Annotated in this window: 51 protein-coding genes (2 of these 51 running past the window's edge); 39 read left to right on the top strand and 12 right to left on the bottom strand. The window is 33.2% G+C overall.

Translation table 11 applies throughout. The features are described from left to right. From AAHF87_RS02725 to AAHF87_RS02660, 14 genes are all read left to right on the top strand, one after another. Positions 1-1,723 carry the 3' portion of a DUF6311 domain-containing protein gene (locus AAHF87_RS02725; protein ID WP_342146854.1) on the top strand. The gene continues 401 nt to the left of window position 1, outside the view, so 1,723 of the gene's 2,124 nt are visible here — the last part of the coding sequence; its start codon lies off the left edge, out of view; the stop codon is at positions 1,721-1,723. Between the two features lie 226 nt (positions 1,724-1,949). Continuing rightward, positions 1,950-4,061, top strand: a complete 2,112-nt coding sequence (locus tag AAHF87_RS02720; RefSeq protein ID WP_342146852.1) for a DUF6311 domain-containing protein — start codon at positions 1,950-1,952, stop codon at positions 4,059-4,061. Between the two features lie 86 nt (positions 4,062-4,147). Next, positions 4,148-5,131 (top strand): glycosyltransferase family 2 protein, encoded by a 984-nt coding sequence (locus AAHF87_RS02715; RefSeq protein ID WP_342146851.1) that lies wholly within the window; start codon positions 4,148-4,150, stop codon positions 5,129-5,131. 84 nt (positions 5,132-5,215) lie between these two features. Then, a complete protein-coding gene (locus tag AAHF87_RS02710; protein ID WP_342146849.1) occupies positions 5,216-7,339 on the top strand; it encodes a DUF6311 domain-containing protein in 2,124 nt (707 codons plus the stop codon). A gap of 99 nt (positions 7,340-7,438) precedes the next feature. Beyond that, positions 7,439-8,398 carry an NAD-dependent epimerase/dehydratase family protein gene (locus tag AAHF87_RS02705; RefSeq protein WP_342146847.1) on the top strand — a complete coding sequence of 320 codons (960 nt, stop codon included), beginning with the start codon at positions 7,439-7,441 and terminating at the stop codon, positions 8,396-8,398. Then, positions 8,395-9,699, top strand: coding sequence for a nucleotide sugar dehydrogenase (locus AAHF87_RS02700; protein WP_342146846.1), 1,305 nt, complete (start codon positions 8,395-8,397; stop codon positions 9,697-9,699). The genes AAHF87_RS02705 and AAHF87_RS02700 overlap by 4 nt, the downstream gene beginning before the upstream one ends. Continuing rightward, positions 9,683-10,555: an SDR family oxidoreductase gene (locus AAHF87_RS02695; protein WP_342146845.1), complete on the top strand. Its 873-nt coding sequence runs from the start codon at positions 9,683-9,685 to the stop codon at positions 10,553-10,555. The genes AAHF87_RS02700 and AAHF87_RS02695 overlap by 17 nt, the downstream gene beginning before the upstream one ends. Next, positions 10,552-11,541, top strand: a complete 990-nt coding sequence (locus AAHF87_RS02690; RefSeq protein WP_342146844.1) for a Gfo/Idh/MocA family oxidoreductase — start codon at positions 10,552-10,554, stop codon at positions 11,539-11,541. Before AAHF87_RS02695 ends, AAHF87_RS02690 begins: the two co-directional genes overlap by 4 nt. Beyond that, positions 11,525-12,508, top strand: coding sequence for a hypothetical protein (locus AAHF87_RS02685; protein WP_342146843.1), 984 nt, complete (start codon positions 11,525-11,527; stop codon positions 12,506-12,508). Before AAHF87_RS02690 ends, AAHF87_RS02685 begins: the two co-directional genes overlap by 17 nt. A 1-nt stretch (position 12,509) precedes the next feature. Then, entirely contained in the window at positions 12,510-13,220 is a 711-nt protein-coding gene (locus AAHF87_RS02680) for a nucleotidyltransferase family protein (protein WP_342146842.1), read from the top strand. Continuing rightward, positions 13,217-13,954 carry a class I SAM-dependent methyltransferase gene (locus AAHF87_RS02675; protein WP_342146841.1) on the top strand — a complete coding sequence of 246 codons (738 nt, stop codon included), beginning with the start codon at positions 13,217-13,219 and terminating at the stop codon, positions 13,952-13,954. Before AAHF87_RS02680 ends, AAHF87_RS02675 begins: the two co-directional genes overlap by 4 nt. A 30-nt stretch (positions 13,955-13,984) precedes the next feature. Beyond that, the gene (locus tag AAHF87_RS02670) at positions 13,985-14,581 is read left to right on the top strand and encodes an SIS domain-containing protein (RefSeq protein ID WP_342146840.1); all 597 of its coding nucleotides are present in this window, start codon (positions 13,985-13,987) and stop codon (positions 14,579-14,581) included. Between the two features lie 171 nt (positions 14,582-14,752). Further along, entirely contained in the window at positions 14,753-15,466 is a 714-nt protein-coding gene (locus tag AAHF87_RS02665) for a transaldolase (RefSeq protein ID WP_342146839.1), read from the top strand. A gap of 16 nt (positions 15,467-15,482) precedes the next feature. Further along, positions 15,483-16,529 (top strand): MraY family glycosyltransferase, encoded by a 1,047-nt coding sequence (locus tag AAHF87_RS02660; protein ID WP_342146837.1) that lies wholly within the window; start codon positions 15,483-15,485, stop codon positions 16,527-16,529. 150 nt (positions 16,530-16,679) lie between these two features. Here the strand turns inward: AAHF87_RS02660 and AAHF87_RS02655 are convergent, their stop codons facing one another. After that, complete coding sequence (locus AAHF87_RS02655) at positions 16,680-16,871, bottom strand: hypothetical protein (RefSeq protein ID WP_342146836.1); 192 nt, start codon at positions 16,869-16,871, stop codon at positions 16,680-16,682. A gap of 207 nt (positions 16,872-17,078) precedes the next feature. On the opposite strand from AAHF87_RS02655, the gene AAHF87_RS02650 reads away from it, so the two are divergent. The 3 genes from AAHF87_RS02650 to AAHF87_RS02640 are packed head-to-tail and all read left to right on the top strand — an operon-like array spanning position 17,079 to position 20,334. After that, positions 17,079-17,915: a DUF692 domain-containing protein gene (locus AAHF87_RS02650; protein ID WP_342146835.1), complete on the top strand. Its 837-nt coding sequence runs from the start codon at positions 17,079-17,081 to the stop codon at positions 17,913-17,915. Beyond that, on the top strand, positions 17,899-18,678 hold the full coding sequence (locus AAHF87_RS02645) for a DNA-binding domain-containing protein (RefSeq protein ID WP_342146834.1): 780 nt from the start codon (positions 17,899-17,901) through the stop codon (positions 18,676-18,678). The genes AAHF87_RS02650 and AAHF87_RS02645 overlap by 17 nt, the downstream gene beginning before the upstream one ends. Then, positions 18,679-20,334, top strand: coding sequence for a CTP synthase (locus AAHF87_RS02640; protein ID WP_342146833.1), 1,656 nt, complete (start codon positions 18,679-18,681; stop codon positions 20,332-20,334). It abuts the gene before it with no gap. A gap of 213 nt (positions 20,335-20,547) precedes the next feature. Here the strand turns inward: AAHF87_RS02640 and AAHF87_RS02635 are convergent, their stop codons facing one another. After that, positions 20,548-21,441 (bottom strand): class I SAM-dependent methyltransferase, encoded by an 894-nt coding sequence (locus AAHF87_RS02635; RefSeq protein WP_342146831.1) that lies wholly within the window; start codon positions 21,439-21,441, stop codon positions 20,548-20,550. 193 nt (positions 21,442-21,634) lie between these two features. Here AAHF87_RS02635 and AAHF87_RS02630 point away from each other — a divergent pair, with 193 nt between their 5' ends. Genes AAHF87_RS02630 through AAHF87_RS02620 form a run of 3 tightly spaced genes read left to right on the top strand, consistent with a single transcriptional unit; the run spans position 21,635 to position 24,824 of the window. Beyond that, positions 21,635-22,444, top strand: a complete 810-nt coding sequence (locus AAHF87_RS02630) for an ABC transporter permease (RefSeq protein ID WP_342146830.1) — start codon at positions 21,635-21,637, stop codon at positions 22,442-22,444. Between the two features lie 13 nt (positions 22,445-22,457). Beyond that, entirely contained in the window at positions 22,458-23,204 is a 747-nt protein-coding gene (locus AAHF87_RS02625) for an ABC transporter ATP-binding protein (protein WP_342146829.1), read from the top strand. A 54-nt stretch (positions 23,205-23,258) separates the two neighbouring features. Continuing rightward, positions 23,259-24,824: a hypothetical protein gene (locus AAHF87_RS02620; RefSeq protein WP_342146828.1), complete on the top strand. Its 1,566-nt coding sequence runs from the start codon at positions 23,259-23,261 to the stop codon at positions 24,822-24,824. A gap of 28 nt (positions 24,825-24,852) precedes the next feature. Here the strand turns inward: AAHF87_RS02620 and AAHF87_RS02615 are convergent, their stop codons facing one another. From AAHF87_RS02615 to gmd, 4 genes are read right to left on the bottom strand one after another with little or no spacing between them, the layout of a single operon-like run. Next, complete coding sequence (locus tag AAHF87_RS02615; RefSeq protein ID WP_342146827.1) at positions 24,853-25,650, bottom strand: FkbM family methyltransferase; 798 nt, start codon at positions 25,648-25,650, stop codon at positions 24,853-24,855. Then, positions 25,650-29,393: a glycosyltransferase gene (locus tag AAHF87_RS02610; protein WP_342146825.1), complete on the bottom strand. Its 3,744-nt coding sequence runs from the start codon at positions 29,391-29,393 to the stop codon at positions 25,650-25,652. Before AAHF87_RS02610 ends, AAHF87_RS02615 begins: the two co-directional genes overlap by 1 nt. Further along, entirely contained in the window at positions 29,390-29,962 is a 573-nt protein-coding gene (locus tag AAHF87_RS02605; RefSeq protein WP_342146822.1) for a hypothetical protein, read from the bottom strand. The genes AAHF87_RS02610 and AAHF87_RS02605 overlap by 4 nt, the downstream gene beginning before the upstream one ends. Before the next feature lie 49 nt (positions 29,963-30,011). Further along, entirely contained in the window at positions 30,012-30,977 is a 966-nt protein-coding gene (gmd, locus tag AAHF87_RS02600) for a GDP-mannose 4,6-dehydratase (protein WP_342146821.1), read from the bottom strand. 117 nt (positions 30,978-31,094) lie between these two features. On the opposite strand from gmd, the gene AAHF87_RS02595 reads away from it, so the two are divergent. Beyond that, the gene (locus AAHF87_RS02595; protein WP_342146819.1) at positions 31,095-32,237 is read left to right on the top strand and encodes a glycosyltransferase family 1 protein; all 1,143 of its coding nucleotides are present in this window, start codon (positions 31,095-31,097) and stop codon (positions 32,235-32,237) included. A 1-nt stretch (position 32,238) separates the two neighbouring features. Here AAHF87_RS02595 and AAHF87_RS02590 read toward each other — a convergent pair whose 3' ends face one another. Next, positions 32,239-32,952: a class I SAM-dependent methyltransferase gene (locus AAHF87_RS02590; RefSeq protein WP_342146818.1), complete on the bottom strand. Its 714-nt coding sequence runs from the start codon at positions 32,950-32,952 to the stop codon at positions 32,239-32,241. Positions 32,953-33,016: 64 nt separating this feature from the next. Continuing rightward, positions 33,017-34,486: a mannose-1-phosphate guanylyltransferase/mannose-6-phosphate isomerase gene (locus AAHF87_RS02585; RefSeq protein ID WP_342146817.1), complete on the bottom strand. Its 1,470-nt coding sequence runs from the start codon at positions 34,484-34,486 to the stop codon at positions 33,017-33,019. Positions 34,487-34,737: 251 nt separating this feature from the next. Between AAHF87_RS02585 and AAHF87_RS02580 the strand changes: the two genes are divergently transcribed. Both AAHF87_RS02580 and AAHF87_RS02575 read left to right on the top strand, forming a co-directional pair. Then, positions 34,738-35,877 carry a glycosyltransferase gene (locus tag AAHF87_RS02580; RefSeq protein ID WP_342146816.1) on the top strand — a complete coding sequence of 380 codons (1,140 nt, stop codon included), beginning with the start codon at positions 34,738-34,740 and terminating at the stop codon, positions 35,875-35,877. 19 nt (positions 35,878-35,896) lie between these two features. Beyond that, complete coding sequence (locus tag AAHF87_RS02575; protein WP_342146814.1) at positions 35,897-36,706, top strand: glycosyltransferase family 2 protein; 810 nt, start codon at positions 35,897-35,899, stop codon at positions 36,704-36,706. Here AAHF87_RS02575 and rfbC read toward each other — a convergent pair. Next, positions 36,695-37,243, bottom strand: a complete 549-nt coding sequence (gene rfbC / locus AAHF87_RS02570) for a dTDP-4-dehydrorhamnose 3,5-epimerase (RefSeq protein ID WP_342146813.1) — start codon at positions 37,241-37,243, stop codon at positions 36,695-36,697. The two genes, AAHF87_RS02575 and rfbC, sit on opposite strands and share 12 nt — an antisense overlap. Further along, entirely contained in the window at positions 37,240-38,112 is an 873-nt protein-coding gene (gene rfbA, locus AAHF87_RS02565) for a glucose-1-phosphate thymidylyltransferase RfbA (protein WP_342146811.1), read from the bottom strand. The genes rfbC and rfbA overlap by 4 nt, the downstream gene beginning before the upstream one ends. A 110-nt stretch (positions 38,113-38,222) precedes the next feature. Here rfbA and AAHF87_RS02560 point away from each other — a divergent pair, with 110 nt between their 5' ends. From AAHF87_RS02560 to rfbB, 4 genes are read left to right on the top strand one after another with little or no spacing between them, the layout of a single operon-like run. Beyond that, positions 38,223-39,101: a glycosyltransferase family 2 protein gene (locus AAHF87_RS02560; RefSeq protein WP_342146810.1), complete on the top strand. Its 879-nt coding sequence runs from the start codon at positions 38,223-38,225 to the stop codon at positions 39,099-39,101. A 30-nt stretch (positions 39,102-39,131) separates the two neighbouring features. After that, positions 39,132-40,061 carry a glycosyltransferase gene (locus tag AAHF87_RS02555; RefSeq protein ID WP_342146809.1) on the top strand — a complete coding sequence of 310 codons (930 nt, stop codon included), beginning with the start codon at positions 39,132-39,134 and terminating at the stop codon, positions 40,059-40,061. Positions 40,062-40,077: 16 nt separating this feature from the next. After that, positions 40,078-40,947, top strand: a complete 870-nt coding sequence (rfbD, locus tag AAHF87_RS02550; protein WP_342146807.1) for a dTDP-4-dehydrorhamnose reductase — start codon at positions 40,078-40,080, stop codon at positions 40,945-40,947. After that, positions 40,944-41,975, top strand: coding sequence for a dTDP-glucose 4,6-dehydratase (rfbB, locus tag AAHF87_RS02545; RefSeq protein WP_342146805.1), 1,032 nt, complete (start codon positions 40,944-40,946; stop codon positions 41,973-41,975). The genes rfbD and rfbB overlap by 4 nt, the downstream gene beginning before the upstream one ends. Here rfbB and AAHF87_RS02540 read toward each other — a convergent pair. Continuing rightward, positions 41,932-42,723 carry a class I SAM-dependent methyltransferase gene (locus tag AAHF87_RS02540; protein WP_342146803.1) on the bottom strand — a complete coding sequence of 264 codons (792 nt, stop codon included), beginning with the start codon at positions 42,721-42,723 and terminating at the stop codon, positions 41,932-41,934. The genes rfbB and AAHF87_RS02540 overlap by 44 nt on opposite strands. A gap of 245 nt (positions 42,724-42,968) precedes the next feature. Here AAHF87_RS02540 and AAHF87_RS02535 point away from each other — a divergent pair, with 245 nt between their 5' ends. The 12 genes from AAHF87_RS02535 to AAHF87_RS02480 all read left to right on the top strand — a co-directional run bounded on the left by AAHF87_RS02535 (position 42,969) and on the right by AAHF87_RS02480 (position 56,853). Then, positions 42,969-43,754 carry a class I SAM-dependent methyltransferase gene (locus AAHF87_RS02535; protein ID WP_342146802.1) on the top strand — a complete coding sequence of 262 codons (786 nt, stop codon included), beginning with the start codon at positions 42,969-42,971 and terminating at the stop codon, positions 43,752-43,754. 246 nt (positions 43,755-44,000) lie between these two features. Beyond that, positions 44,001-45,797, top strand: coding sequence for a glycosyltransferase 87 family protein (locus AAHF87_RS02530; protein ID WP_342146801.1), 1,797 nt, complete (start codon positions 44,001-44,003; stop codon positions 45,795-45,797). A gap of 61 nt (positions 45,798-45,858) precedes the next feature. Then, complete coding sequence (locus tag AAHF87_RS02525) at positions 45,859-47,235, top strand: hypothetical protein (protein WP_342146800.1); 1,377 nt, start codon at positions 45,859-45,861, stop codon at positions 47,233-47,235. 267 nt (positions 47,236-47,502) lie between these two features. Then, on the top strand, positions 47,503-48,309 hold the full coding sequence (gene rfbF / locus AAHF87_RS02520) for a glucose-1-phosphate cytidylyltransferase (protein WP_342146798.1): 807 nt from the start codon (positions 47,503-47,505) through the stop codon (positions 48,307-48,309). Positions 48,310-48,321: 12 nt separating this feature from the next. Then, positions 48,322-49,416 (top strand): CDP-glucose 4,6-dehydratase, encoded by a 1,095-nt coding sequence (gene rfbG, locus AAHF87_RS02515; protein WP_342146796.1) that lies wholly within the window; start codon positions 48,322-48,324, stop codon positions 49,414-49,416. After that, entirely contained in the window at positions 49,409-50,632 is a 1,224-nt protein-coding gene (locus AAHF87_RS02510) for a DegT/DnrJ/EryC1/StrS family aminotransferase (RefSeq protein WP_342146795.1), read from the top strand. The genes rfbG and AAHF87_RS02510 overlap by 8 nt, the downstream gene beginning before the upstream one ends. Further along, entirely contained in the window at positions 50,632-51,009 is a 378-nt protein-coding gene (locus tag AAHF87_RS02505) for a GtrA family protein (protein ID WP_342146794.1), read from the top strand. The genes AAHF87_RS02510 and AAHF87_RS02505 overlap by 1 nt, the downstream gene beginning before the upstream one ends. 38 nt (positions 51,010-51,047) lie before the next feature. Next, positions 51,048-51,995, top strand: coding sequence for a glycosyltransferase family 2 protein (locus AAHF87_RS02500; RefSeq protein ID WP_342146792.1), 948 nt, complete (start codon positions 51,048-51,050; stop codon positions 51,993-51,995). A 12-nt stretch (positions 51,996-52,007) separates the two neighbouring features. Beyond that, the gene (locus AAHF87_RS02495) at positions 52,008-53,036 is read left to right on the top strand and encodes an NAD(P)-dependent oxidoreductase (protein ID WP_342146791.1); all 1,029 of its coding nucleotides are present in this window, start codon (positions 52,008-52,010) and stop codon (positions 53,034-53,036) included. Beyond that, positions 53,033-53,938, top strand: a complete 906-nt coding sequence (locus AAHF87_RS02490) for an acetaldehyde dehydrogenase (acetylating) (protein WP_342146789.1) — start codon at positions 53,033-53,035, stop codon at positions 53,936-53,938. Before AAHF87_RS02495 ends, AAHF87_RS02490 begins: the two co-directional genes overlap by 4 nt. Beyond that, positions 53,923-54,933: a 4-hydroxy-2-oxovalerate aldolase gene (gene dmpG, locus AAHF87_RS02485; protein WP_342146788.1), complete on the top strand. Its 1,011-nt coding sequence runs from the start codon at positions 53,923-53,925 to the stop codon at positions 54,931-54,933. The genes AAHF87_RS02490 and dmpG overlap by 16 nt, the downstream gene beginning before the upstream one ends. 48 nt (positions 54,934-54,981) lie before the next feature. Then, positions 54,982-56,853 carry a thiamine pyrophosphate-binding protein gene (locus AAHF87_RS02480; RefSeq protein ID WP_342146787.1) on the top strand — a complete coding sequence of 624 codons (1,872 nt, stop codon included), beginning with the start codon at positions 54,982-54,984 and terminating at the stop codon, positions 56,851-56,853. On the opposite strand, the gene AAHF87_RS02475 is transcribed toward AAHF87_RS02480, so the two are convergent. Continuing rightward, positions 56,850-57,671, bottom strand: partial view of an adenylosuccinate synthase gene (locus AAHF87_RS02475; RefSeq protein WP_342146786.1) — the 3' portion only. It continues 465 nt past the right edge of the window; 822 of the gene's 1,287 nt are visible here — the last part of the coding sequence; its start codon lies off the right edge, out of view — the gene reads right to left on this strand; its stop codon occupies positions 56,850-56,852. The two genes, AAHF87_RS02480 and AAHF87_RS02475, sit on opposite strands and share 4 nt — an antisense overlap.

The following is a 57,671-nucleotide window of genomic DNA, read 5'->3' as shown; positions in this document are numbered from 1 at the left end:
ATTATTAGGGTGTGTATTTTTTATTTTAGCACCACCTTTTCTTTGGCGCCTCCATGGAAGCCCTTCATTTTTAGGTCAATGGTTAATTTTAGCAGCCATATTATTATATTTATCTGATAGTTTTCAGAAGTATCTTTGGGCCGTCATTCTGATTACAGCTTGTTTAGTGCATCCATATTTTCTTTTTATGTTATTAGCTTTATGGATAGCAGATTTATTACAAAGAAAATTGGTAAATTCAATAACATATCAAGAAATAATAAAACATACTATTTTAACAGGCTTTCTTTTGTTTTTGATGATTTGGCAAGAAGGTTACTTGATGATGCACAGTGGTTATGAGGAAGGTGGGTTTGGTTTTTTTCGAATGAACTTATTAGCATTCATAGATGCTACCGATGCATATTGTAAAAGTTGGTCTCTTGTTTTACCAGATTTATCACATACAGGTGGAGACTATGAAGGATTTAGTTATTTAGGGTTGGGAATCATTATTTTAATAATAATAGGTCTAAGTAAGTTAATGATACAACAACGAATAGGTAATATAATTTTAAAAGTAAAAGAATTAAATTCCTTAATAGTAATTTCCTTTTTATTGTTATTATTTGCCTTATCAAATCACATTGCATGGGGCCGACATGAGTTAATTCATTATAAAGTACCGGGAATAGTGAATTTATTTAGGGCTTCAGGACGAATGGCATTACCGATGTTCTATTTGATTTATTTAGGTACTCTAAATTTAATAATGAACTGTTATAAAAAACAAGCTGCTATCTTATTACTTTTTATTGCATTAATTATACAAATTTCTGATTCAAGAAAAGTATATATTCAGTTTAGAAACAATTTTAATCATGCTCCATCTTATATTTCTGAATTAAACTCACCTCTTTGGGCGGAAATAGCTAAAAAATACAAAAATCTTATCTATGTACTTCCAGAGATTTATGTGCCTAATTCACTAGCGTTAGTCAATTATGCCGCCTTTAATAATCTAGCAATTAATATAGGTTTTTTCGCACGTCATGATATGGAAAGATTTTATGCAAATAAAAATAAAATTTTAAATAATCTTTTACAAGGTAAGTTAGATAAAAACGCTTTTTATGTTATGAAAAATGAAAATATAAAAAAAATGATTTTTCTTACTAAGATGAATCTTCCTTATAAAGTTATTAATGTAGATGGCTATGGCCTACTTTTGCCAAATTGGAATGAAGAATCTACTGAAAATGAGCGATTAAATTGGAGTGGAGTGAATAATGAATACAAATTGGGTAATATTGTATCTTTTTTAGCTCAAACAAATAATATAAAAGAAAATTTGATCTTGATTGATGGTTGGAGCGGGCAGGAGGTAAATGGTACTTGGACTGACGGAGATAGATCTATAATAATGTTTAAACTTTCTGAAAAACCACATTCTAATTTAGTATTAACTATAGATTCTTTGCCATTCATTAATTCTAATCACCCTAAGTTAGCACTTGATATTTTAGTTAATCATAATTATGTTGGGCATTTAGCCTACAAATTAAATAATTATTCTAGAATAAATCAAATAGAAATACCAATAAAAAATATTGATAAAAACAATCTATTAGAAATCGAATTTTTATTTAAAAATTCGATTTCTCCCTTTAAGCTTGGTTTAAGTTCCGATTCTCGTAAACTAGGTCTTTTTATTTTATCAATGTCACTGAAGGAGAAAGTTTAATTCAAGTAAATAAAATTAATTAAGATTTTTTAACTTATAAATATGTTTATATATTAGCGTTTAAAAATAAAAATTTAAGGAAATAAAGATTAAATTTAGATAATAATAAGATAAGGGAATATATCATATTAATACTAAATTGATTAACTCTTAAAAAATAATTTAAAGGAAAGTTTGTTAAAACTTAATTTAGGAATGTTCACATTAGGTCAAAAATGCATATTCTATGATCAAATTTAAAAATTTTGATTTATTATTGCCTATTTTTTTAGGAATTGCTGCTTTTATTTTGGTTACAGGAGGAAAAGTTGTTTGGCCTGGAAATATAGATTGGCTTTATTTACATGGTGATTCAGAAGACGGTTTATTTGCCTGGCAATTTTTTAGACATACACCCCTTTTACAAAATCCTTTAGGAGCTAACTTTCCATATGGGATGGGAGTGGGAGGATCGATTATTTATGCAGAACCTCTTTTTTTATTTGCATTTGCATTTAAAATTATTTCGAAAATACTTCCGACCCCATTTCAATACATGGGATTATGGGTATTATTATGTTTTATTTTGCAATCCATTTTTTCTTGGAAGTTAATAGAAACTATTACTCAAGATATAGGGTTTAAAATTTTCGGTAGCATTTTTTTTACGTTAGCACCGCCATTTCTCTGGCGTTTACATGGACATCCGCAATTTTTAGGTCAATGGTTAATTTTAGTCGCCATTTTGTTAAATCTTTCAAAGTGTTTTCATAGTTACGTTTGGCCATTAGTACTGGTTTTATCGAGTTTAGTACATCCTTATTTATTACTCATTTTACTAGCTTTGTGGGTAGCTGATTTAATTCAACGTAAAATTGCACATAAGTTAACGAATGGAGACATTATAAAAAAAATAATTTTTACTTGGATATTACTTCTCTTATTCATGTGGCAGGCGGGATATTTTATGCTGCATGGTAGTTTTGAGGCAGGCGGATTAGGTTTTTACCGTATGAATATACTTTCTTTTATTGATCCTTCTGATGATGCATTCAATAGTTGGTCATATATTTTATCTAAGCAAGCTCATACTGAAGGAGATTTTGAAGGGTTCAGTTTTTTAGGTCTTGGAATGCTATTTTTATTCATGCTTGGAATTTTTAAACTTATTGAAGTAGGGAAATTAAAAATATTGTTTTTTAATTTTAAAAGAATCAGTCCTCTTGTTAGCATAGTTTTTTTGCTAATGATATTTGCATTATCAAACCGAATTGTTTTTGGCAAATATGAATTATTTCAATACAAGCTGCCAGCATTCGCAAATATTTTTAGAGCAACAGGCAGAATGGTTTTGCCAATGTATTATCTTATTTATCTTGGAATATTTTATTTAATAATTAAAGTTTATAACAAAGCATTTACAAAAATCTTAATTTTTATCTGTTTGCTAATACAGATAATAGATTCTTCTGGCATATACAATCAATTCAGAAATTGGCTAAGTCATGCTCCGCGTTATGTTTCTCCTTTAAAATCTCCAGTTTGGATAGATGCAGCAAAGCAATATACAAAGCTTATATATGTTTTACCAGAGGAACGTCCAGTAGATTGGGTATCATTGGTTAACTATTCAGCTTTTAATGGATTAAATATTAATATTGGTTATTTTGCACGTACAAATATTGATTTATTAAATCAAAACAGATCCAAGCTAGTTGATCTCATTGTTCATGGTCAGCTTGAGAAAGATACATTTTATGTTATTAAAGATGCTGGTTTGCAACGTATTATATTGCATACCAAAATGAATATTCCTTCTAAAATAACCAGAGCAGATGGTTTTTTACTATTATTACCAAATTGGAAACCTGTGAAACAGTTAGAAGCGATTAATAGGGATAACTATAAACTCTATATTCCTGGTACTACAATTTTATTTAAGAACTGTAAACAAAACTTTAATGATTATTTAGTATTAATTAATGGGTGGAGCGTGCCTGAAAAAGAAGGAATATGGACAAATGGAGATCATTCTACCTTAGTACTCAAACTATCCAGACTTACAAATTCAAATTTATTATTAAAGATAGACGCTATTCCTTTTATAAATAAAGAACATCCTATTTTAAAAACAGATATATTAGTTAATGAGAAAATTTTAGGACACATTGCTTATGATTTTCATAATGTTCCAAAACCTATTCAACTTGAAATACCTAAAGCAATTATTAGCTCTAATAAAATAATAAAAATTGAATTTTTATTTAAAAAAACTGTTTCTCCCAAACAGCTTTGTATAAGTGAAGATACCAGAAAATTGGGACTTTTTATTTATTCACTAAAATTAGTTTCAAATTAGTTTATAAAAAGGTACAACCTGAAGCAGTTTGTTGATAGATAGAAATTAAAAATTTTTAATGGACAATAAAGGAGTAAGTTTCAAAGATGGAAAATCTTAATACTATTAAATTATCAATTATAATTCCTGTTTATAAAGAAGAAAAGAATATTATCCCTTTCTTAAAAAGACTTCAACCTGTTTTGCAAAGTATGAAGATAACATATGAAATATTATTTTGCTTAGATCCTTCACCTGATAGAACGGAAAAAATAATTCAGGATCAAATGGAATATAATTCCTCTATTAAGCTAATTTTGTTATCTAGAAAATTTGGACAACCTGCTGCAACGATCGCTGGAATTTTGCATTGTAGAGGTGAGGCATGTGTTGTAATTGACGTAGACTTACAAGACCCACCAGAATTAATCAAAGACTTATATCTTAAATTGCAGGAGGGATATGAAGTTGTATATGCTACGCGTCGAACTCGACAGGGCGAACCATGGATAAAGAAAACTATTGCATATTTAGGTTATATGTTAATTGCAAAATTAAGTGAAGTTCCGATCCCACGTAATACAGGTGATTTTCGTATTATGACGCGTCGAGTCATTGAAGAATTGCGTCAATTGCATGAAAAACATGGGTTTTTAAGAGGGTTAGTTGCTTTTATAGGTTTTCGCCAAACTTTTATCGAATTTGATAGAGAGCCTCGCTTATTTGGTAATAGTAATTACAATCGGTATGTTGGTGCGCTTAAGCTTGCAATAAATGGCCTGATTAGTTTTAGTACACGCCCCTTACAAATAATGTCTATATTGGGATTTTTTATCGCTTTATTCGGATTTTTATTAGGTGGCTTCTTTCTATTGCAAAAAATTATTGGGGTGAATTTAACGCCAGGCTTATCTACTACAATTTTAGTAATTACTTTTTTTTCGGGTATTCAATTGTTGTTTTTAGGGTTAATGGGAGAATATGTTGGTCGTATATATGATGAGGTTAAACGTAGGCCTATGTATATTATTGATACAGTTTTAGAAAATAATAGGGAAAGTATCTCTCGTATTGTTGATAAAGTTGAATGATCATCTTCGCTATATTTTAGTAAGATTATAACTTAATCTTTTATGGAGTATATTGAATAGTTATCCTAAAATTTGAAAATTTATATGAATAAACTAAAAAATTACTCCTCCTTATTATTGCCTATTTTATTGGGCGTTTCTGCATTTATATTTGTGACAGGAGGAAAGATTTTATGGCCGAGCAACATAAATTGGTTATTATTAAATGTTGATACAGCTAATGGTTTATATGCTTGGCAATTTTTTAGACATACCCCAATTTTACAAAACCCTTTAGGATCTAACTTTTCCTATGGTATGGGAATTGGAGGTTCAATTATCTATGCTGAACCTCTTTTTATTTTTGCTTTTCCTTTCAAATTAATTTCTTTTTTATTGCCAACCCCTTTTCAGTATTATGGTTTATGGATATTACTTAGTTTTATTTTGCAAGCAATTTTCTCTTGGAAATTGCTTGCAAAAATTACCAATGATGTTTTGATAAAATTTTTTGGATGTATATTTTTTGTTTTATCCCCTCCACTAATATGGCGCTTACATGCTTCTATCCCTTTTTTAGGTCACTGGTTAATTTTGGCGGCTTTTTTTTTATATTTTTCTTTTAACTATAAAAATTATGTATGGCTATTATTATTAATTATTGGTAGCTTAGTGCATCCTTATTTTTTATTTATGTTGTTAGCTCTGTGGGTGGCTGATCTTTTAAATCGATGGTTATTTAAAGAGTTGACACTTTTAAAAGTATTAGAATATATTTTAGTAAATAATTTAATTTTAATGTTAGTCATATGGCAAGCGGGATATTTTATATTACAAAGTGGGTATGAGACCGGAGGCTTAGGTTATTTTAGAATTAACTTATTGTCATTTATTGACCCTACTGATGGCTTAGGTTTTACTAGTTGGTCTCATATATTGAGGAATCAGCCAAAAATAACTGGAGAAATCTACGAAGGATTTGTGTATTTAGGTATGGGTATAATTATATTAATTTTGCTTGGATTGCCTAAATTAATCGAGTCAAAATATACGAAAATAATTTTTCATGCTAAGAAAGTAATCTGTTTATTTAGCATCTCTTTTTTATTATTGCTTTATGCCTTGTCAACACATGTTGCATTAGGACAATACGAACTGTTTGATTACAGCTTGCCAAAAATATTTGATATATTTCGAGTTTCAGCACGTATGGCGCTTCCTTTTTATTATTTTATATATTTAGGTACGTTATATTGTATTATAAAAAACTACAAAAATTTCACAGCCAAAGTATTAATTATTATTTGCTTGATATTACAAATAATTGATTCATCCAATATATATTTTAATTTTAGAAATTTGTTAAACTATGCGCCTGTCTATGTTTCTCCATTAAAATCACCTATTTGGTCAGAAATAGCTAAAAAATATAAAAAAATCATTTACGTATTTCCAGTATTTGATTGGAATCTATTGCCCATTCTACATTATGCGGCGTTTAATAGATTAAGTATTAACATAGGATATTTTGCTAGAGTTGATAATAAAAAACTTATTAAATTAAAAGATAGTTTAGTAAAATATTTTTTACAGGGTAAATTAGATAAAGATGCTATCTATATTATTAAAGATTCAGCAATGCGACAAATGATTGATAATAGAAAAATTTCTACTTCTTATCAAGTGAGTAAGGCCGATAATTTTTATATATTACTTCCTAATATGACTCATGTTTCCTCAACAGCTGAAAAATCGGACTGGTTGGATTACAAATTATATAAATTTGGCACTAATATTTTTTTTAAGACAAATATTGATAATAATTTTACGGACTATCTGGTCTTAAAAAATGGTTGGAGTTTACCAGAAGCAAAAGGGATATGGACCGATGGAGAAAAGGCAAATTTTCTAATTAATTTACCTAAAAACACAAATTCCAATCTTATATTAACCATAGATGCAATGCCTTTTCTTTGTTTAAAACACTCTATGTTAGCTGTTGATGTTACAGTGAATCATGAATATGTGGGACATTTGGATTACAAATTAAACAATTATTCGAATATCAGAAAAATTGAAATTCCTAGTAATTTTATTAAAAATGATAATCTATTAGAAATAGAGTTTCTTTTTAAAACCCCAATTTCCCCTAATGAAGTTATTGTAAGTCCGGATACTCGTAAGTTGGGTCTTTTTGTTTCAGCTATATCTTTTGATGAAAAAAATTGAATAAGATAGTATTTACTACGGTTAAAAAAATATCAACTAAATATTATGTAATAATACTTTATAAATAATTTTAATTTAATATTAAAAAGGAATTTTAAAATGAATTATTTTGTAACAGGTAGTGCGGGATTTATTGGGAGTCATTTAGTTGATCGGCTTTTGATGCAAGGACACCAAGTCATTGGCTATGACAATTTAAATACTGGTTTTCTCGGGTTTTTACAAGGTGCAGAACAATTTTCTACTTTTAAGTTTATTCAAGGAGATTGTCTAGATCAAAAAACTTTACTAGTAAGCATTCCTTCGCATTGTGATGGAGTATTTCATTTTGCTGCTAACGCGGACGTTAAAGACGGCATTAAACATACCGGTAAAGATTTACAGCAAAATACAATTGCAACTTATAATGTGTTAGAGGCTATGCGTATTAAACGTATAAAAAAAATAATTTTTTCTTCTACCGGATCTGTATATGGTGAGTCCAATATTATTCCTACTCCTGAAAATGCTCCTTTTCCAATACAAACCTCATTATATGGAGCTTCGAAGGTAGCTGCTGAAGGTTTAATACAAGCCTATAGTGAAGCTTTCGACTTACAGTCCTATATTTTTCGATTTGTATCTATTTTGGGTGAACGTTACACCCATGGTCACGTATTTGATTTTTACAAGCAGTTAAAAAGTAATCCTACACAATTAAAAATTTTAGGTGATGGAAACCAAACTAAATCTTATTTATACGTACAAGATTGTATTGATGCCATTCTTTTAGCATTAAAAAAATCTAATGAACATATCAATATATTTAATTTAGGTGTAAACGGTTATTGCCAGGTTAAAGACTCGGTTAAATGGATTACAGAAGCTTTAGATATTTCACCCGGATTAATATATTCAGGAGGAAAACGGGGGTGGGTAGGTGATAGCCCTTTTATATACTTAGACTGCAAAAAGATATGTAAATTAGGATGGGAACCTAAATTTAGTATTCAGCAAAGTATAATCAAAACCCTAGATTATTTAAGAGAGAATGTTGACTTAATAGAGGTTAGAGTATGAAAGTGGCTGTAATAGGCTTATGGCATCTTGGCTGTGTTACAGCAGCATGTTTAACAAAGTTTGGCCATACGGTCATTGCCTATGATGAGGATTCTCAAGTTATTGCCAATTTGAATCAGTGCTCCCCTCCTATTTATGAACCAGGACTTACCGAGCTTATTAGTATCGCTAAACAATCCAATACACTGTTTTTCACTAATGATCCAGCTTATCTTCAAAATTTAGATGTTATTTGGATAACTTATGACACGTCTATTAATGATTTAGGCCAGGCTGATGTTAATCAAATTAAAAATAGATTAAAAATGTTATTTCCTTACTTTAAAAATAATGTCTTAATTATTATTTCTTCTCAAATACCTATAGGCACTACTCAAGAAATAAACAATATGTTTCTCCAGGATAATAATAAGAAACAGATAGATTTTGTCTATTCCCCAGAAAATTTACGTCTTGGTAAATCAATCGATTTGTTTTTGCAACCCGACCGCATTATCATGGGTGTTCGTTCAGAATCTCATAAACCTATTATTAAAGATTTATTACAACCGATAGCGGATAAAATAATTTGGATGTCTATTGAATCGGCAGAAATGACTAAACATGCACTTAATGCTTTTTTAGCAACTTCGATTGTTTTTATTAATGAAGTATCTACACTATGTGAATATTTTGGTGCAGATGCTAGTGCTGTATCACTAGGATTAAAGGCTGATTTGAGAATAGGCGCAAAGTCTTATTTATGCCCAGGAATAGGATTTTCTGGAGGTACGTTAGCAAGAGATATTAATTATTTAGTGAAAATCAATGAGGCTTGCCAGCAAAGTTCAAATTTTTTTCAGTCTGTTTTGCTCAGCAATCAAAAACATAATAATTGGTTGCAAAAAAAAATAAGTGAAACGATCGTAAATTTAAAGGATAAAAAATTTGCTATTTTAGGTTTAACCTATAAGTCGGGAACGGATACTTTGAGACATTCTTTAGCGATTAATATTAGTTTATGGCTTAACTCACAAGGCGCAATTGTAAATGCTTATGACCCTGTTTTAAAAAAATTACCACCTAAATTCGAAAAAAAAATTTATTTGCAACAAGATATGAAATCCGCACTCTTTAAAGCTAATGCAGTTGTTATTGGAACCGAATATCCTGAATTCAGGAATATCCAAATAGAACATTTAGATACAGAATTGCGAAAACCTTATATATTCGATACAAATGGTTTTTTAAGTGAACAACTAGAAGATAAAACAGCTATTAAATATTTTAGAGTAGGATGTAGTAATGAAATTACTCAATAAAAAAGCTATTATTAGTGGAGCTAGTAAAGGCTTGGGATCAGCGATTGCACAAGCCTATGTGGAAGCGGGTGCTAATGTGGTGATTTGTGCGAGAGATAAAATCCAACTTTTAAAAAAACAAGCTGAATTACAGTCTATTGCACCTGTTAATACCAAAGTGATAGCTATTCCTACTGATGTAGCTTCGCCTGAGCAAGTAGAATATTTAATTAAAACAGCTGAAGAAGAATTGGGTGGTATAGATATTTTAGTGGCAAATGCCGGAATTTATGGACCTAAAGGGCCGCTTGAAACGCTCGATTGGCAAGCATGGAGTGATGCAATAGATATTAATTTGAAAGGCACGGTTCTGCAATGCCGAGCAGTTATTCCTTTCCTAAAAAAGCAAAAAAAGGGAAAAATTATTATTATATCAGGTGGGGGAGCAACTAAGCCTATGCCAAACTTTAGTGCTTATGCTGCTTCGAAAGCGGGTATTGTGCGTTTTTCTGAAACACTTGCCAATGAATTACAAGCATTTAACATTGATGTGATGGCTATTTCTCCGGGCGCATTGAATACCGATTTTTTAAATGAGGTGTTATGTGCTGGACCAGAAAATGTAGGAGATAAATTTTATCAAATTTCACTTGAACAAGCAAAATCCGGCGGATCTTCACCAGAATTGGCGGCAGATCTATCAGTTTATCTTGCTTCGGATATAGCAGATGGCATTACTGGGAAATTGATTAGTGCTGTTTGGGATCCATGGAGCAATTTACATGAATATTATCCAGAAATTGCTATGACGGATATTTATACCTTACGTAGAATTAAACCTGAAAACTGTAAAAAATATGAGGAAGATATGTCATGAATGTTGCTATTATTGGCTGTGGTTTGATTGGTAATAAACGAGCTCAATATTTAAAAGGTGGACATTTATTATACTGCGTCGATAAAAATTTGCAGCGTGCACAAAATTTAGCGATTCAATCACCTGGTTGTCAGGTTTTATCAAGCTGGCAAGAGGTTATGACTAAGTCAGAGATAGATATTGTTATTATAGCCACTACGCACGAAGTATTAACTGAAATTAGCTTAGCGGCTATTAAAGCAAAAAAAAATGTGTTAATTGAAAAGCCTGGTGCTAGGTTTAGTAAAGAGTTGGAACCTGTTATGGCGGCAATGAAAAACTCTAATGTTGTAGCGAAAGTAGGGTTTAATCATCGTTACCATAAAGCATTATCGAAAGCATATGAAATATATCAAACAGGTGAATTAGGTGAATTAATGTTTATTAGAGGGCGTTACGGACATGGGGGTCGAATAGGCTACGATAAAGAATGGCGTTCTAACCCTGAATTGTCGGGTGGTGGTGAATTACTTGATAAAGGAATACATTTAGTTGATCTCTCACGCTGGTTTTTAGGTGAATTTGCTGAAGTAGATGGTTTTGCACATACTTATTATTGGGATAGGCCTGTGGATGATAACGGATTTATTTTATTAAGAACAGCTGCAAAACAAACTGCGTTTCTCCATGCAAGTTGCACTGAGTGGAAGAATTTATTTTCTTTTGAAATTTACGGTAAAAAAGCCAAGCTAGAAATTCAAGGGTTAGGCGGCAGTTACGGAGTCGAGCGATTAAGCTATTTTAAAATGTTACCAGAAATGGGTCCACCTGAAACTAATATTTGGGAATACCCAATGGGCGATGACTCTTGGCAACTTGAATTTACAGCGCTATTGGATGATATTAAGTATCAACGCCCAGCTAATCCTGGATTGAAAGATGCTCATGCTGCGCTAACGATAGTTGAAAAAGTAGCGCAAGGATCGGGTTATGCTTATCACGCGTAGTCCTTTAAGAATTTCTCTCGGTGGTGGCGGGACAGATTTACCTTCTTATTATCGTGAGCATGGTGGGTTTCTAATTGCTGCAGCAATTGATAAATATGTATATATCACGCTACATCAAACTTTTGTAGAAGACTTAATTATAAAATATTCCAGTTTAGAAAAGGTCAATAAACTTGAGGATATTCAACATCCTATTATTCGAGAATCGCTAAAATATATCGGTATCGAAGCCTCGCATTTAGAGATTTCCAGTATGGCTGATATACCTGCGGGTACAGGTTTGGGATCCTCAGGGAGTTTCACTACCTCTCTTTTGAAAAATCTGCATGCCTTTAAAAAGAATTTAGTTCATCCTCAGGACTTAGCCGAACAAGCTTGTCATATTGAATTAGAACGTTTGGGAGAACCTATTGGAAAACAAGATCAATATATAGCGGCTTATGGAGGTTTAACCTGTTTCGAGTTTTTATCAGAAGGTAAAGTTAATGCTTTCCCATTAAAAATAGCACCCGATACACTTTATCAGCTTGAAGATAATTTACTGTTGTTTTTTACTGGATATTCACGTTCAGCATCAACTATTCTAAAAGAGCAGGACGAAAAAAGTAAAAATAATGATCAAGAGATGATTGAGCATCTGCACTTTATTAAACAACTTGCTTTAGAAAGTAAAGCAGCTTTAGAAGCAGGTGATTTAGTTGGATTTTCTTCCTCGATGAATAAGCATTGGATACATAAACAGACTCGATCTAAAAAAATGAGTAATGAAAAAATTAACCAATGGTATGAGTTGGCATTTAAAAATGGGGCTTTAGGTGGAAAATTGATTGGTGCAGGAGGAGGAGGATTCTTGATGTTTTTTGCTCAGAATAAAATATTATTACGTCGTAGTATGCGTGAAGCAGGTTTACAGGAAGTGAGATTCCGCTTTGATTTTGAAGGTACTAAATTAATCGCTCAATCTTGAAATGGATAAATTATTTTCTTTAGTTATTTTAGCAGGTGGACTGGCTACTCGTTTGGGATCACTGTCTAAAACTATACCAAAATCTTTGATATTAATCGATGGAGAGCCATTTATTGCTCATCAATTACGCTTACTAAAAAGTCAAGGTTTCGAAAAAGTGATTTTATGCATCGGTTATTTAGGTGATTTAATCCGGGCATATGTGAAGGATGGCAAACAATTTGGCTTGTCAGTCGCTTATTCGGACGATGGAAAAAAATTATTAGGTACAGCCGGTGCTTTATATAAAGCAACATCCTTATTAGAAGAAAATTTTTTCGTTTTATTTGGCGATAGTTATTTACCAATTGATTATAGAAAAATTCAGAACTTTTTCGAAAGGCAAGCTAAACCGGCTTTAATGACTGTTTTTAAAAATAATGATAGAGGAGACAATAGTAATATCGAATTTAATAATAATCGTATTATAAAATATGATAAAAAAAATAAAACGATTAGTATGAATTATATCGATTTTGGGTTGTCTTTGTTTAAAAAAAATATTTTCTCTAATAATGTTACATTTAGTGATTTAAGCGATCTTTATCAGATACTATTAGCAGAGAATCGATTAGTAAGTTATGAAGTTTTTCAGAATTTTTATGAGATAGGTTCAATTAACGGCTTAAATGAATTTAAAAAATTTGTTATACGAAGGAAGACAGTTGCATGATCGATAGGGAAAAATGGCCTAAAACTTTTTCAGAGTTAACTGAAGAACAAAAGTGGATACGTGATGATTTTGTAAAATATTTATATACCATTTTTCCTAATAAATTTTCATTTTTGGAGCGGTTCAATAATAATTATATAATTAAAAACCGGCCTCTTACTTTTACTAAAACTTTAGAAATTGGTGCTGGATTAGGCGAGCATATTTTTCATGAAAAACTTTCTGATTTACAGCGGAAAAATTATGTTGCTCTTGAATTAAGAGAGAATATGGCTGAAGGCATACGCAATAACCACTCGGATATTCAAGTATGGGTGGGTGATTGTCAAGAAAAGATTTCTGCACAAGATCATGAATTTGATCGAGTTATTGCGTCGCATGTATTAGAACATCTTCCAAATTTGCCTAAAGCCATCAAAGAAATTTATCGCGTATGCCATAAACAGAATGGAGTTTTTTCTATTGTCATTCCTTGTGAGGGAGGATTTGGTTACTCAATTGGAAGAAGGATCTCTATCCAAAGAATTTTTGAAAAAAGATATCAACAACCTTATAAATGGTTTATAGAGCGAGAACATGTCAATGTTCCTCAAGAAATTTTAGATGAGATTACCCCTTATTTCAAATTAGAATCACGTGAATTTTTTCCGTTGAAATTATTACCTTATACTTGGTGTAATATTTCTATAGGGATGAATTTTCGGCCTAAACAGCATTTCGAACTTGAAAGTTAATTTTTTATTTAATTATTACATGGATTTTATATGTTCGCAGAAAAATTTCTAACCGAAACTAAGCTTATAATTGATAAGTTAAATTTAAAACATATTGAACGAATAGTAGAATTATTACTAGAGCTAAGGCAAATAAAAGGCCGCCTATTTTTTTTGGGTGTAGGTGGTAGCGCGGCGAATGCTTCGCATGCAGTGAATGATTTTAGAAAAATTGTAGGAATTGAAGCTTACGCTCCAACCGATAATATCGCTGAATTAACCGCGCGCGCTAATGATGAAGGTTGGAATACTGTTTTTTCAAGCTGGTTGGCGACTAGTCATTTGTCTGCCCAAGATATGTTGTTTGTCTTGTCTGTGGGAGGAGGAGATTTAGAAAAAAATATTAGCCCTAATCTTGTCACTGCTTTAGATTATGGGAAGCAGCAGGGCTCTAAAATAGTCGGTATTTTAGGTAGAGATGGAGGCTACACTGCAAAACTTGCAGATGCCTATGTATTAATTCCTACCGTCAATGAGTATCATATTACGCCCCATGCAGAAGCTTTTCAGGCAGTAATATGGCATTTAATGGTTGCACACCCTAAATTAAAAGCGACGACCACAAAATGGGAATCGGTGACCGCCTAAGTTTGTCATTCTGAGCATTAAATATATTGCCGTCTTTGCGAGCACTTAACACGCGGCAACACAAACTAAAATTCAAGTGCGAATAGTATACTGTAAACCGGATGGCCAGGCTCATTCCATTCGCTCGCCATGACGATATTCTTTTTTTTCTTCAGTTAAGGAGTAGATTGGATGAAACTCAAAGATTTAGCTGTAAAATTGTTTGCTGACGGAGCAGAGATAGGCACGATGTTGGATTTATATAAAAATCCATTGATTAAGGGATTCACGACTAATCCTAGCTTAATGAAAAAATCAGGTATTACTGATTACCGAAGATTTGCTTTAGAAATTTTACAAGCTATTCCGGATCGACCGATATCATTTGAAGTTTTTTCTGACGAGCTGATTGAAATGAAACGCCAAGCATTGGCTATCAAGGACTGGGCAGAAAACGTTTATGTTAAAATCCCCATTACGGATAGTTATGGTAAATTTACTTTCACCTTGATTGAAGACCTGGCTCAGCAGGGTGTGAAACAAAATGTAACCGCATTGACTACATTTGAACAAGTAGTACAGGTAAGCCGGTCATTGGGAAGCAATACACCGGCGTGTATTTCGGTATTTGCCGGTCGGATAGCGGATACCGGTATTGATCCAGTGCCATTAATGGCTAAATGTGTGGAGTTTTTAAAAGATAAGCCTAATCAAGAGCTTATTTGGGCGAGCCCTAGAGAAGTGCTGAATATTATTCAGGCCGATAATATACATTGTCATATTATAACCTTGACTAATGATATTTTAAAAAAATTGGATTGGATCGGTAGAGATTTAAACGAAGTGTCTTTGGCAACGGTGAAAATGTTTAGAAATGATGCCCTAGAGGCTGAGTTTGTATTATAAAAAAATGAGATAAAAAATGTTTGATTTATTATCTGCAGGACTCGTTTTCTGCATTACGGTGTTCTGTATTCTTTTACTGCGCCCCTTAGCTTTGCGTCTTGGTTTAATGGATACACCGGACATCCGCAAACAACATCAAGGGAATATCCCTTTGATTGGTGGTTTAGCGATGCTAATGGGTTTACTCGTCGGCTTATTAACGCTACCGATTTCATTGCAGCAATATCGTAGTTTTATTGCCGGATCGGCTTTATTGGTGTTTGTCGGTTTATTAGACGATTTTCAAGAGTTATCAGCGAAAAGTCGTTTTTTTGCGCAAATTGTGGCAGTTTTATTAATGATTTTTTGGGGAAAAAATTATATTGCCCATCTAGGTAATTTGATTTTTTTAAAAAATATTCATTTGGGGCATTACACCAGTTTAATAGTGACATTGATTGCCGGGCTAGGAATTATTAATGCGATTAATATGATAGATGGTGTAGATGGTTTGGCGGGAACTTTAGTTTTAGTCGAATTAATCTTATTGATCGGTTGCGCGATAATTACACAACATTTTTCAGCCACTATGTTACTACTATTATTGGCAGCCAGTGTTATAGGTTTTCTTTGCTTTAACTTTCCTTTTCCAGGTCGCACACATGCGCAAATATTTATGGGTGATGCGGGGAGTATGTTATTAGGATTCGGTTTAGTGTGGTTTTTAATTGAACTATCGCAAAACACCATTCAGCCAATAACACCAGTGACAATGTTATGGATCATGTCGATCCCTTTGTTTGATGCAACTGCGGTGATGCTTTATCGCTTAATAAAAGGCCAATCCGTTATTTTTTCTGATAGACAGCATGGTCATCATTTATTATTAGCGTTAAATTTTTCTCCTTTACAAATTAATTTACTTTTCGGTTGTACAAATTTTGTATTAGGTTTAGTCGGTTTATGCGCGTTTTATTATCAATTTGATGAAAGCACGATGTTTATAGTTTTTTTAATGCTGTTTATTATTTATTTTTTCACTGTCAATTATTGTCGCAAAATGTTAATGAAAAATTCAAAATAGTTTATTTTTTGTGCGCTTATAGACTGAAGTTTAAAAAATACTTGCATTCTTTTACAATTATGTATAAAAACTAAGTGTCACTAGATATTCTATAGTGTAATGCTATAAACAGTGGATTAGTGACAGAAAAATTTTTCTTATCCATTTTTATTACAGGGGATAGATGATCATGATCATGAAAAAGTCAGGTTTAGTTATTGCTGCCGCTGCAGCTGCTATATTCTTGTCTGGTTGTGCAACCGGTGCGCGAAACATACCAGAAAATACACCAATCTGTGAAACACCTTGTGCGGCACCTTGCGCAGCTCCATGTAATACATGTAAATGTATGAGCCGATGCAAGCAAGTATGTCCTCCAAAACATCGTAGACATCACCGCCGCCATCGTTGCAGAACCGCTGAAAATGCAACCAGTCAAATGAACGGATAATAATTAATTTATCGATGTTGTAATGGCTGTTCATTAGCCATTCGACTGTGTACAATAAAGCCGCGTAACAATACGCGGCTTTTTTTTATTAAAAGATTTTTTTATAGGTTAATACCTTAATGGATGCTTTTTTAGGTTTTGGTCTTGGTTTACGTACCCAGCATTATGCTTATATTTTAGAACATCGACCTGCAGTAGATTGGTTTGAAGCGATTACTGAAGACTATTTAGTGCCTGGCGGAAAACCATTGCATTATCTTAACCGGATCCGCGAACACTATCCCTTAGTGATGCACGGTGTTTCTTTGTCAATAGGAAGTTGTGACCCGCTTAATACCGAATACTTAACAAAAGTAAAAGTATTGGCGGATAAAATACAGCCGGTTTGGATCTCTGATCATTTGTGTTGGACGGGAATAGCCGGATTAAATATGCATGATTTATTGCCACTCCCTTACACCGAAGAAGCATTGAAACATGTCGTTGATCGCGTTAAACAAGTACAAGATTTTTTAGGTCGACAGATCTTATTAGAAAATGTTTCAAGTTACATAGAATATAGCGATTCTAAAGTAACAGAATGGGAATTTTTAACGGCTATCGCCGAACAAGCCGATTGTTTTATTTTACTCGATATTAATAATATCTATGTCAGCGCTGTAAATCATCATTTTGATCCATTAGACTATTTAAATGCGATGCCTATCCATCGAGTACGGCAGTTTCATTTAGCCGGACATAAAAATTGTGGCGATTATATTATTGATACACATGACGCGCCGATTATCGATGGCGTTTGGTCTCTGTATGAGCAAGCAGTAAAGAGATTTGGACGAGTGGCTACCATGATAGAACGTGACGATGATATACCCGAGTTTCCAGTTTTATTTGCCGAGTTACAACAGGCCAAAAAGATAGCAGAAAATAATTGGAAAGAAAATGTCTGCATTAGCTAATTTGCAACACGACTTGCAAACCCATTTAATCGAAGAAGATGAGCGCATCTTAAATCGCTTAGTATTGCCAGTAAAAGGCACGATATACGAACGTTTGGCAGTCTATGGCAACGCATATGCTTGGCGCTTGATAGATGCTTTAGAACAAGAATACGGCTTGCTGGCCAAGCTATTAGGTGATGAAGCCTTTACCGAACTGGCAGAAGTCTTTATCGATCGTTATCCTTCACAGTTTTATTCGATAGCAAAATTTAGCGAGCCCTTGGCGCAATTTTTAAGCGAAGACGCAGTTTATTCTGAACAACCACATTTAAGTGAATTAGCCCAATTGATTAAAGCCTTAATCACGAGTTTAGAAGCAGCCGATGCGCCTTATTTGAGTTTTGCAGCATTATCCAATGTCGCTGAACAAAATTGGCCGTCCCTATGCTTTAAATTTCACCCATCAGTACAATATTTTAACTTTAATTACAATAGTTATGCGATATGGCAAGCCTTAGTCCAAGAAAAACCCGTGCCAGAAGTCTTAATGACTAAGAGTCATTGCGTAGTTTGGCGTAAAGGATTACAGTCATACGCAATTGCTTTAACCGAGGCAGAAGCATTAGTCTTAAATCTACTCCAGGGTTCATGCTTTGCAGATGTCTGCGAAGCAGTTTATGATAAAGGCTTTATGAGTGAATCCCAGGCAGCTAACTTTGTGGGCAATTTACTAGCGCATTGGCTCAATAATCATTTATTTTCGGAGGTTCAACTCTCTTAAATGGCGACACGATATATATTCATTACCGGTGGCGTAGTTTCTTCCTTAGGAAAAGGTATTGCTGCAGCTTCCTTAGGAGCCATTTTAGAGTCTAGGGGACTAAAAGTTAGCTTACTAAAGTTGGATCCCTATTTGAATCTTGATCCAGGCACGATGAGTCCTTATCAGCATGGTGAAGTGTTTGTCACCGAAGATGGAGCAGAAACCGATTTAGATTTAGGTCATTATGAACGTTTTGTGCGCGCTAAAATGACCAAAGACAACAATTTTACCGCGGGACAGATTTATGCTCGCGTATTACGTAAAGAGCGCCGTGGTGATTACTTAGGTGGCACCGTACAAGTTATTCCACACGTCACCGATGAAATCAAACAAGCTATTTTAAAAGGGGCGCATGGAGCGGATATTGCTTTAGTTGAAATTGGCGGAACGGTCGGTGATATTGAATCTTTACCGTTCTTAGAAGCGATTCGACAATTACGTATCGAACTCGGCAGCCAATTTACTTTATTCATTCATTTAACCTTAGTACCTTATATCAGCACTGCAGGCGAGATAAAAACCAAACCGACTCAACATTCAACCAAAGAATTGCGTTCAATAGGTATTCAGGCGGACATGCTTATTTGCCGTTCCAAAGAAGAGATTCCTGAACATGCACGCGAAAAAATTGCTTTATTTACTAATGTCGAACTCTCAGGAGTCATTTCCTTACCGGATGTGAATAATATTTATCGGATACCTTTATTGCTGCACCAGCAAAGTGTGGATGAAAGGGTATTGCAACGTTTTGGTTTGAAAGATTATCCGCCAGCCGATTTAAAAGCGTGGGCAGAAGTGGTTGCTGCTAAAGAAAATCCTACCGCCGAAGTCAAAATTGGTATGGTTGGAAAATATATGGGTCTAGCTGATTCCTATAAATCGTTGAGCGAAGCTTTAATACATGCAGGGATTAAAACGCATACGCATGTAAATGTGGTGTATATCGACGCTGAAGCCTTAGAACAACAGGGCGTTAAATTACTCGAGCCTTTAGATGCTATTTTGGTTCCGGGTGGTTTTGGAAAACGAGGAATAGCCGGCAAGATTCTAGCCGCACAATATGCGCGTGAAAATAAAATTCCTTACCTAGGAATTTGTTTAGGTATGCAGACAGCATTAATTGAGTTTGCTCGTCATGTGGCCGGATTAACCAATGCGCATAGTACCGAATTTGATGTCGATACACCTTATCCAGTCGTCGCTTTGGTAACAGAATGGACAACCGCTGATGGCCAACTTGAAAAGCGCGATAAAGATTCAGATCTCGGTGGAACGATGCGTTTAGGTGGCCAAATTTGCTGTCTAAAGCAAGGAACCAAAGCCAGAGAGTTATACGGTCGTGATAGTATTCTTGAGCGCCACCGACATCGTTATGAAGTTAATGCTCAATTACTGCCTGCTTTAGAAAAAGCTGGATTAATGGTTTCTGGCCGTTCCGAAGATGGAACGTTGGTGGAGATGATCGAATTAGAAAACCATCCTTGGTTTATAGGTTGTCAATTTCATCCGGAGTTTACATCGAATCCGCGCGATGGCCATCCTTTATTTGTCGGCTTTGTCGAGGCAGCAAAATTGCAGCATAAGCATCTAATAGAAAGCCCAACCACCCACTAGTTTTTTATAATTTAGATAGTAATTCTCGGTATAGTACAAAAAAATGTCATGCATGAACTTAAGCTTTTAAAAAAACAGCTAATTTTTTTATTTTAGTCTGCAGTAAAGCATTTTTCGTCATTGCGAGCACCGTAGGTGCGTGGCAATCCATGGATGACCACGGACTGACTGATCGGTCTCGCCATGACGGGCTTTATTGTGCATAGAGCTTAATTAACTAACAACTGTGGGTTTAATACAAGACACTACACATCTAATTCCAAACGGATAGGCTATCCATTTTCCAAGTTTTAATTCTATATTCATAAGTATAGACAACAACTTATTTTTGCTAGTTTGACGAATTTTCTTTTCCATTAATTGGCGCTGTTCGCTATCTGGTTTTGATAGTAGGCGTTTATTCCATAGTTTAGCTAAGAAAAAAGCAGGATAAATCAAAGTGCCTAGATGTGAACGACTAATGACTTTAAATCCTTGTTTAGTAATTAATTGGCATAGTTTAGAAAGTTTATATCGGCGAAAATGCATGCAGATTTTGTCATGCGCATCATACAAATGCGGACCTGCGGGCACTTCCAGAATAAGAACGCCGTTAGGCTTCAAAATACGGTAAATTTGTTTTAAGGTAGTGACATCATCTTCTATGTGCTCTAAAACATTTAATATGATAATAGCGTCTATGCAATTATCAGGCAAAGGACATTGTAAGATGTCAAAGCGCAGCAATGGAAGGGCGAGTCGTTTAGATAATTCTAAAAGTGGCTTATAAACTACATCAGAGCCAATGATTGTTGCATAAGGGAATAATTGACTTAGCTGTTGTAACATATAGCCGGATGAACAACCAATTTCTAAGATAGCAGGTTTAGTTAATGGCGCCAAGTATGTTTTTAACTGATGAATAGTATAATCCCTCGATAGCTTATTTAGGAAATGATTTTCAAAGGCATCCTCATGAAAGGAGTTAAGCTCGTCATTCCACCCAGCATAATTGGTGTTGTAATGCAATATTTTAGTCCGTTCATCGCCAAGCTGAAAATCGTGACCTGTCCATATTGGATATGGACCATTTTGCACCAGTGGGGGCAATTGAAAAGCTAGCTCCATTGTATATTCCCTTAAAGATGCATAAATTACCAACGCTTAGCATTTTACATGAAAAAATTTCTTTTTCCTAAAATAAAACCTTTAAATGAAAGCTGTTTTTAAGAACTAGACTGTATAGGTTGACGAGCTATGTTGAGCTGAGTATATTCATGGCTTGAAAAATTTTACGTATCTAAAAAACATAAGCAGAACTATGTTTAATTCGCCATTTTATGAAAAATATCATCGTGCTCGGGATGATATTGCAGACGGTTTGAAATCCTGGCGAATTTGGCTGTTACTTGCTTGGCATGAGGTAAAACTTCGTTATCGCCGCTCTACGCTGGGTCCATTTTGGATCACCATCAGCATGGCGATTACTATCTATACCATGGGCGTGCTCTATGGACATTTATTCAAGATGGATTTAGATGTCTATTATCCTTTTCTTGCCACGGGGATTCTGGGTTGGAATTTAATTTCGTTGATTGTTAATGACGCAACTATGACGTTTGTCAATGCTGATCAATTTATAAAGCAAATGAAACAACCGTATTCATTTTTTATGTTTCAATCAGTGACGCGAAATTTTATTATCTTTTTTCATAATATCTTAGTATTAGTTCCACTGATATTTTTTTTTCATCTCAAAATTAATGCTAATACGCTGTTTATATTTGTTAGTTTATTGATACTTTGGATCAATGCGATTTCTTACAGCACAATACTTGCTCTATTGGGTACACGATTCCGAGATATACCAATATTAGTAGCGAGTTTGATACAAGTGGTTTTTTTCATGACTCCCATCATGTGGTCACCAAGTATTTTACCGGAACGTTATCATTATATTATTGATTTAAATCCTTTTGCACAATTCATGGAATTGTTTAGAAATCCTTTATTAGGTACATTACCTTCAAACTATACGTTAATTACAACCTTAGGTTTAACAATCTTAGGTACTTTTTGTGCATTTATAATATTCAGCCGTTACCGCGCTAGAATTGCATATTGGTTATAATGAGCATTTTGAAATGGCATTAATACAACTTAATTCGTTATCTATAGATTTTCCTATCTATCATTTAAATGCTCGTTCTATTAGAAAACGTTTTCTACGTCTGACTGGCGGTGCTCTACGTAAAGAAACAACTCATACAGTAATTGTTAAGGCGTTAGATAATATTACATTTACTTTAGAACATGGTGATCGAGTAGGACTTATTGGCCATAATGGCGCAGGAAAAAGTACTTTATTACGCGTGCTTGCTAAAATATACGAACCGAATCAGGGCAACATCAACATTGAGGGGAGGGTATCTCCTCTTTTGAATGTCATGTTAGGAATTAATCCAGAATCAACAGGTTATGAAAATATTTTAGTGCGTGGACTTTTGTTGGGCCTTAGTCAGGAAGAAATTCAAGCCAAGATGCAGGAAATTGCGGATTTTACTGAATTAGGTGAATATTTGTCTGTGCCTATCCGTACTTATTCTGCAGGGATGCAATTACGCCTAGCTTTCGCTGTCGCTACATGTATTAAACCCGAAGTTTTGTTAATGGATGAAATGATCGAGGCTGGAGATGCAACCTTCAAGAAGAAAGCCGAAGGTCGCTTGGCAGAGTTTATAGAGCAATCCAGTATTATGGTGCTGGCTTCACATTCGAATGAAACTATCCAAAGGCTTTGTAATAAAGTTGTGCTCTTGGAAAAAGGAAAACTCAAATATTTTGGCCCTATAGAAGAAGGATTTGCAAGATATAGCGCCTTAAATAATTAACTCGAAAAATACAAAAAATTTCTATTGGGTTTTCAGATTACATGGAGGTTTAGTATGAGTAGTAAAAGTAAACTATTTTATTTTATAGAAATTTTCTGGTTATTATTATTACTGACTTTTGCAAGCATGGTTTATCTGAACCAGGAATTTGTTAATTTCTTCTTTAATGCAGATATTCTTGGATTTTTTAATTTTTTCCAGGATATGTTTTTAAATCATGTTCATTATGGGGACTGGAGTTTGTCACCAGCGCCTCATTTCTTTCCCGATATGTTAATTTTTTTTCCATTTCTTTTTTTAACCAAAAATATTTATTATCAATTTCTAATTACCCTTTGGTTAATGGTAATATTTACATATTTTGCAGTTAAATTTATTTACAGCCAATTCTTTACTAAGGAAAAATCTGTAATTTTTGCATTAGCTGCAACAAGCAGTTTTTTTTTGTTAGCTCTGAAGGGGCTTTCTCCCTATATACTTGCACTTGTTCCAGCTGTTCACGTGGGTGAATTTATAATTGGAATTTTATTTATTGGTATACAGGTAAAAATACTTAACCAGGAAGAAATTAGTTTTAATACTTATGCTTTATTGGGGATTTCAGTTGTCCTAAGTTTTTCAAGTAGTTTATCAGATTTATTATTTATTCCACAATTCGCGTGTTCCTCTTGTCTAGCTTATACTTTTCTTTTTTTAAAAAATAAATTAAAATTTAAGCAATGGATTGTTTTTTCCAATCTAGCTATTTTACCTGCAATTTTTGGAGGTTTTATATCAAAATATTTGGTACCCCACGCGATCCTATTTAAATATTTAAACCATCCATCTATAAGAAAAATAACGCTGAATACAATAATTTATCAGTTACACGCAGTAATTAATATTTTTAAAAATATTAATTACGTAATGAGTTTATTTTTTATTATTTTTTATATAAACATATTTGTTATTTTATATGCAATGACATTTAAAAAAGTTAAAGAAAAATACTTTTTTAACTTCAAAAAAAGTCACATTTTTATAATAAGTTTTATATTTTTTAGCATTTTTTCCTCTGTTATATCCATTTTCCCCTTGTGTGGGGTAAATTACGTATTAGATAGATATATTATGCCATTCTATTTTTTTTCTTTCTTATTATTTTTTATTCCTATTAGCAGTATAAATAATTATAATTTAATTTCAAAAATATCAACTACCATTGTGTTGGGTATTTTTTTTTGGTTTTTTGTAAGTGTATTTATTGTTTATAATAAACAAGGATTTAAACTTAAAGGAAATTATTATCCAGAAGATATACGTTGTATTGATAATGCTTTACGTGGTCAGGGACGTAATGGAGTTGCTCAATATTGGACAGCTAGGCCTCTTTCTATGTTGAGTAAAGAAAGTCTAAATGTTAATCAAGTGTTGCCTAACTTATCTCCATTTTTACAATCAGCAAATATTAAAAATAAGAATTTCTATAGTTTTGCAATTATAGATACTTTTTCAACCTGGGTATTAGATCAGAGCCTTATCGAAAGTATTAATGGAAAACCAAAAAAAATAATAATGTGTGGAGATAAAAAATTACTTATTTATCCTGAGAATGGTTTAAAAATTAAAAAACTTATTTAATTAAAATAAATGTTTTAACACTATTTATTTATTTTGAAAATAAATTAAGAATATCTAAAATATAACTTTTATTAAATCCAGCGACAATATTAGAAAACTTAAATTTTGTTATGTGCTCATGAGCTATATAATGGAAGTTTTTATAATCTGAAAAATCTAAATAGGATGTTTCATCAATTGCAAAAATATAAGGGAAAATTTGCATAAGTTTTTCATGAAATTCTGGCAAAGTAATTCTATGAAAAACATTAAGACACCAATGGTTCATCTCTAGATAAACAATGGGTTTAAACTCTTTAAGAATTTTCTGGGCACCTTCTAAGGCAAACAGCTCATAACCTTCTAAATCAAGTTTGATAAAATCGATTGAATCAATTAAAAATTCTGGAAAGGCCCGATCAAGAGTTTTCATTGGAATGATTATAGAGAAATGATTTTCATGGATCTTATAACGTTCTGCTACGAACGAACCAGCTAAAAAATCATTGCAACCTTGCATTACTACATTATCTTCTTTATTACCTACTCCAAAGTTGTGTAAGCTAATATTATTTAATCCAGATTTTTTTATATTCTCAGTTAAATATTTATAAGAAGCTATGATAGGTTCAATAGCTACTACTTTTCCTTGCTGACATATATTTGCTAAAGCAATGGAGGTTAAACCTATATTGGCACCAATATCTAATGCATATGAATTTTCACAACAAAAATGCTTAAAGATATTTACAGTATTGGGTTCAAAATGTTCCCCGCGACTTTCTAAGTATTTTGCATCACCAGTAATTAAATAACTGTTATCATTAATATAAATTTCTTTCTGCATTAGACTTCCTGAGATAACAATATCGAAAATTCATTCTGTTGATTATATGTCTTTTTATTAGTTATTATTATCTCTAGCAGCTGCTGTGTACTTTCTTTCCAACTTAAATATTTCATATCTTTTATTTTTGGCTCCATGTTCTGTGACCGTAATGTCAGCCATTTTTCGATTGAGTGTGCTAATTTTAAAGGGTCTGATCCTTTAAAATAAAATACGTGATTTCCTGCGATTTCTCTGAAAATTGGGATGTCTCTGGCAATGATGTTTAAACCGTGTTGAGCTGCTTCTATAAGGGGTAGGCCGAAACCTTCGTCCTCAGATGCTAAAATTAAAGCTGTTGACGCTAGATACAGGTCTTTCAATATTTCATCAGAAACATTGTTTAACCATATAAGGCGCTTGCCATATTCTGGGTGATTAAGAATGCCATTGATTAATTGTTCTACCATCCATCCTTGCTGACCAACAATGACTAGATACAGATCAAGTCCATTTAGCCATAGTTTATTAAAGGCATTTAATATTTGTGTATGGCCTTTTCTAGGTTCAATTCGACCGACCGTTAAAAAACTCAGTTTCGAAAAAATAGTTTGTAAAAGCAGATTATCTTCAAAATGACCTAAAGAGGGTAAGCTTGCTTCAACATTGGAGCCGAGGTGAAAAAAATCTACTTTCGGTTTCTTGAAAGAATTAGTACTTTGAATCCAAGCTGTATATTCGATAGCGACATGCTTAGAAATACAAATGACATTATCTGAAAGTGCTGTGATTGCTTCTAACCATAAAAGAAATGTAGGTTTTGTTTGATTGGGAAAAAATTCAGATCGTAGAATAGGTAAGAGATCATAAAGAATAAAATAAAGTTTTACTCCTTTAATGCGCCAATCCTGCAAAATAGCCTTTGATTGTGGAATGGTAGTCGGACAAAAATCTAAACCTAAAAATATATCGCCGGAGTTTATTTCTAGAATACTATCTTCCAATATATTTTTCTCTAGGCCTAAAATATCAGTAATATAACGACGTGCATAAAAATATTGGCCAGTATTTTTAAAATAAACAGGTTCTATACGAAAACTACGAGGTGGATTATGTAATAGTGAAACTAAAATTGCCCGAACAACTCTTTGGATACCGGTTTTTTCATCTGAATTAATCAGTATTGAAATATCTACTAGGATTTGATTTAATCCTAAGGGAAGACGATTAGAGGCTATAGTTGTTACGGTAGAAAGTAAATTTGTAGCTTCAAGTTCGAAGTGGTTATTTTCAGCCAAGTCATTTATTAAATGTTTTTCCATATAATTAGGATTATGATTTATAAAGTGATTAATTACTTTTTTATATTCATTGGCTACAGAACTAGGATGATGTTTTTTTAAATATTCAAGCGCATTTTGTGATAATTGATAGCGTAGAGATTGATTTTCGTATAAAGTTTTTACAGCCGTTACTAGTTCAGCATCAGTAAAATTTTCATTTAGTTTATAAACGATATCTTCCGGTAATTCACTCAAGCTACCGTGCGTATTTACAATAGTAGGAATACCGAAATATAAACAACTAAAAATACAAGCAGATGTTTCTCCTCGCGACTGCGCCCTTAGCTGAATAGCTATGTCTGCTGCGCTTAAGTAAGTTCCAAAAAGTTCCGTTGATATAAAATTAGTAATATTAATTTTCTTAGGATTATTTTTTTCTATTATTTCATTCATTTCAGTACCATAATCTCCAAGATGATTTTCACCCACAAAAGCTAAATACACATTTAAATTTTTGAAAAAATTCGAATTTATCAAACTTAGACATATACGATGGCTAAGTTTATTAGGCGTAACAAAGCCAAATGAGCAAATTAAAAAATCATTATCGGTTAATTGTAAGTTTTTCCTGGCATGAGTTCTTTGAATTGAATGTGTTTTAAGTGCGAGTTGAGAAATTTTTTGTGTGTAACATGGATTATTGAGGTTATACCACTTATTTGCTAGATCAATAGCATGTTGAGAGTGAACAATTATTCCATAGGCATTTTTTATAATATGGATATTACAGGGATAAGTCTCTAAAGCTGCTTCTCTGCCTTTTTCTTTATGGTATAGTAATGATGAATAACCATGAGACTCATAGAGTATTTTGTAGAAAGTATTTCTTTCATGAGACAGCATAGCATCTGCCCAATGTAGCACACCACTTAAAAAAAAGTCATGTAATACAACTATTCCCGGATTAGATTCGAATAGTTTAAACATGTAATAATGAAAAGGAGAATTACCAAACTGATATAAAATAATATCGAATTTATCAGAATTTTCTGTAAACCATTGAGCATCATGCATAGGAAAATTGGCTATTAACCACATATTTTCAGTTAAAACTTTGTCAACTATGATTACTATATCGAAACATCGCGCTAATTCAGGTAATAACTGCAGGCTATAATTTGCCACACCAGTTTTTTCAGGCGGAATGGGTGAAATAAAAGCCATTTTATTTTTGGTATAACATCTCCCATAAAACTTTGTTTGTTTTCCTTTTTTTAATTCCTCAAAAGCAATTAATGCTTTTTTAGCGCAAGCATCCCAGGTAAATTTTTGGGCTTGTTCTTTGCCATTTACTTTTAAAAATTGTCTAAATGGTTCATTAGTTAAAGCAATAATCATTTTTTCTTTAATACTATTCGTTTGCGTTGGATCGAATAATGCATCCTTGCAATTAATAAGTTCAGATAGACTTGGCACATTCGAAGCAATTGCAGCGGCTCCACAAGCTAGAGCTTCTAATAAAGGCAAGCCAAAACCTTCATGTAATGAAGGCAGTATAAATAATTTACATAAGTTATATAAATTAATTAAAAGATTATCAGATATATAATCGGTTATGATAAGCTCATCATCTGTAAGGTTGTATCTATTTTTTAATAATTCAACATACTGTTTTGTAGATTCTATTACTCTACCGACTATGACTAATTGGTGTAACTTTCTCAATTTATGAGGTAATATAGAAAAAGCTTCAATAAGTTTTTCAATATTTTTACGGTGATCGAATCCTCCAACATAAAGTATAAACTGGCGATTAATAGGATACAGTTTCATTAATTCGAATCGATCTTTATCACTAACTTTATACTGACAAAATTCATTACTAATACCCGCAGAACAATTGATAATTTTATCAGAAGAAATTGATAACATATCAATAGCGTCTTGTCGTGCTGATGGTGAAATGGAAAATAAAAGATCAGCGCGTTTTAAGTTTTGTAGTTTTTTATAATAAAATTTTGAAATATTAATATCTTTTAAATACTCTTTTTCCCGTATAAGAGGAATTAGATCATATAGCGTGACAGTAGTTAATGATCGGTTGCCTAATTCACCTATAGAAGTAACGGCCCCATCTACCCAGCCTTCAAATAAACTCGATATGTGAATAATATCAGGTGATAAAGTATTTAAAAAATGTTCACGCAACTTTTTTGAAATCTTTATGTTAGAAGAATTATTTAAATACTCTGCTGTAGGTTGGTTAGTGTAAAATATTTTTATATGTTCGTGATCGATTAAATCTTTAAAATTATTTCGCAATTCTTGTATAGAATCAGGAAAGCAACTATTTAAAGCAAGCCAAATTTCATGTCGGCCGGCATTCTTTGCTAGAGCTTTTGTAAATGACAAACTATAGCGACCAATTCCATGTAGACGACTGACGCTTTGTGCTGCCTGTAAATCTATAACTATTTTCATAGCCGATTATTTTTTTTTAAAAAAAATGCGTTATTAAATTTTTTAAAAATATCAATTTCATTTTTAGTTAAATTGTCTATATTTATTTTAATACATATATTTTCTTTTTCAGATATTTCAGTTTTAGTAGTAAATTTATTAAACTTCTCTTTCATTCTAAAATTTTTTTTTAATTTTTCAATCATTAGAATCTCCCAGTTTTCTTTTTTTAAAATAATAAAAAACAAAGGAATAAAAAATAAAGAAATAAAATGAAAAACAATATTATTAATTCGCCGTATTTTATTTGCTGATGGAGGTGTTATAATCCATTTTTTAATATAAACCAATAACATCCAAAAGTTGGCGTTATTAAAAATTATTTTTTTAAGTTTAAATTTAATTTTTATTGGAATTATTTTATTTGAAAAAATAAATATACGAATCAGCATTAATTTTAATAGATAGAGAAGCAATGCGTATGTTAAGCTTATATAATTTAACATTAAGTCTTTAAGTTCCAATAGACTATTCATTATTAAGTTTTTTTTATTATAAATATAACAAAAATTTTGTAAGAATAATTCCATTTAAAAATGTTTCCTATTATTTTTACAAGTCAGAATATTAGCCGTTATTTTAGTTAACTCTTTGTAGATCGGCGTCTACCATTAATTTAATTAAGTTATTTAAACTAGTTTTTGGTTTCCACTCCAACCTTTCTTTCGCTTTTCTGGGATCTCCCAACAATACATCTACTTCAGCCGGTCTAAATAATTGTGGATCAATAGCGATAAAATCTTGATAATCTAAGTCTACATGCGCAAAAGCTAACTTGCATAGTTCTCTAACAGATATACTATGGCCAGTTGCAATAACATAATCGTCTGGTTTTTCTTGTTGCAGCATCAACCACATTGCTTCTACATAATCTCCAGCATAACCCCAATCTCGTTTAGCATCTATATTGCCTAGGTATAATGTATTCAAATTGCCTTTTTTTATCTGAGCAACAGCTCGAGTAATTTTTCGGCTAACAAATTCAATTCCTCGCAGGGGAGATTCATGATTAAATAAAATTCCATTAGAGGCATGTAGGTCGAAACTTTCTCGGTAATTAATAGTCATCCAATGTCCATAAAGTTTCGCAACTCCATAAGGGCTACGCGGGTAAAAAGGGGTTTTTTCATTTTGTTGCTCAGCTTGAATTAAACCGAAAATTTCACTGCTGGAAGCTTGATAAAATTTAGCTTGAGGATTAATTAAGCGGATAGCTTCTAGTAGGTGGGTAACACCTAGGGCTGTTACTTGACATGTTAAACTAGGCTGTTGCCAAGATGTGCCAACAAAACTTTGTGCAGCCAAGTTATAAACTTCATTGGCTTCAGATTCCTCGATAGCCCTGATTAAAGAGGCGGGATCCATCATGTCGCCATTAAGCAGTTTAACAGCAGATTCAATCCCTAGTTCCCGTAAACGCCATAAGCTATCACTCGTTCGGCGTGCTACTAACCCGTAAATCTGGTAGTTTTTGGCCAACAAGAACTGTGCGAGATAGGCACCATCTTGTCCAGTTATTCCAGTTATTAATGCTTTTTTGGTCATTTTCAGTCCTTTGAAAGAAAAAGAATCTTAGCAAACTCTTATCAAAAATTCTACTGTTGCTAAATATTCTATCTAACTATACTTATATTTATTGTTTAATAGAATATGCTAGACGATATGAATATTATTTTTAACATACAAAGTTTACAGTATCCTTTGACTGGAATTGGTTGGTATACTCGATATCTGTTGAAAGGTTTACAAGAGCATGAATGCATTAATCAACTTATTTGTATTCCTGATTTTAAAAAAAATAATCTTATAATAAAGAAAAATATTATTTCTGAATCGAATATAAAGAAAATTATAAAATATTTTCCGGGTACTTATTCTGTATTAAACAATTATCGGAATGCTAGATTTATAAAACAAACTCGTTTTTTAGTAGAGGATAAATTTATTTATCATGAACCTTGTTATGTATTAAAACCTTACTCAGGTCCTAAAATTTGTACAATACATGATTTATCGCATATTCATTACTCAAAGTATCACCCTAAGGAAAGGGTTAGATATTTAATGCGTAATTTACCTATCACTATAAATAATGCGGATCATATTATTACAGGCTCTAGCTTTATTAGGAATGAGCTCATTAATTATTTTAAAATTCCGCCATATAAAATTACAAGTATTTATCATGGGGTATCTAAGTTATTTAGGCCGCGATCATTTAATGATGTAAGAAATGTTTTGCTACATTATAATTTACATTATAAATCATATTTACTTAGTGTCGGAACCTTAGAGCCTAGGAAAAATTTAGAACGTTTAATTCAAGCTTTCAGTAGCCTATCCGAAAAACAACGAAAAGAATATCCTTTAGTTTTAATAGGAATGAAGGGTTGGCAGTCGCATCGTTTAGAAAAAATGATTCAATCACTTATTAAAAAAGGACAACTATATTGTTTAGGTTATATTCCGGAAACTGATTTGCCGTATTTATATTCAGGTGCATATGCATTTGTCTATATATCCATATACGAAGGTTTTGGTTTACCTTTATTGGAAGCTATGGCCAGCGGCATACCTACACTGGCTAGTAGTGAATCTGCTATGCCGGAGGTAGTAGGTGAAGCAGCCATGCTAGTTAATCCATTCGATATCGATCGGATAACCGAACAATTAAATCAATTAATAAATAATTTAACTTTACGGGATAGGCTGAAAAAGCTAGGTCCTATTCAAGCAGCAAAATTTTCTTGGGAATCTTGCATAGAAAGTACTATAGAAGTTTATAAAAAAACACTTAATAATTAAATTATTTTATGTAAATTTTTTGTATATATGAACCACAGGAAAATACTCGTATAAGGGGAGTTTTTTCAAAATAGGGTTCAAAAAAATTCAATATTTTGGCCAGAAAATCTGGGCAAAACAAAGGTACAAACCCAACAAACGTAGATTCAGTAATAATTCCGCCATTAATTTTAAACCATTTATCCAATTTTCTTGGAGAATAAGATCTTTCTTCATGAGCGATGTGGTACGGAGAAACTTTTTCTAAGATTTTCAGCACAGGATTATATCCATTTGGTTCAGCAACAATAATTTCATTTGCGATATTACATATTATTTCGATAGCTTTTTCTACTTGATATAGATGGTGTAAAACTCCTCTTACAATGGCTATATCATATTTTTTAATAAGAGGAATCTGATAGACATCCATTACTTGAAATTCAATATTTTTAATATGCGCCATATTTTTTTTTGCAACTGCAATGGCGGCATCATTAGGATCAACTCCAGTTACAAATTCAGGCCGTAATACAAGTAGTTCTTCAGTAAATACGCCATCTCCACAACCAATATCTATAATTCGCTTTCCTTTTACATCGCCTAAGGTTTGATGAATAATTTTGCTTGTTCTCTTGCTAGACAATGTACTAGATAATTTTTTAGTAATTGAATATTGATATCCGCCATTTGTAAGAACGTCTGACTTAAATGTATCTATGTTTTTTTCTTGCATAATTAATTTTCCTGTTAATTTGTTTCAAGAAATCTATTAAAAATTAGTGGCTAATATTTTTTTATTAGACAGTTGTGTGATGCTCTCGATCATAATTATCTTTAAATCGTATAATGTCATCTTCACCTAAATAACTACCTATTTGCAGCTCAATCAAAACTAAGTCTTGATCATCGAAATTACTTAAGCAATGCTTACTTCCGAGAGGTATAAAAGTAGATTGTTGCTCTTTTAGCGTAAATTTTTTGTGATCATTTTCTATACTGGCGGTGCCTGCAACAACGACCCAATATTCGCTACGATATTGGTGCATTTGCAAGGATAAGCTAGCACCGGAATGTACTACCAATCTTTTTAGTTTATAATTTGGACCTTGATCTAAAATAGTATAATGTCCCCAAGGACGATAAATAGTTTGATGATAACGATAAGACTCGTGACCCTTTGTCTTTAACTCTTTAACTAATTGCTTTATTTTTTGAATATGAGAATTTGCGCAAATCAATAATGCATCATGGGTGTCAACAATGGTTAAATTTTTAATGCCTAATGTGGCAATTACTCGTCCAGGATAATTTTGGCTATAGATGGTTGTATGGTAAGTTTCTTGTAAAACAGCATTTCCTACAATGCGATTCCCGTTTTCTTGGGGTTCTAATAATGTGTTTAATGCACTCCAAGAACCGATATCGGACCAACCAAAATTTGCAGATAAGACAGCAATATTTTGTGCTTTTTCCATTAATGCATAATCAATAGAAATATTTTCCAGCTTAGCAAAGCTTTGTTCATCCAATTTAATTCTATCCTGAAGTATACTATTTTTTTTAGTACTCAATTTCCAACAATCTAAGGCTTTAATATAAAGTTCTGGAATATAGGCTTTCACTGAATCCAAAAAAGTTTTAACTTCAAAACAAAAAATTCCTGAGTTCCAAAGGTAATTACCTTCTTCGATATAAGATTGAGCCGCTTCATGTGTAGGTTTTTCATGAAACTTCACTACTTTATAAGCTGAGGAGGTTATCTCATATGATTCACCATATTGAATATAACCATACGCAGTTTCTGCTTTGTGAGGAATAATTCCAAACATAGTTAATAATTTTTTTTTGGCTAGTTGATAGGCTTTTTCTATGCTTAAATTAAATTTATCTTGATTCAAAATGATATGGTCAGCGGGTAATACTAATAATACCGCGTCTGGATTGATCATTTCTTTAACAAATAATGCACTGAAAATGATAGCTGCTGCGGTATTGCGTGATACTGGTTCTAATATAAAGCTAAATTCTTTTGAAGTATTAGGATAACCTAATTCTTTAAGCTCTTTTTTGGTTTGATAATAATATTCAACATTGGTTATGGTAATAATTTTTTTGACATTAAGTAAGTTGACGGCACGTTGGTAAGTTTTTTGTATTAATGAATTGGGATCATTATTGAATCGGATAAAAGGTTTAGGGTATGCTTCGCGGGAAACAGGCCATAAGCGAGATCCATTTCCTCCTGACAAAACAACAGGGACAAGCATCTTATTTCATCCTTGAAATCTAGTAGATTTTTAACAGCGTTTTTTGCTTTTTCTTTATCCTTAGGACTCTCTTATTGTTTGATTCTAGGATTAGAGGTATTGTTATTGAACACTAACGTATGGCTTGGGTAAAGATTGAATTGTATTTATTAAAGTAAGCCAAACAATTTAAAGGACCATTGAAACATAGCTTTTTTAGTATATCAATATATCAAACTGTATTCGAGTGATTGAAGGGTCGCAATGGGTTTATGGAAAGCATTTTACATTTAGGAAAATTCTCTAATGAGCAGGTAGGAGGTATCGAAACCGTTGTTGATACGCTACTTACCCGATTGAGCCTAGATTTTAAATTGTTCAATTTAGTTGCAAGCAGCAGTTTTAAAAATAAGATAGTTGAGCAAGCTGGGTATATCGAATATAACGCAGCTTTAGCAGGAATGCTTGCGCGTACTCCTTTTTGCCCTAGCATGCCTTACCAAATAAGAAAACTTTATCAGCGCTATCAGTTTTCTATTGTGCATTTGCATTTACCCAATCCCATGGCGCACCTCGCTTCAGAAACTTTACCTGATTCGGTGAAAAGAATTATTAGCTGGCATAGTGATGTGATACGACAAAAAAATTTATTAAAAATATATCAACCTTTCGTTAATCGCTTATTAAAACAGGCCAGCGCGTTAATTGTTTCGACCCCCTATTTAGCTGAAAAGTCTATACAAATTAAGATAGCCAGGGACCGCAAGATTATTCATACCATTCCTTACGGTGTAGATTTCGATTATTTTTTGATCAATAAATATCAGGAAAAAATGGATCAGATTAAACAGCAATACTCGCATCGTTTTCTGGTATTTGCTTTAGGCAGACATGTTTATTACAAAGGATTCTGTTATTTAATTGAAGCAATGCAACATTTACCTAAAAATATTACTTTATTATTAGGAGGGGAGGGGGCATTAACTCGAAAATTGAAGCAACAGGTCAAAACTTTACAACTTGAGCATCAAGTTTATTTTCTGGGTGAAATAGCTAAACAGAATTTGCCGGCTTATTATCATGCCTGTGACTTATTTTGTTTGCCATCGATTGATCAAAGCGAAGCGTTTGGGATCGCTCAATTGGAAGCGATGGCTTGTGCAAAACCAGTTATTTGTTGTGATGTGACGCATGCCGCGAGTAATGTGAATCAAGATGCCGTGACCGGCTTTGTCGTCTCTCCACGCAGTCCTAGAGCCTTGGCCAATGCAATCTATACACTCTATCAGGAACCTGTATTACGACGCTCTTTAGGTCGATCGGCTTATCATTACGCTAAAGAAAACTTTACTACACAAAAAATGGTAGCACAGATTAAAAATCTATATCAGGAAATTCATCATTTTAATTAATATAATCTAAGAGAAATTTATGTATCCAATTAAACTGTCTATTAGCATAGTTGTGTATGGAGAAGATTTTGAGCAAATTAAAGAATGCCTTTTGAGTTTACTCAACGCGATTCCTAAGGATACATCTTATAAAATTACACTGGTAGATAATGGTGCTTTAGAATTAAATAAAAAAAACGACTTTGATCTGAAAATTAAAGCTTTTTTTCCAAATTTACCGATCGATTATTTAATATCTCCCAAAAACGGGGGTTATGGCTATGGTCATAATCATGCACTATTAAAAAGTGATGCGGAATATCATCTTATTCTGAATAACGATGTGTATTTAATGCCAGACACACTCAAAAACGCGTTTGAATTTATGCAACAACATCAGCAAATCGGGATGCTCGTTCCTGATGTATACGATGTGGATGAGAACAGAGTGCATCTTTGTCGGCTTAATCCTAGCCTTTGGATAAGTTTTTTGCGTCGTTTTTCACCCGACTTTTTAAAGAAATTCTTTAAAAATCAGTTAAGTAAATTTGAGATGCAAGATAAAAATTATAATGAAGTTATGTTTAAATTAAGTAATCCCACAGGTTGTTTTATGTTTTGCCGACTGGATGTACTTAAACGTTTAGGTGGATTCGATGAGAAATTTTTTATGTATTACGATGATTCAGATTTGGGTCGACGACTGGCAAAAATTTCGCAAATAGCTTATTCCCCAACGGTTAAAATTAAACATGTCTGGCGCCGTGCCGCCTATAAAGACAAGCGTATGGCATGGATTGCAAGTAAATCGGCCTTATATTATTCGTGGAAATGGTTGTTAAAACAATAGCTCAGAGGAGAGGTCCTGTAGGCAAACATAATTTTTGTCTTTCGGCGATATTATCGGTGCTTGCAAAGGCCAATTAATAGCCAAGTTAGGATCGGACCAAAGTATGCCTTGTTCTGCTTCAGGGTTATAGTAATCGCTGCATTTATAATGAAAATCAACGATCTCGCTCAGCACACAAAATCCATGTGCAAATCCTTGGGGTATAAAAAGTTGATAATGATTTTCATCGTTCAAAATAATGCCAAACCATCGCCCAAATGTTGCAGATTGGGTTCTGATATCCACGGATACATCAAATACGCTGCCACGTATGACGGTAACTAGTTTGTCTTGTGGTTGCTGGAGCTGATAATGTAAACCACGTAAAACATTTTTACTGGAACGAGATAAATTATCTTGAACGAAATAAATATCTTTTTTTAGCAATCGTTGATAACGTTCTGCCTGAAAAGCTTCTAAAAAGAAACCTCGTTCATCTTGATGCGATTTCGGATCAATTATCATTAAATCTTGGATAGGCGTTGGAATAATTTTCATATTGCTCTTTCAAGTATATCGAGTAAATAGTTACCATAATTACTATTGAGTAATTTACGAGCAGAAATCTCTAGGGCTTGGGCGCTGATAAAGCCTTTACGCCAAGCGATTTCTTCTAAACAGGCTATCTTCAAGCCTTGCCGCTTTTCGATGACTTGCACGAAATGCGAGGCTTCAAGTAAGGCATCGTGTGTCCCCGTATCTAACCAAGTACTGCCGCGGCTGATTAATTGATGTGAAAGTTGTCCCTGAGTTAAATATTGCCGATTCACATCGGTAATCTCCAATTCACCACGCTTCGAAGGTTTAATATTTTTAGCAATATCAATCACTTGATTATCATAAAAGTACAGGCCAGTGACTGCCCAATTAGACTTAGGTTGTATGGGTTTTTCTTCTATATCAATTAAACACTGATCTTTATCAAATACTGCAACCCCATAGCGCTCAGGATCATTGACAAAATAACAGAAAATCTTTGCGCCATTTTGCTGTCCAGCTGCCGATGTTAAGTTTTCAGAAAATTTTTCCCCATAAAATAGATTATCGCCCAGAATGAGCGCGACCGAATCTTTGCCAATAAAATTTTCACCTATTATGAAAGCTTGAGCTAAACCATCAGGATTTTTTTGCGTTAAATAACTAAGATTGATTCCCCATTGTTCGCCTGACCCTAGTAAACTCTGGTACTGAGATAAGTCTTCAATGGTGGTTATAATTAAAATCTCTTGAATACCGGCTAACATTAATGCACTGAGCGGGTAATAGATCATCGGCTTGTCATAAACCGGCAATAACTGCTTACTAATTCCTTTAGTTATAGGATGTAGACGCGTACCTGAACCACCTGATAATACGATACCTTTCACTGATAACTATCCTTGTTAAATGCGGGTGAAAAAAGTGCAATTCCAATTCTATCGCTTTAATTTTTGCCTAGTGTAAGGTATATTGCGGTTTATTAAAATAGCTTTTGAACATGATGTCTAAACCCACTGTATTAATTAATATCGTTCTTTATCATCCTGATAAGAAAAAAGTATTAGACCTAATCGATATCTGTTCCCAATATGAAAAAGGCAAGGTTTTATTATTTGATAATAGCGAAGGTTCTCTATCCTTTGAGTTTGATAATAATAAGAACGTTTTTTTATTTAAAAGCCCGAAAAATGTCGGCGTGGGTGGTGCACATCATGCCGCATGTCAAATGGCCGAAGAAAAAAATTTTGATTTTGTATTATTTCTCGATCAAGATAGTCAGCTCCCTACAGGATTTTTAACGGATATGATTTCCGGATTTTATCGATTACTAAAATTACATCCGCGTTTGTGTGCTATTGGTCCTTCCTGGAGAGATCCTGAGCTCGATGGAGGATTAACAAGGGCATTAAAAGATAAGCTAAGAAGCTTCTTAAAAGCGCCAAATTTAAAGCATGTGTTAATTAGCTCAGGAATGTTAATTTCGGTAGCTTGCTTAAAAGATGTGGGTTACCCAAAAAAAGAATATTTTATCGATTTAGTGGATACAGAGTGGTGTTTACGGGCTTTATATAAAAATTATCAAATATTCATGTTACCTGATATTCATATGTCGCATAGAATCGGTGAAATCAAAAAAATAAGTAAATTCAATTTTCAATATGAACAGCCGATTCGCTATTATTACTCACTGCGTAATAGCTTATTTCTATTTCATGAAAAACATATTTCATTTGCATGCAAATTTTTTATTTTAGCTGGAAATTTATTTAAGTTAAGAAAAATAATTTTCTCACCTAAACCGATACAAAGTTTAATCACGGCTAGTCGCGGCATTAAGGATGGATTATTAATGAAAAACCATACTAACGAAATATAGTTTACTATTATCTTAAGGATTAGAAATATAATGTCTGATGCTACTGTACTAATTAATATCGTACTTTATAATCCTGATAGAGATAAAGTATTAGAGCTCATTCGCATTTGCTCTAAGTATCAATCGGCTAAAATTTTATTGTTTGATAATGCGTCAAATTCTGAATGCCTAGAAAATATTAATTCAGATCACATTATTCTGTTTAATAGCCCTAGAAATGTGGGCGTGGCGGGTGCGCATCATTATGCGTGTAAAATGGCTGAAAGGGAAAATTCTGATTTTGTTCTTTTTCTCGATCAAGATACGCAGCTACCCGAAGAATTTATACATAATATCATTTCAGAATTTTATCAATTACAAAAATTACATGCTCGTTTGATTGCCGTTGGACCTACCTGGATCGATCCTAGAACTTACAATTGGTATCAGGAAAGAAGAGAAAGAATTAGTCTGAGAAATAGTTTGCGAAATCTATTAAAGATTACTGAAAAAAAGAAAAAAATACATAATTTACTGAGACTGGACAATATTATCATAAGTTCAGGAATGTTAATACGAGTCGATGCTTTTAAGGAAATTGGCTATCCAGAAAAACATTATTTTATTGATTTAGTTGACATAGAATGGTGTTTACGCGCACTTTCTAAAAACTATCATATTGAGATGCTTAAAAATATTAAGATTCGGCATACGATAGGAGAAGTGAAGAAAAATAAAAATAGTGTGTTGCACTATCAAAAGCCGCTACGTTATTATTATTCTATTCGGAATAGTTTTTTACTTTTTGGAGAGAAACAGTATCCATTTAACTTCCGTATTTTTATTTTAATTCGAAATATATTAGAAATAAAGAAAATACCCTTTGTACCTGAGTCTAAAAAAAGTTTAATAGCGGCACTACATGGTTTAAAAGATGGCTTTTTATCTAGAAAAGGGGTTTACCTAGAAACGTTTAAATAATATTTAAGGACAGTCATTGAAACTTTTGTTAACCGGTGCACATGGTCAAGTAGGTCATGAGATTATTGATTTAGCGGTAAAATATAACTTGGAATTATATCCGCTGACACATCAGCAGCTTAATATCACAGACTTCGAACAATTAAAACAGGCCGTAGCTGTTATTAAACCCAATTACATTATTAATGCTGCGGCTTACACCGCGGTTGATAAGGCCGAAAAAGATAGTGAATGTGCTTTTGCTGTGAATGCCTTAGGCGTTAAACATTTAGCCAAAATTGCTCAAGAATATGACATACCTTTATTACATATTTCGACGGATTATATTTTTGATGGTCAAAAAAAAATGGCTTATTGTGAAGACGATGTAGCTAATCCTTTATCCGTTTATGGTTTAAGTAAATTAAGCGGTGAAAATTTTTTAAGGGAAACTTGGTTTAAGCATATCATTTTACGAGTCAGTTGGGTATTTGGAGCATACGGCAATAATTTTGTGAAAACGATTATTTGTTTAGCAAAGGAAAAACCAGAATTAAACATTATTGCTGATCAAAAAGGGGCTCCTACTTATGCGGGCGATATTGCGCAGACTTTGCTTAAAATAGTGGCGTGTCTACATAATGGTCGGTGTGCGTGGGGGACTTACCATTATACAGGGACACCTGTGCTGAGTTGGTATGAATTTGCTCAAAAAATAGTGGATGAAGTGAAACAACAGCAACCATTAATACTAAGAAAAATTAGTCCTATTACGGCATTAGAATATCCGAATCTTGCGCGCAGACCTTATAATTCTGAATTGGCTTGTAATAAGATTGCCCAAATATTTAATATTGAACCGAATAATTGGTCTGAGGGATTGAAGAAAATGGTAATTTCTACATGATATATACGCCTAAAAACATGTTAGTGACAGGAGGTGCCGGTTTTATTGCCAGTCATTTTGTGCGTTATTACCAAGAGCATCATCCGGAGATATTTATTGTCAATCTCGACAAACTCACTTACGCTGGATCATTAAATAATTTAAAAAATTTACGCTTTCCACAGCAACATCATTTTGTGCAGGGAGATATACTGGATAGTGATTTAGTGTTGAAATTGTTCAAGGATTTTAAGGTAGATACGCTGGTGCATTTTGCTGCCGAAACCCACGTCGATCGTTCGATTAACTCACCTGAGAAATTTATTCAAACCAATATATCGGGCACATTCGCTTTATTAGAGACATGTCGAAAATATTGGTTGCAAGAACAGGGTTTCGGCCAAGGTGATTGTCGATTTCACCATATCTCTACCGACGAGGTGTATGGTAGCTTACAAAAAGATGAACCTGCTTTTACTGAATTTACGCCTTACCGACCTAATTCTCCTTACTCAGCTAGCAAAGCTTCTTCAGACTATCTGGTGCGCGCTTATTATGCTACCTATGGACTTCCGGTTAGCATAAGCAATTGCTCGAATAATTATGGTCCTTTGCAACATAGAGAAAAATTCATTCCCATGGTTATTCAGCAATGTTTAACTAAGCAACCCATACCCGTTTATGGCGATGGTTCGAATATTCGTGATTGGCTGTATGTCGATGATCATTGTAGCGCTATCGATGCAGTGATTCGTAGGGGGCGGGTGGGAGAAACGTATAATATAGGAGGTAATAATGAATTGAGTAATTTAGCTGTTATTTCTGCTATTTGTGATGTACTTGCTAAAATTAAAGCCAGCACTTTCAATTACAATAAATTAATTACTTTTGTGAAAGACAGACCTGGACATGATTGGCGTTATGCTATTAATTCAAGAAAAATAAAAGAAGAGATTAATTGGCAACCAAAAGAGACTTTTTTAAGTGGGATTATAAAAACACTGACTAAGTATTGTAATACCAACCCTGTTTTTTCGCCTCGCGAATAGTAGAGGTGACTGGATCGTAAGTTCCTACCACTGAACGCTTATAAGGGCTTGTCCGCTGTTTTTTTAGTTTTTTTACAATAGTGACACTGTCATGAAAGGTGATGGCATGTAGCCATTTAGCAATATCCAGATCGTGTTCTGAAAAAAATTCCAGCGCTTTATTATTTTCTATATGATAAAAATTCAATAAATCAGTCAGCTTTTTGAAGAACGCAATTGAAGAATTTTCACTTGGAAATGAGCCGCCATGACTTTGCCAATAAGACGTGCACAAATCTTCCGTCAAATAAATTCCGCCTGGTTTAAGTCGTGAAAAAAGTAAATAAAAAGTACTTATTATATCAGAGCAGATATGAGAACCATCATCAATGATGATATCAAATTTCAGTTTTTGAAAATTTTTTTCAATAGACTGCTTCTCAGTAATATCAAAATTATATACTTTTATATCCTTTCCAAGATCTAATTGCGATACCCTTGAATCAATATCGACACCATGAATCGTAGCGTTTCTAAAATATTTTTTAAGGATTTGTAAGCTTCCACCGTTTTGTACGCCTATTTCTAATACCGAAGGTGAATGAGAGATGTAGGGTTTAAAAAATTCTTCATAAATATCGAGATAATTGATCCATTTATCACAAGCATTGATATTGTGTCGATAAAAAACTTCTTTAAAAGGGATAGTTTGTAGGTTAGCAGTGGGTGAAGTTTTATTGCGTAATAAGTTTTTAATAAACGTAATCATCTGATCTTCCATTATCTCGTTCAATTAGGAAAATATTTCAGTTAAATGCAATTCCCGCTGAAAAATCCAAAATTGGTTGTAAACATATAACACTCTGCTTTATCTTGCAATATTTTACTAAAATAAAGGCTTGAGATAAAGAAAAAAAAAGTGTTAGTATTTTCTTTAGCAAAGATATCGAACACACTAGTAACCATCGCTGATTATGATATTTTAGGCTGTGATATTTAAGGGAGTAAATCGAAATGCATGATACTGCAATGATGCTGGGAAAAATGTTCTTTGATCAATATGTTCAAAAATCCGGATTGCATATTGTGGATATTGGCGCACAGGATGTGAATGGGTCGTTACGATCAGTTAGTTCAGCGCAAAATAAATATACAGGCGTTGATTTTGTAAAAGGTAAAGGGGTAGATATTGTTATTACCGATCCTTATACCTTACCTTTTGAAGATAATTCGATTGATGTGATTGTTTGTTCTTCGTGCTTTGAGCATGCCGAGTTTTTCTGGCTGATGTTTACCGAAATATTAAGGGCATTAAAGCCAAGCGGAATTCTTTACCTTAATGTTCCTGCAAATGGCGTTTTTCACCGTTTTCCAGTGGATTGTTGGCGTTTTTACCCAGATAGTGGGAAAGCCTTAGAAAACTGGGGAAAAAGAAATCAGTATCCATGTGTTCTTTTAGAATCGTTTACAGGCACGCCCATCACTGACATTTGGAATGATTTTGTAGCGGTTTTTTTAAAAGATCAGGCTTTTATTCCAAATTATCCCAACAGAATTCAAGCAATTTATCAAGACTATATATACGGAATAACTTATGAAAATCCGTCTTTTACTAATTACAAAGAAGCACAATACGAAACTGTCGATCTAGAAAGCAAATTAAGAAACGTTTCGCGTGAATTGGAACAAAAAAGGATCGCTATAGAGGAAATATATAATTCATCAAGTTGGCGAATGACTGCTCCAATAAGGAAAATAAGAAATCTTTTGAAGATTAATCGAGTGGGTGAAGCCATCTAACTTTATTTTATCTGAGATTTAACTTTGAGAAACTCCTAGCTGATATTGCGAGCGCGGAAAATATTTACTAGTTGTAGTGAAATTTGATTTTTCGATTATATAAATGGCTCATTGACCTGCCAGTTTAAGCATCTTAATGCATAAAAATTAGTAAAATCATGGCTCAATTTACTATAGTATTAACATTTACTTTTAATTGTACCTCTGTATAATCAGTGTCTGTTACGAATAGGGATAATTTGTAAGATGTCGTTGTATAAGGGTTTATTTCCGACTTGTCAGTTAAGTAAAGCTGATTACTTCCTTGGCGGAATACTTTTTTTATTTTGTTATTTCGCCTTTTTTCAAGGTGATATAATTGCTACGGGATGGAATTCTTTAAACTATTTGTATGGAAATCCACTTGATTTTTACCAGAATTGTAGAAAAATTGTCGGACAAGGTATTTTTGACGCGGCTAGTTATCCGCCATCGATATTTTTAATCTTTGCAGTATGGCTTTTACCCTTTAAACTTTTAGGTTTCATTACCTCTCCTCACTATTTTCCAATCTACTTAGTATATTGGCTAAAAGCGTTAACTTCTTTAGTCTATGCTGTCACCGGCTTGGTTTTTTATCGGGTTACGCAGATTTATCAAACAAATCAAAAATGGGGGATCTACTCCACTTGGATTTGGTTAACATCTCCGCTAGCGTTTTTCTCTCAGTTTATTTTTTCTCAATACGATATTTTTTATGTTTTTTTAACCCTATTGGGTTTCCTGTTTTTTTTAGAAAAAAAAATCTATTGGGCTTCTTTTGTATTTGGCCTAGCAATAACTTTCAAATATTTCCCTTTTTTTGTTTTTATACCTTTACTTCTATTTTTTGAAAAAAAAATAATAAAAATAATTTTATGTGGATTGATCTTTTCAATTCCAACGCTGATTATTCAGGGATTATATATCCATTCGCCTGCCTATGTTGCGGGTGTATTGGAATTTTCCCCCCTTGCGCGTGTATTTTCAGCAGGCTTAACTTACAATGGTCAGAAAATATATTATATTTTTTCAGTATTTTTAATGTTATCTGGAATTACTTACTATTTAGATCTTTCTGAGAATTATAAAAAAATAGCCGCTTTTATTTTTTTATCTTCAAGTATATTTCCATTTCTATTTATAACCTGGCATCCGCAATGGTTAATTTTTATCACCCCCGCTATGGCGTTAACTACAGTTTTAAGTCAAAAAAATAAAATATCAAAACTTTTATTTTTTGACTTGTGTGGGATGTTATTTTTTATTGCTTATACTGTCTTATCCTTTCAAGATAATGTGGATTTAAATATGTTACAAACTAAATTGTTTCATATCCCTTTTCAGCACAACCAAAATATGAGCGTGTTATTTAGGGTGTTTAAAAATTTTAGTGCGAATGTTTATCTTTCGCTATTTTGGGGTTATTTAATTTTACAATTAATATTAAAATACCAATTTGTGTTAATAAATTCTTCAATTAAATCTGGATCTTGTTTATACACTAAAATTCGGCAGCGGTATTATATAGGAATATTTATTTTCATTATGCCCGCTAGTATTATGTTTATAATAAATTCTCTAAATAGTGATAGATATATTGCAAGCATTTACAGAGAAAAAACTTTTGGTGAGTTAACAGCTAATAGAATATTTGAACAAAGTTTCAAGGCTAAAGGTTCAGAGCTTAAACAAATAGATTTATTTTTAGCCACATTTTCACGAAAAAACAATAAGGATATTCAGTTAGAGATACTTACGCGAGATCATAAATCACTTTATACAATTAAACGAAAAGCAAGTCATTTACAAGATAATAGTTGGGAAGCTTTTAAGTTGCCAAATATCAAAACGAAAAAAAATAATATTTATTATATACGATTAACGTCGCCAACAAGCTATCTTGGTAATGCTATCTCTTGGTGGGCTTCTGAGCAACCGCATTATAAAAATGGTTCCGCTATAGTAGATGGAAAGCCGCAAGGTTCCGATTTTGCATTTCGATTGAAGTTTAATAAAATTTAAAAACATTCAATTTAAAATAAAAATTATTATTTATTTTAAATTGTTAAAGAGAATATTTTTAATGAAAATTAAAAGCAATTTGTTCCCTTTTGATCAATTGGGAAAGATAGATTATATTCTTGGCGGAGCGATTTTTTTATTTTTATTTTTAGGATTTTATGAGCCTGATATAATTTACACTGGATTAAATTCTTTAAATTTCCTATTTGGAGACCCGCTGGATTTTTATGAAAATTGTAAAAAAATCCAAGGTCACGGAATTATTCCATTAGTGAATTATCCTCCTAGTATTTTTCTAATTTTTGCATTGTGGATTTTTCCATTGAAATTATTAGGGTTAATAATAAATCCATATAATTTTCCCGTATATCTAGTCTATTGGTTGAAAACTTTAACTACTTTAGTATATATTGCTGCTGGTATTGTTTTTTATAAAATAACTCAATCATATTACAAAAATAAAAATTGGGGTATACAAGCAACTTGGTTATGGTTATCAACCCCAATTGCGGTCTGTATTCAATTTATATTTACGGAGTATGATATTTTTTATGTTTTTTTTACACTTGTCGGGTTTCTTTTTTTTCTAAAACAAAGAATTTTCTTAGGTTCTTTTATTTTTGGTATTGCGGTTACTTTTAAATATTTCCCTTTTCTAGTTTTCTTGCCTTTACTTTTATTTTTTGAAAAAAAACCTTTTAAATTAGTTTTTTATTTTTTTATTTTTCTTGTTCCGCACCTTATAATAAAAATTATATACGGTCATTCTTTAGCTTATATTCAAGGTGTAAGGTGTTTTGCGGTTATGTATCGCGTTTTTGATGTCTATTTAAACTTTAGAGCGTACGATGTAAAGCTTTTGTTTTTTTTCTTGATATTTTCCTTCCTTTGCTGCTTTTCTTATTATTTAAATTTTACCGAAAACTATAAAAGAGTGTCTGCTTATATTTTGCTAGTAGGTTCTATATTCCCTTTTTTATGTCTATCATGGCATCCTAATTGGTTACTGTTTACTACACCAGGTATTTTATTAACTACTGTTCTAAACCAGCATAATAAAACTGCTAAGCTTTTAATGCTGGATCTGTATGGATTTTATTTTTTTGTTGCTTATATTGTAACTCTTAATGCTTACAAAAATATCTTTGATTTAGCAATGTTCCACGCAAATATATTTCATATAAAACATAAATATTTATTGCGAATGGATAATTTTTATCCATTCTTAGATTACTTTGATAGCTTTAAAGCGAACATTTATTTTTCTATTTTTTTAGGTTATTTAGTTTTTCAACTTATAACCAAATATAGGATAATATCTGATGTATCGTCAGAAGGACCTGGTTATTATTCTTACCATCAAGTACGTATAAATTATTATTGTGGTATTTCAATATTTCTTATTCCTGCAATTTTAGCTTTTTTTATAAATAAATAATTGATACATTTGCTTGCATTTAAAATAACTTATTTAATAAATTAAAAAAAACTATAATTCATAGATTTTTACAAATCTAGATAGATATTGCTTTTAAATTATATTTCGTAGGAGAATTTATTTTTTTTAGTTTCTAGAAAAAAATTACTTAAAAATATGAGTTATTAGAAATTTAAACTATATATTTAATTAAATTTTTTTTAACCGTTAGGAATTAATATATACAACTTACTTATTATGCAACTAGGCCATTTCACAAGGAAAATTATGAAAGCAGTTATATTAGCTGGAGGTAGTGGGACGCGTATAAGTGAGGAAACTAGTGTAAAACCTAAACCCATGATTGAAATAGGTGGTAAACCTATAATATGGCACATCATGAAAATATTTTCTGCGTATGGGATTTACGATTTTATTATCTGTTTAGGCTATAAAGGCTATCTGATTAAAGAATATTTTTCGAATTATTATTTACATACTTCGGATATTACTTTTGATATGACTAAAAATGAGACTAAAATTCACCAGAATAAGGCAGAGCCTTGGCGGATAACTTTAGTGGAAACAGGGGAGCAAACCATGACAGGGGGGCGGCTAAAAAGAGTGGCTCCTTACCTAGATGATGAGGATTTTTGTTTTACTTATGGAGATGGACTCGGCGATGTTAATCTTAGAGTACTCATTGACTATCACAAACAGCAAAATACCCTAGCAACATTAACAGCGGTGCAGGCTGGAGGTAGATTTGGAGCGCTAAATATCTCAGATAAGAAAGTCATTGCGTTCAAAGAAAAGCCGCACGGGGATGGTGCTTGGATTAATGGTGGGTTCTTTGTTTTATCCCCTCTAGTCCTTAACTATATTGAAAATGATAATACGTTATGGGAGAAGCAACCTTTGGAGACTTTAGCACAGCAGGGTGAGCTGTCTGCCTATTTTCATCATGATTTCTGGCATCCGATGGATACATTGCGTGATAAGAATACTTTAGAGGAAATCTGGTCTTCTGGAAATGCTCCTTGGAAGCTTTGGGATATTAATTCGCAGAAAATAAAAAACTCAATCTGTAACTAATTAGTAATATTAATGAAATTTTGGCAAGGAAAAACAGTATTATTAACTGGCCATACTGGCTTTAAAGGGAGTTGGTTGTCTTTATGGTTAAAATCACTTGGCGTTAATTTGATTGGTTATTCTTTAGTCCCGACCACGGTTCCGAGTCTCTTTGATATAACACAGCTTAGCACTGGGATGATAAGCATCTTAGCAGACGTAAGAGATTTTTCAGCATTACATGCGGTAATAAAGAAATACCAGCCAGAAATTATTATTCACATGGCCGCGCAATCACTGGTTCGTCATTCTTATCAAGCCCCTTTAGAGACCTATACAACCAATATTATGGGCACGATAAATTTACTCGAAGCAGCGCGATTAACAGAGTCTGTTAAAGCTATAGTCAACGTAACCAGTGATAAATGCTATGAAAATGCTGATTTAAATAAAAAATATCGGGAAGAAGATAGACTTGGTGGTCATGATCCCTATAGTAACAGTAAAGCCTGTTCAGAATTAGTAACCCAAACTTATCGGGATGTATATTTCAAACCTAGAGGCGTAGGCGTTGCTACGGTAAGAGCCGGAAACGTTATCGGGGGGGGAGATTGGGCTAAGGATCGCTTGGTTCCTGACGTGCTTAATTCCTGCAATAAGGAAGAAAATGTTTTGCTACGCTATCCAGATGCCTTCCGTCCCTGGCAACATGTGTTACAACCGCTTTATGGATATTTAATATTAGCCGAAAAATTGTATTCTGCGCCTGCTATCTTCGCAGAAAGTTGGAATTTTGGGCCGGAAATTGAGGATATAAAATCGGTAAGCTGGATTACTGAATATATTATAAAAATTTCTAATAGCACTGTTAAATGGATCAAGGATGAAACTAAACATTTGCATGAAGCAAACATCTTGCAGCTAGACAGTAGCAAAGCAAAGAAATTTTTGAGATGGGGTCCAATCTGGAATCTAGAAACAGGTCTCAAAAAAACGGTAGATTGGTTTCAAGCTTATCAAACTGAAGAAAATATGCACGATAAGACCATAAGTCAAATTAACCAATTTAGAAATGATATGCAGGGCTTTGCTGAAAAAAATTTTATTAAGGAAACATTCAATGTCTAAGGGATTTATTCATGTGCCCTACGGAAAATCTGTGCATGGAGAAGAAGAGATAGCAGCGGTTGTATCTGTATTGCGTAATTCTACACAAATGGGTAAAGCTGTCCGTGAAATGGAAGAGAAAATATCGGCATTATTTAATAAGAAATTTGGGATAATGCTTAATTCAGGCTCATCAGCCAATTATCTAGCGATTGAATTATTAAAATTACCAGAATTTTCTGAAGTAATAACACCAGCGCTAACATTTTCAACTACCGTAGCCCCATTGATAAAAAATAAATTAGTTCCAGTTTTCGTTGACGTCGAATTGGATACATTCAATATTGATGCCGAGCAGATAGTAAGCATGATCACTGACAAAACTAAAGCGTTAATCATTCCAAATTTACTGGGAAATTTACCAGACTGGCATCAAATTAGATTGATTGCTGATAAATATAATCTAGTCGTTATCGAAGACTCCTGTGATACCTTAGGGGCTACTCTAGATGGAAATGCTAGTGGTTTTTATTCTGATATGACCACAACGAGTTTTTACGGATCGCACATCATTAATTGTGCTGGAAATGGTGGTATGTTGTGTGTAAACAATCCGTTTTTTGCAGAGAAAGCGAAATTACTGCGTAGCTGGGGACGTAGTTCGTCTTTATATGTAGAGTCAGAAAGCATAGAAAATCGTTTTCAAAATAAAATTGATGAAATTGATTATGACGCTAAATTTATCTTTGAAGAAGTTGGTTATAATTTAGAACCATCAGAATTAGGGGCGGCATTTGGATTGGTTCAATTATCTAAACTGGATAAAAATATTAGCGTTCGTGAAAAAATTTTTGCTTCACATTTATATTTTTTTTCTAAATATACAGATTGGTTTATTTTACCTAGACAATTGCATGGCTCAAAAACGGCTTGGCTAGCTTTTCCCTTTATTGTGAGAGATGATGCGCCATTTAAACGTAAGGATTTACAAATATTTTTAGAACAGAGAAATATACAAACTAGAACAATATTTACCGGAAATATTTTGCGACAACCTGGATTTACCAATATTTTACGTCGCGAAACAGAATTTGGATATCCCCATGCGGATCAAATAATGCGTGGAGGCATGTTGGTAGCATGCCATCATGGGTTGACTTCAAAAATGATCACCCATCTTTACACGGTATTTAAAAAATTTTTTAACATTTATTTACAAAACACTGTTGCTCTCTAATGAAAGAAAGTTTGCAAACTAGAAAACAATTTATGCGTTTTATATTAGTTGGAGGGTTAAATACTGCTTTTGGTTATTTTATATACAGTTTTGTTGTTTTTATGGGATGTTCATTTTATATTGCAACCCTAGTTTCAACCTGTATAGGAATTTTTTTTAATTTTTTTACTACAGGAAGAATTGTATTTAAAAATAATAATTTTAATTTATTTATAAAATTTATTATTATAGCCATTTTATTATATTATATACGAGTAGAATTTATTAAAATAATACTAAATTTTTATGCCAAAAGTATTTATTTTTCAGGATTTTTAGCCATATTTCCAGTTTCAATTATAACTTTTTTTTTAAACAAATATGTTGTTTTCAAGTAGTATAAATTAATTTATAATTAACCTATTAGAGTGTATCCGTGAAAAAAATTATTTCAATAGTAACTCCATGTTTTAATGAGGAGCTAAATATATTAGAAATTTATGAGAAAACGAAAGTTATTTTTAATAAATTTAAAGCTTATCAATACGAACATATTTTTATTGACAATAACTCCCAAGATAATACGCTAAAAATATTAAAAGAAATTTCTGAAAAAGACAAAAATATAAAAATTATAGTTAATTCGCGTAATTTTGGTCATATTCGCTCTCCCTATTATGCTTTACTACAAGCTAGTGGTGAGGCTGCAATAATTCTTGCCGCTGATTTACAAGATCCCCCTCAAATGATCGGTGAGTTTATTAAGGAATGGGAAAAAGGTTACAAAATTGTAATTGGAATTAAGAATAAAAGTAAAGAATCTAAAATAATGTTTTTTTTGAGAAGGCTTTATTATAATTTTGTTACAAAAATTGCGGATATTGAATTAATTAAAAATTTTACTGGCTTTGGTTTATATGATAAGTCAATATTAAAAATTCTAAAAAAAATCAACGATCCTTATCCTTATCTGAGAGGTCTAATATCAGATATCGGTTTTGAGCGTAAAGAAATTTTTTATACTCAGCCCAAACGAAGTTTTGGAGTGACAAAAAATAATTTTTATACACTTTATGATATTGCAATGCTTGGAATTACTAATCACTCTAAACTTCCTATACGATTGGCAACTATAGGAGGTTTTTTTCTTTCAGTGTTGAGTTTATGTGCAGCTTTTCTTTTTCTAGTACTTAAATTGATATCTTGGAAATCATTCAATACTGGAATATCCTCTATTTTATGTGGTTTATTTATTTTTTCTTCGGTACAACTATTCTTTATAGGTTTGTTAGGAGAGTATATTCTATCTATTCACACTCGAACTATGAAAAGACCAATAATCATAGAGAAAGAACGTATAAATTTTAACACTCGTTCTAATTAGCAAATAGCATGTATGTTTAATCCATTGCAAGCGGATTTAGATTATATTTTTTTACATACTAAGCATTTATGGGAAGAGCTTAGAAATAAACATATTTTTATTACTGGGGGAACGGGGTTTTTTGGGTGTTGGATTTTAGAAAGTCTTGTTTTTATTAATAAGAAAATTGAATTAAATGTAAACATAACTATCATAACTCGATACCCTAATAAATTTAATAAAAAGTGTCCTCATCTTGCCAAAGAACCTTTTCTTCGAATTTGTAAAGGAGATATTCTAGATTTTAAATTTTCAAAAGAAAGCTTTCATTATTTAATACATGCCGCAGTTGATACTAGCATAGTTACAAAGCAGAATTACTATCTACCTATGCTAACTAATATTGCAAATGGAACTAAGCGTATATTAGAATTTGCAAGAATAAAAAAAATAAAAAAAGTGCTTTTTATTAGCTCAGGGGCGGTATATCGAAACCAAATAACTAACCGAGAAAAGATAGATTTAAATAATTTTATGTCATGTTACGCTGGGGGGAAAGACATAGCAGAGTCAATGTGTAATCTATATGTAGAAAAATATCAACTTGATATAAAAATTGCAAGATGTTTTTCTTTTGTTGGTCCTTATTTACCACTTGATTTGCATTATGCAATTGGTAACTTTATTCGAGATAAACTTAATGGTAATTCTATAAAAGTAAACGGTGATGGTACATCAATTCGGTCTTATTTATATGCTGCAGATCTAACTATTTGGTTATGGAATATATTATTTCGAGGAAAAAATTTATTTCCATATGATGTAGGCTCTGATCAGGCGGTAACTATTAAGGAGCTTGCAGAATTGATTGCTAATTCCTATCAGCCGAAGAGTAGTATAAATATTTTGCAACCCTATGTTAAGAATGATAACTTACCTGAAAGGTATGTGCCTAATACTTTAAGAGCAACAAAAGATTTTAAATTATTACCACAAATTAATTTATCAGAGGCTATAAAAAGGACTTTTGCATGGCATATTTTTAAAAGGGAAAATGCTTGAATGAGATTAATTTAAATGTGAAAGTTGCAATACTTGGAAGTGGCAACATAGGTACCGATTTATTAATTAAAATTTTGCGATCACCTTATTTAGAATGTGGTGCATTTATTGGTCGAAATCCATTATCTAAGGGCATACAAAAAGCTGGAGAATTGGGAATTCATACTTCAAGTTTGGGTATTGAGTATATTCAAAAAAATCCCGATTGTTGTGAGTTGGTGTTCGATGCAACTTCAGCCACTGCACATGCTGTCCATGCACCGATTTTGAAAAAATTGAATAAATTTACCATTGATCTTACACCTGCAAGACAAGGAGCAATGTGTGTACCGATCATAAATTTAGAGACTGCATTACAGCATAAAAATGTGAATATGATAACCTGTGGCGGGCAAGCCACTTTACCGATTATTCATGCGCTCAGCACTTCTGGTGCGAAGATTCAATACATCGAAGTGGTTTCCAGTATTGCATCATCGAGTGCAGGGCCGGCTACGCGAATTAATCTAGATGAGTATATACACACTACCGAGCAAGCCATAAAATTTTTTGCGGGCATTTCTAGCGCTAAGGCTATATTAAATCTAAATCCCGCATTACCGTGTATTGATATGCAAACCACAATTTTTGCTAAAGTTAAGGATTTAGATTTGCAAAAATTTACTAAAATGGCCGCATGGGTTGAGAAAAAAGTTCAGAGTTATGTGCCGGGCTATAAAATACTTTTAAATCCTTTAATAGAAAATAAGCGCATCATTATAATCGTGCAAGTGAAAGGACAGGGTGATTATCTGCCTGACTATGCTGGAAACCTTGATATTATCAATTGTGCTGCGTTGGCGATAGCAGAAAAATACGCAATGAATAGATTGAGTAAGGAAATTCTATGCGATCAATCTTAATCAGTGATCCGACTTTGCGCGATGGAAATCACGCCCTAAAACATCAATTAAACCGCGATCAAATTACTAACTATTGTATTGCGGCAGAATCTGCAGGTATTCCGATTGTGGAAGTTGGCCATGGTAATGGTTTGGGTGCCTCTTCCTTGCAACTCGGAATGGCTAAACTGACAGATAAAGAAATGCTGAGCATAGCAAGAATGCATCTTAAAAAATCGCGTTTAGGGATTCATATTATTCCCGGATTCGGAACCATTGAAAAAGATTTGCGTCCGGCTGTTGAATTGGGAGTTGATGTGGTGCGTGTGGCTGCTCATTGTTCTGAAGCAGATATAACTGAGCGACATATACAATTCACTCGTATACAAGAAAAAACTGCTTACGGCGTGTTGATGATGGCACATATGATGAGTGCCGAAGAATTGCTTGTGCAAGCGACTAAGATGCAAGCTTATGGTGCACAGGGCATAGTTTTTATGGATTCGGCAGGTAATTTTTTGCCAGAGGATGTGCTTGATAGAGTAAAAATATTAGTTGATCATCTTTCTATTCCCGTAGGATTTCACGCGCACAATAATTTAGGCCTTGCTATAGCAAATTCATTAGTTGCTGTAGAAGCGGGAGCAACGATTTTGGATGGTTGTGCACGTGGCTTGGGTGCAGGTGCGGGAAACACCCAACTTGAGGTGTTGGTAGGAGTGCTGGAGCGAAAAGGATATCATACGGGTATAGATTTTTATAAAATGCTGGATGCCAGCGATATCGCTGAACGAGAACTGCTGCACGAAATTCCTTCAATAAAATCATTAAGTATTATTAGTGGGCTTGCGGGTATTTTTTCCGGATTTTTAAAACCGGTTTTGCGTATTGCAAAGGAATTTGACGTTGATCCCAGAGATATTTTTATTGAATTAGGGCGGCGTAAAATAATAGCCGGCCAAGAAGACATCATCCTTGAAGTCGCTAGTGATTTAGCAAAAGAACATACTAGCTAACATAAACTTAGTTTAAGTTTAAATTTAAACTTATTTAGAAGTTTTTTTATGAAAGTAAGTGAACTTATCGCCAATTTTTTAGCAGAAAAAGGCATACGCTATGTATTTGGTATTATTGGGGCCGGAAATGCGCAGCTATTCGACTCAATAAAATTGAAAGGATTTACAACGATAATATGCGTTCATCATGAACAAGCCGCTTGTATGGCGGCGCAAGCATACTATCGCATTTGTGGTGGTTTATCCGCTGCGATTGTTACCACCGGCGCAGGATCGACCAATGCAGTTACCGGAGTGGTGAGTGCCTGGATGGACTCTATTCCTTGCTTAGTGATTTCTGGAAACGAAAATTCTAAATATACTCTGGAAGATAATCCGTTAAGAATTTGGGGCGTCCAGGGTTACGACTCTGTTGCTATGGTGAGTAGAGTAACTAAATATGCAACAAGGGTTTTAAGTCCAAATCAAGCATTATTAGCTTTAGAAACTGCCTATTATCATGCATTAAATGCTAAGCCTGGACCTTGTTGGGTCGATTTTCCAATGAATATTCAAGCTTTGCAGTTACAAGAGTTTGAATCGTCTCAACCTATGCAAGCACAACTATCAAAACCTTCTTCTGAGAATGCTTTAAAAATAACTGAGCTGTATCAGCTAGCAAATTGCGTATGGAATGAATTAACCAAAGCGCAACGACCAGTTATTTGGTTAGGCCATGGTATTCGCTTAGCCGATGCAGTTGATCTCGTTGAACCTTTTATCAATTTTTTACAATGCCCAGTGTTAATTTCCTGGGCTGGTATTGACATTATTTCATCCGATCACCCTTTAGTTTTTGGCAGAGCGGGTGTCTATGGTCAACGAGCCGCTAATTTTATTTTACAAAATTGCGATTTTCTTTTGGCAGTGGGAACGCGCTTAGCCATTCCTCAAATTGGCTATGATTTGCATGAGTTTATTAGAACAGCAAAATTAGCTTTGGTGGATATTGATTTAGCTGAGACCCAGAAATATGCAGATAAAATATCCATACCTATACACGCAGATGCGAAAGATTTTATGCAAGCCATGTTGGCTATTAGAGAATCAAATTCTATTTCCAAACAGAAACCAAAGTTTTGGTTAGAACAATGTAATAATTATCGAAATAAATATCCCATTTTAAATCATGAATATTTTGATCGTGATGGTTATATCAATTCTTATACTTTTATCCATAAACTATCTGGTTATTTTACAAATAACCAGATTATAGTCACCGATATGGGTACTGCGTTATTAAGCACGCATCAAATATTATCGATTAAAAAAGGCCAACGTTTAATTACCTCGACGGGTTTGGGTGAAATGGGTTACGCACTTCCTGCCGCAGTAGGCGCAGCATTTGCCAATAAAAATGCTGAAATAATTTGTTTGAACTGTGATGGCGGAATGATGCTTAATTTGCAAGAATTACAAACCATAGCGCATCACAATTTACCGATAAAAATATTTGTGTTTAATAATGATGGTTATCTTATGATTAAACATACACAAAAAGCATTATTTTCTGGGAGGTATGCAGGGACTAATAAACAATCGGGTGTCAGCTGCCCGGACTTTTCTGCTTTAGCGCGAGCATTTAATATACCATCGTTTGTTATTCGCAGCTGGGAGGATGTAGAATCGGAAATTCCAAAAATAAAAAATTTATCTGGACCCGTTATTTGTGAAGTATTTACACATCCCGAACAATTATTTAGTCCTAAATTATCTTTAGCTTTGCAAAAAGATGGCTCTATCATCTCTCCTCCTTTAGAAGATCTATCTCCATTACTTCCTAGAGAAGAACTACGTGAAAATATGTTGATAGGTATGCATCCCAAATCTGAAGTAATAGAAGTAAAAGCTGAATTGAAAGATACTTCGATTTGTGGTTAAACAATCTTCTCTAAAACTATCGTTTCATCTCTGTCGGCACCGGTAGAAATAATCACTATCGGTATGCCCACCAACTCTTCAATCCGATGCAAATACGCTTGCGCATTTTTCGGTAATTTGGCCAATTCTTTTATCGGCGTCGTCGGTGTTTGCCAACCAGGGAGTTCTTCGTACATCGGGATACATTGGCTGAGATCTTCTGGATTTAATGGTAAGTCGGTTAATACCTGCGTTCCTAATCGATAAGCCGTGCAAATTTTAATAGTTGGCAGCGTATCTAATACATCCAATTTGGTTAGACATAAAGCGGAGACGCTATTTAATTGGACTGCGCGGCGCAATAACACCGTATCTAACCACCCACAACGCCTTGGACGTTTAGTAACACTTCCGTATTCGTTACCGCGGTCTCTGAGATTATCGCCGTCTTGGTCGAGTAACTCCGTTGGAAAAACGCCGTTACCGACACGTGTGCTATACGCTTTGCTGACGCCTAACACATAATCGAAGCAACGTATGCCTAAACCGCTACCGGTGGCTGCAGAGCCGGCTATGGTATTCGATGAGGTGACATAGGGATAAGTCCCTTGATCGATATCTAAAAAGGTACCTTGCGCTCCTTCAAATAATAAAGGTTTTTTTTCTTGGTGATAGCTTGCTAAAAGTGCAGGGACATCAGTAATTAACGGAACTAATTGTTTGCCTAATGTTAATAAATGTGCACAGGTTTTTTCGTAGTCGATGGTGGGTGCTTGATAATAATGTTCGAGTATAAAATTATGATAATGGAATAAGGTTTTTAATTTTTCAGCGAATTG

The sequence above is a fragment of the Rickettsiella endosymbiont of Aleochara curtula genome (assembly GCF_964030935.1).
GTDB lineage: Bacteria > Pseudomonadota > Gammaproteobacteria > Diplorickettsiales > Diplorickettsiaceae > Aquirickettsiella.
This window is presented reverse-complemented; position numbering and strand designations above follow the sequence as displayed.

Coding starts and splice junctions, on each gene's coding strand:
- AAHF87_RS02720 (WP_342146852.1), top strand. CDS start 1,950: ATGATCAAATTTAAAAATTTTGATTTATTATTGCCTATTTTTTTAGGA.
- AAHF87_RS02715 (WP_342146851.1), top strand. CDS start 4,148: ATGGAAAATCTTAATACTATTAAATTATCAATTATAATTCCTGTTTAT.
- AAHF87_RS02710 (WP_342146849.1), top strand. CDS start 5,216: ATGAATAAACTAAAAAATTACTCCTCCTTATTATTGCCTATTTTATTG.
- AAHF87_RS02705 (WP_342146847.1), top strand. CDS start 7,439: ATGAATTATTTTGTAACAGGTAGTGCGGGATTTATTGGGAGTCATTTA.
- AAHF87_RS02700 (WP_342146846.1), top strand. CDS start 8,395: ATGAAAGTGGCTGTAATAGGCTTATGGCATCTTGGCTGTGTTACAGCA.
- AAHF87_RS02695 (WP_342146845.1), top strand. CDS start 9,683: ATGAAATTACTCAATAAAAAAGCTATTATTAGTGGAGCTAGTAAAGGC.
- AAHF87_RS02690 (WP_342146844.1), top strand. CDS start 10,552: ATGAATGTTGCTATTATTGGCTGTGGTTTGATTGGTAATAAACGAGCT.
- AAHF87_RS02685 (WP_342146843.1), top strand. CDS start 11,525: ATGCTTATCACGCGTAGTCCTTTAAGAATTTCTCTCGGTGGTGGCGGG.
- AAHF87_RS02680 (WP_342146842.1), top strand. CDS start 12,510: ATGGATAAATTATTTTCTTTAGTTATTTTAGCAGGTGGACTGGCTACT.
- AAHF87_RS02675 (WP_342146841.1), top strand. CDS start 13,217: ATGATCGATAGGGAAAAATGGCCTAAAACTTTTTCAGAGTTAACTGAA.
- AAHF87_RS02670 (WP_342146840.1), top strand. CDS start 13,985: ATGTTCGCAGAAAAATTTCTAACCGAAACTAAGCTTATAATTGATAAG.
- AAHF87_RS02665 (WP_342146839.1), top strand. CDS start 14,753: ATGAAACTCAAAGATTTAGCTGTAAAATTGTTTGCTGACGGAGCAGAG.
- AAHF87_RS02660 (WP_342146837.1), top strand. CDS start 15,483: ATGTTTGATTTATTATCTGCAGGACTCGTTTTCTGCATTACGGTGTTC.
- AAHF87_RS02650 (WP_342146835.1), top strand. CDS start 17,079: ATGGATGCTTTTTTAGGTTTTGGTCTTGGTTTACGTACCCAGCATTAT.
- AAHF87_RS02645 (WP_342146834.1), top strand. CDS start 17,899: ATGTCTGCATTAGCTAATTTGCAACACGACTTGCAAACCCATTTAATC.
- AAHF87_RS02640 (WP_342146833.1), top strand. CDS start 18,679: ATGGCGACACGATATATATTCATTACCGGTGGCGTAGTTTCTTCCTTA.
- AAHF87_RS02635 (WP_342146831.1), bottom strand. CDS start 21,441: ATGGAGCTAGCTTTTCAATTGCCCCCACTGGTGCAAAATGGTCCATAT.
- AAHF87_RS02630 (WP_342146830.1), top strand. CDS start 21,635: ATGTTTAATTCGCCATTTTATGAAAAATATCATCGTGCTCGGGATGAT.
- AAHF87_RS02625 (WP_342146829.1), top strand. CDS start 22,458: ATGGCATTAATACAACTTAATTCGTTATCTATAGATTTTCCTATCTAT.
- AAHF87_RS02620 (WP_342146828.1), top strand. CDS start 23,259: ATGAGTAGTAAAAGTAAACTATTTTATTTTATAGAAATTTTCTGGTTA.
- AAHF87_RS02615 (WP_342146827.1), bottom strand. CDS start 25,650: ATGCAGAAAGAAATTTATATTAATGATAACAGTTATTTAATTACTGGT.
- AAHF87_RS02610 (WP_342146825.1), bottom strand. CDS start 29,393: ATGAAAATAGTTATAGATTTACAGGCAGCACAAAGCGTCAGTCGTCTA.
- AAHF87_RS02605 (WP_342146822.1), bottom strand. CDS start 29,962: ATGGAATTATTCTTACAAAATTTTTGTTATATTTATAATAAAAAAAAC.
- gmd (WP_342146821.1), bottom strand. CDS start 30,977: ATGACCAAAAAAGCATTAATAACTGGAATAACTGGACAAGATGGTGCC.
- AAHF87_RS02595 (WP_342146819.1), top strand. CDS start 31,095: ATGAATATTATTTTTAACATACAAAGTTTACAGTATCCTTTGACTGGA.
- AAHF87_RS02590 (WP_342146818.1), bottom strand. CDS start 32,952: ATGCAAGAAAAAAACATAGATACATTTAAGTCAGACGTTCTTACAAAT.
- AAHF87_RS02585 (WP_342146817.1), bottom strand. CDS start 34,486: ATGCTTGTCCCTGTTGTTTTGTCAGGAGGAAATGGATCTCGCTTATGG.
- AAHF87_RS02580 (WP_342146816.1), top strand. CDS start 34,738: ATGGAAAGCATTTTACATTTAGGAAAATTCTCTAATGAGCAGGTAGGA.
- AAHF87_RS02575 (WP_342146814.1), top strand. CDS start 35,897: ATGTATCCAATTAAACTGTCTATTAGCATAGTTGTGTATGGAGAAGAT.
- rfbC (WP_342146813.1), bottom strand. CDS start 37,243: ATGAAAATTATTCCAACGCCTATCCAAGATTTAATGATAATTGATCCG.
- AAHF87_RS02560 (WP_342146810.1), top strand. CDS start 38,223: ATGATGTCTAAACCCACTGTATTAATTAATATCGTTCTTTATCATCCT.
- AAHF87_RS02555 (WP_342146809.1), top strand. CDS start 39,132: ATGTCTGATGCTACTGTACTAATTAATATCGTACTTTATAATCCTGAT.
- rfbB (WP_342146805.1), top strand. CDS start 40,944: ATGATATATACGCCTAAAAACATGTTAGTGACAGGAGGTGCCGGTTTT.
- AAHF87_RS02540 (WP_342146803.1), bottom strand. CDS start 42,723: ATGATTACGTTTATTAAAAACTTATTACGCAATAAAACTTCACCCACT.
- AAHF87_RS02535 (WP_342146802.1), top strand. CDS start 42,969: ATGCATGATACTGCAATGATGCTGGGAAAAATGTTCTTTGATCAATAT.
- AAHF87_RS02530 (WP_342146801.1), top strand. CDS start 44,001: ATGTCGTTGTATAAGGGTTTATTTCCGACTTGTCAGTTAAGTAAAGCT.
- AAHF87_RS02525 (WP_342146800.1), top strand. CDS start 45,859: ATGAAAATTAAAAGCAATTTGTTCCCTTTTGATCAATTGGGAAAGATA.
- rfbF (WP_342146798.1), top strand. CDS start 47,503: ATGAAAGCAGTTATATTAGCTGGAGGTAGTGGGACGCGTATAAGTGAG.
- rfbG (WP_342146796.1), top strand. CDS start 48,322: ATGAAATTTTGGCAAGGAAAAACAGTATTATTAACTGGCCATACTGGC.
- AAHF87_RS02510 (WP_342146795.1), top strand. CDS start 49,409: ATGTCTAAGGGATTTATTCATGTGCCCTACGGAAAATCTGTGCATGGA.
- AAHF87_RS02505 (WP_342146794.1), top strand. CDS start 50,632: ATGAAAGAAAGTTTGCAAACTAGAAAACAATTTATGCGTTTTATATTA.
- AAHF87_RS02495 (WP_342146791.1), top strand. CDS start 52,008: ATGTTTAATCCATTGCAAGCGGATTTAGATTATATTTTTTTACATACT.
- dmpG (WP_342146788.1), top strand. CDS start 53,923: ATGCGATCAATCTTAATCAGTGATCCGACTTTGCGCGATGGAAATCAC.
- AAHF87_RS02480 (WP_342146787.1), top strand. CDS start 54,982: ATGAAAGTAAGTGAACTTATCGCCAATTTTTTAGCAGAAAAAGGCATA.